We start from the raw sequence: 57,671 nt of genomic DNA, 5'->3' as shown, positions 1-57,671 counted from the left end.
GCGGCGGCACGTTCGACGCGACGGTGCTGCGCAAGCACCCCGGCGGCATCGAGATCCTCGGTTCGCCGGAGGGCATCGAGCGCCTCGGCGGTGTCGACTTCGACGAGGCGATCCTGTCGCACGTCAACTTCTCCTCCGGCGGTGCGCTCGCCGAGCTCGACATGGGCGACCCGCAGACCGCGATCGCGCTCGCACGGCTGCGCCAGGACTGCGTCCTGGCCAAGGAGGCGCTGTCGATCGACTCGGAGACGACGATCCCGGTGTTCCTGCCGGGACGGCACTTCGACGTCCGGATCACCCGCGGCGAGTTCGAGGACATGATCCGGGCGCCGATCGAGTCGACGATCGGGACGCTCTCGCGGACGCTGCGCTCGGCGCAGGTCGAACCGGCGAACCTGTCGGCGGTCCTGCTGGTCGGTGGGTCGTCGCGGATCCCGCTGGTGTCGCGCATGATCTCCGAGGAGCTCGGCAGGCCGACCGTCGTCGACGCCCACCCCAAGTACGCCGTCGCCCTCGGCGCGGCCACCCTCGCCGCGGCCAGCGCGTCGGGGGCGGGCCGGGGCGCGGGCGGCGCGGTCGCGTGGCCGGGCGTCAGCATCTCGGCGGCGCCGGAGCAGAGTGGCGCACTCTCCGCGGCGGGCGCGGCAGGCATGGGTGCGGCGGCGGGCGCCGCGTTCGGCGCCCGTGGCGCGGCGGCAGGCACGCCGCCGGGTGCCGCGACGCTGCCGCCGCCCGTGCAGCAGCCCGGCCCGGGGCAGCAGCCGACTCCGCCACCGCAGCCCGTTCCCGCGGGCAGCGGGTGGGGCGCGCCTGCCGGTCCGCCGCAGCACGCCGCACAGGCCGGTCCCCCGCCGGGGCAGAACATGGCGCCCCAGAACTCGGGGCCGCAGAACCTGGGCCCGCAGAGCCAGTTCCGGCCGGGTGTCGCGCCCGGCACGCCGTCCTCGCCCCCGCCGTCGGCCCCCGGCACCGGGAACGGCAGCGGCGGTGGTGGTGGTGGCAACCGCAAGGTCCTCGCGATCGTCGCGGCCGTCGTCGTGCTGCTCGGGCTGGTCGGTGGCGGTGTCTGGCTGGGTGTCAGCAAGCTGGGCGGCAGCTCCGGCGGCGGCACCTCGCCGACCGCGACCGCGGCGGCCGACGCCACCGACGCCGCCACGGCGACGCAGGCTCCCCCGAGCATCTCGGCCGCCGTGCCGGTGCCCTCGCTCGCCGGGACGATCCCGGGGGGCAAGCCCGCAGGCTTCGCGGTCGCCTCGCCCAGCGGCCGCCAGATCTACGTCGCGAACCGCGCGACGAAGACGGTGACCGTCATCGACACGTCGGTCAACAAGATCACCGCGACCATTCCGGTCGACGCGGGCCCGCCCCAGTACCTGGCGTTCGCGCCCGACGGCAAGAAGATCTACGTCAGTGTCTGGGACGACGCGCGGACCATCGCCGACGTCGCCGTGCTGGACACGACGACGAACTCCATCGTCGCGGACATCAAGGTCAACACGCGGCCGTTCCTGGCCGCGGTGACCCCGGACGGCTCGAAGCTGTGGGTGCCCAACCACGACTCGGGCTCGATCTCGATCATCAACACGTCGGACTACAAGGTCGAGAAGGACCTCGCGGTCGCGGCGAACCCGCACTGGATCGAGTTCAGCACGGACGGGACGAAGGCCTACACGGCCAACCACGAGTCGAACGTCGTCTCGGTGCTCGACGTGGCCAGCGAGTCGGTGATCACGACGATCGCGGTCGACAAGAGCCCGCACAGTCTGGCGGTCAACCCGGACCGCCCGCTCGTCGCCAACGTCAACTACGACTCCAACACGGTGACGATGATCGACACCGACACCAACGCGGTGACGGCACGCATCCCGGTGGGCAAGAACCCCCAGGAGATCACCTGGTCGCCCGACGGCCGGTTCTGCTACGTCGCCAACGTCACCGACAACACGGTGTCGGTCATCAGCGCCGACTCCAACACGGTGACGGCGACGCTGCCGGTCGGGAACGGGCCGACGTCGGTTGCGGTCCTGCCCGACGGTCGGACCGGCTACGTGACCAACCTGAACGACGGCACCCTGACCGTGCTCAACCTGGCCGGCGGCTGAGCGCCGCCCGCCGCACGGGAGTAGGGGCCACCCCACCGGATTCCGGTGGGGTGGCCCTGTCAGGTGGGGGGTCTGCGATATGTATCGGGGCGGCGCCGCGGCGCATCCTTCAGTGGTCCGCATCACAGCGGTCACCACACCGAAGGGAGAACGTCATGAACGCCACCGTCACCCCCATCAACGGCCGCGACCGCGCCGTCCTGCGTGCCGTCGCTGCCGGCCGCGCCGAGTTCTCCCCCACCCGGGGTGGCCTCGTCGTCGACGGGCTCAACCTCAGCGACCAGTTCACCGCGCTGCGGCTCGCCTCGGCCGGTCTGATCGTCGACCGCCCCGGGCCCGCCGCACTGACCCCGACCGGCGTCGCCGTCCTCGCGGCCGCGTGATCACGATGACCGCCTTCGCCGCCGCCACGGCCACGACCGCCGCCGTCGCCTCCGCCATCGCCCGCCCGCTGACCCGCGCCGACCGTTGTGACGCCTGCGGTGCCGCCGCCCGCGTCCGGGTCGTCCTCCCGACGACCGGTGAGCTGCTCTTCTGCGGCCACCACGCCCGCCGCCACGCCCCGCGCCTGCGCGAGATCGGGGCGGAGCTGGTCACCGACCCCTGACCCGCCGCTCGTCCCCGAGCCCGGCCGTCGCCCGACGGCCGGGCTCTGCTGTGTTCTCCGGCCTCGGCGCGCGGGTTCGACAGGCGGCGCCCGGTCTGGGGGCCGGGCGACGACCGGACGCGGCGCGTGCTGACCGGGAGAACCAGGCGGCGATGCGCGCCGCCCCGGTGCAGCAGAGTGGAGCCGCGCCCGGATCACCGAGGCGGCGCTCCTGGTCGACGACGCGGGCGGCCTGGCCGCGGTCATGAGGCGTCGCGTCGCCGCCGCGCTGGGGACGGGCGCGGCGTCGTTGTACCGCTACGTCTCGACCCGCGACGACCTCCTCGACCTGATGGCCGACCAGGCTCTCGGCGCGTTCGTCCCGACGCCCGACAGCGGCGACCGGCGGGCCGAGCTCGTCGCCGACCACCTGCAGGTGCTGCGCCGGCTGCGCCAGCGGCCATGTCTGATCGAGGTGGTGCGCTCCCGCCCGGCGTCGGGGCCGAACGGGACGACGACCGTCGAGAACACCTTGGCCCGCATGGCCGGGCACCCCGCGCCGGGCAGCCGCAAGATGGAGGTCGTCGGCACGCTGTTCGGGAGGATCCGGACCTACGCCGCGAGCGAGTGCCCGGGCAGCGGCATCCTCGACGACGACTTCCTGGCCGGGATGCTCCCCGAACACACGTGAGTGGCGATGGTCGCGATAGCGACCATCGCCACTCACAGGGGCCGGGCCGTCGGGAACCGCGGACCGGGCGGGTCGGTCAGGCGTTCGCCCAGGCACCCTCGATGGCGCGCACCAGGATGGAGAGTGCGACGTCCATCAGCTCGGCGGTCACGTTGAGCGGCGGGAGCATCCGGACGACGCAGTCGTCGCGACCCCCGAGCTCGACGATCAGCCCGGCCCGCAGCGCGCGGGCCTGCACGTCCTCGGCGAACTGCGTCACGGTGCGGCCGTCGGCCGGGGCGACGAGCTCGATGCCCCACATCAGGCCCCGCCCCCGGACCTCGAGCACACCCGGGTGTGCGGTGAACCCGGCGAGCCGGGCGGCCACCTGCTGGCCGCGGGCCACGACGTTGCCGAGCACGTCGTCGCGACGCACGATCTCGACGGTCTTCGCGCCCGCGGCGAAGGCGAGCTGGTTGCCGCGGAAAGTGCCCGTGTGGGCACCAGGCGCCCAGGTGTCGAGCGCGGCGTCGTACATGATGATCGCGACCGGCATCCCCATGCCCGACAACGCCTTCGACGCGACGACGACGTCCGGCTCGATGTCGTACTGCTCGAACGCGAACCAGGTGCCGGTGCGCCCGCACCCGGTCTGCACCTCGTCGACGATCAGCGGGATGCCCAGCTCACGGGTGAGCCGGCGGACGCGCTGGACGAACTCGAGCCGCGCCGGGATGACGCCGCCCTCGCCCTGGACCATCTCCATGATGACCGCGGCGGGCAGCTCGAGGCCGCCGTTGGGGTCGTTGAGGGCGCGCTCGAGGAACGAGACGCAGTTGATCTGGCAGGTCTGCGGGTCGAGCGCGAGCGGGCAGCGGCTGCACGAGGAGAACGGGAAGAACTGCACGCCGGGCATGCCGTTGGCGACCGGGCGCTTCTGGGAGACGTTGCCGGTCAGCGCCATCGCCGCGTGCGACGAGCCGTGGAAACCGCCCTGGAAGGAGATGACCTGCCCGCGCCCGGTGGCCGTCTTGCAGAGCTTGATCGCGGCGTCGACGGCGTTGGCGCCGGTGGGGCCGCAGAACTGGATGCGCATCCGGTCGCGCATCCCGGCGGGCAGCATCGACAGCTGGGCGTCGGTGAACGCGTCCTTGGCGGGCGAGGCCATGTCCAGGCCGTGGGTGAACACGCCCATCTGCTCGGTGGCCACCGCGACGAGCTCGGGGTGGTTGTGTCCCAGCGAGAGCACGCCGGCGCCGGCCAGGAAGTCGACGAAGACGTTGCCGTCGAGGTCGCGGACGAAGCTGCCGGAGGCCTCGGCGACGGCGAAGGGGAAGTGCCGCGGGTAGACGCGGGCGTTGGACTCGCGACGGGCCTGGCGGGCCAGCAGCTCCGCCGAGCGCGGGCCGGGCAGCGGCGTCCCGACGAACGGGCCGGACATCGGCGCGGCCGGACCGGGCGGCACCGGCGCGAGCGGGGCGGGTGCGCCGCGCGGGACGGGGCGTGGACCCGTCGCGGGGCCGTCGGCGAGGCGCACCGCGGGAGCGGGACGCGGCGCCGGCGCCGGCGCGGCCGGAACCGGCGCGACGGTCGCGGGCAGGGCCGGGACGGCTGCGAGCGGGGGCCGGGCGGTGCCGGTGGTGGTGTTGGTCATGACGGTCTCCTGGTGGACGAGCGGGCGCTGCGCGTCCGCGGTGACGGGCCGCGCGGCGGGCGCCGGCGGGGCGGGCTGGAACGAGGGCCGGTACCGGGTCGGCTGGTTCGGGCCGGGCTGGTAGGGGCCGGGCTGGTAGGGGCCGGGCTGAGGCGCGGGCGTCCCGGCCGCGACGGCGGGCCGGACCGGCACCCCCTCGGCGGGCCGCGGCATGCCGGGCGCCTGCGGCGCGACGGCCGCCGGGACCGCTGCCGCGGGGTGGACGGGAGCCGGCTGCACGGGCGCCGGGCGGCGGACCACCGGCAGGGCGACGGTCGTGTCGGCGCCGACCGCCGCGAGCGGCGGTGCGGTCACCGTGGCGATGGGCCGGGGCGCGGCCGTGCCGGCGGGTGCGGTGAAGACCGGGCCGGGAGCCGGGCGGTCGAGCGCCAGGTTGGGCACCGAACCTGCGGCGTACGCGGCGAGCATGGCGGCCTTGTCGGCCTCGGACCGGACGGGCACGACCGGCACGGGCGGGGTCGGCACGGGCGGCGCCGCCGGCGCGGGCAGGACCCGCTCGCGCAGCTCGGTGGCCGGGTTCCCCTGCCACACCGCGAACGGCGCGACGACCTCGCCCTTCATCAGGAACGCGTCGGCGTCGAGCACCGCGCCCTCGCCGATCGTCACGTCGTAGTGGACGAAGGACTTGACCCCGAGGGTCACGCCGTCGCCGACGACGGTGGCGCCGGACTTGAACGAGCCGTTCTCCAGCGAGTGGCACTGGATGACGGTGCCCGCGTTGAGCACGACGTCGGACCCGATCGTGACGAGCGACTTCTCCGGCATCGCCGCGCCGTCGTCGAACACCCGGCGGCCGATGCGCACGCCGGCGAGGCGCCACACGAGGCTGTTGAACGGGGTTCCGGTGAACCGCGGGGTCACGTAGAGCTTCCAGAGCCGCTCGTGGTGCCAGAAGTAGCGGTCGTAGATGGAGCAGACCCGCGGGCGCAGCGAGCGGAAGCCGAGGGTCGCCCGCTCGAGCAGGGCGGTGTAGACGGTGCGGAACACCAGGCTCGCGACGAGCGCGGTGGCGAGCGCCGCGGTGCCGTAGGTCGAGTAGAGCCGGACGCCGGCGGCGACGAACAGGATCGTCGCGGCGAGGACGAACCAGCGCAGTAGCAGCACCAGGAGCATCGAGGACGCGTTGTGCAGGTTCTTCCTGGCGAGCAGGCGCCGGCGCAGGGCCAGGTCGGTCATCGCGGGGTGCTGCTCGTCGCGGGCGTCGCCGCGCGGGATCTCGAACGGCGGCGAGCCGAGCAGGCCGACGTTCTCGCGCACCGGGCCGTCGATCGGGACCATGACCTTGGTGGCCAGCAGGACGTTCTCGCCGACCGCGGCGTTCGCCGGGAAGGCGATGTTGTTGCCCAGGAAGTTGTGGGCACCCACGGTGACCGGCGAGACCCGGAACGACGTGGCCGAGAAGTCCGCGTTCATCGCCGACAGGCCGTCGGAGACCATCGTGCCGGTGCCGATCGTCGTCAGGTACGGCGTGTCGTGGTGCATCTCGGTGCCGAAGTTCGACCCCGTCTGGTCGACGCGCCGCAGGTCGTAGCCCAGCGCCCGGACGAAGTGCACGATGAACGAGCTGTCGCCGAGCAGCAGCATCAGGAACCGCGAGTTGGTCAGCCGGGTCAGGGCGCGCTGGGCGGCCCAGTGGATGCCGTAGAGCGGGTAGGTCCGGCCCGGCCGGACGACGCGCCGCAGCAGCCGCGGCACGGTCGCCATGACGAGGATCGCGAACAGGACGCCGCCGAAGTACAGGGCGAGCGAGAGCACCGCGACGCCGAGGTAGAAGCCGGGGTCGGTCAGCGAGTAGCCGCCGAGCACGGTCGTGACCGCGGGGATGGAGCTGACGAGCAGCACGAGCCCGGTGAGCACCGCGGGCCCGATGACCAGCACCGAGAACAGCTGCAGCGCGCTGTAGACGAACCGGCGCAAGGTGCCGGGACGACCGGTCTCGACGGTGCGGTAGTCGGTCGTCGTCGGCTCGGCCGGCACGCCGTGCCACCGCTCGCCCGCCGGGATCGACTGGCCGGTGTGCAGCGACGACGAGTGGCCCAGCTGCCCGCCGTCACCGATCGACGTGCCGATGTCGAGGACGGTGGCCTCGCCGACGAAGGCGTCGCGGCCGATGGTGACGCGCCCGGTCCGGATCGCGCCGGCGACGGCGTGGTAGCCGGTGAACGAGCTGTCGCGGCGGACGACCGCGCCCTCGCCGATCGTGATCAGGTCGGTGGCGACCGGCACGGTGCGGGACAGGACCGTCGCGCCCCGGCCGATCTTCGCGCCGAGCGCGCGCAGGTAGAGCGTGTAGAGCGGCGAGCCGGCGAACAGCACGAGCGGGTTGGCGCGCACGAGCGTCCGGACGACCCAGAACCGCAGGTAGCCGGGGCCCCACAGCCGGATCTCGCGCTCCTTCCAGCGGCCGACGAGCAGCCACTTCAGGGCGATGGGCAGCAGGCAGGCCGCCACGTAGACCACGACCCCGTACAGGACCGTGCGCTCGACGATCTGCGTCACGGCGGGTGCCTCGGTCGCCCAGAGGAACCCGTTCTCCAGCAGGAACGTCCCGCCGTAGGCGACGCCCAGGAACGCGAGCAGCTGCAGCAGGCCCGTCGTCAGGTAGCCCAGCGTGCTGGTCCGCACGAGCGGCCCGGTGCGGACCGCGGCAGACGTGCCGACCTCCTCACCGCCGAGCGCGACGGCCAGCTCACGGATCGTCGGGTGGGCGTAGATCTCGCGCATCGACGGTGCCGGCAGCGCCGTCTCCTTGCGCAGCGCCGCGGAGAAGCGGGCCATGAGCAGGGAGTTGGCGCCGAGGTCGTCGAAGAAGTTCGAGTCGACCGAGACCTCGTCGAGCCCGATCGTCTTCGCCAGGGTGGCGGCGAGGATCTGCTCGGTGTCGGTCGCGGCGGCGACGATCTCGCCCGCGGGCCCGCCCGCGCGCCGCGTGGTCGGCGGCGGCAGGGCCTTGCGGTCGGCCTTGTCCGACGTCGTCATCGGGATGGCGGCGAGGTGCTCGAGGTAGGCCGGGACCATGTAGGCGGGCAGCCGCTCGCGCAGGTGGGCGTGGATGGCGTCGGTCTCGGGCGGCACGACGCCGGTCTTGAGGCTGTAGTAGCCGACGAGCTCGACCTGGCCGGGCGTCGGCTCGAAGGTGTCGACGACCGCCGCCGACACCCCGGGCACCTGCAGCAGCACGGACTCGATCTCGGTGAGCTCGATACGGTAGCCACGGATCTTGACCTGCAGGTCGATGCGGCCCATGTACTCGATCTGGCCGTCGTCGTTGACGCGGCCGAGGTCGCCCGTGCGGTAGATGCGCCCGGACGGGTTGCCGGCGATCCCGAGGAAGTCCTCGATGAACGACTTGTCGGTGAGGTCCTCGCGGTTGAGGTAGCCCGTGGCCAGCCCGATGCCGGCGATCCCGATCTCGCCGACCTCGCCGTGCGGCAGCGCCCGGTAGGGGTTGTCCGGGTCGAGGACGACGGTGGTGTAGGTCGGCAGCGGCTGGCCGATGGTGACGGGCCGGTCGGGGTGGACCTCGGTCCAGGTCGCGGTGACGGTGGCCTCGGTCGGGCCGTAGACGTTGAGGAAGCGCCGGCCGTCGCGGTGCCAGCGGGCGACGAGGTCCTGCGGGCAGGCCTCCCCGGAGACGAGCAGGAAGCGCAGCGCGGGCAGGTCCTCCTCGATCGTCGCGAGCAGCGTGGGGACGACGCACATCGCGGTCACGTGCCGCTCGGTGAGGAACGCGTGCAGGTCCATGCCCAGCAGCGAGGTGCCGGCCGGCTTGGGCACCAGCGTCGCGCCCGCCATCCACGGCACCCAGATCTCCTCGACGGAGAAGTCGAAGGCGATCGTCATGCCCTGGTAGACGCGGTCCTTGGCGCGCAGGCCGTACACCTCGGCGGCGACGCGGACGAAGTTGCAGATGCTGGGGTGCTCGATCGCGACGCCCTTGGGGCGGCCGGTCGTGCCCGAGGTGTAGATCAGGTAGGCGAGGTCCTCGACGGGCGCGCCGCGCTCGTCGTCGGTGAGCCGGGTGCCGGGCCGGGCGGCGATCTCGGCGGCGAGGGTGTCGACGAAGATCAGCCCGGGCGCGAAGTCCGCCAGTCCGACGACGCGCTGCGGCACGTGCGAGAGCGTCAGCACCGAGGTCACGCCGGCGTCGGAGAGGATGTAGGCGATGCGGTCGGCGGGGAAGGCCACGTCGAGCGGCACGTACGCCGCGTTGATCTTCATCACCGCGAGCATCCCGATGTAGGAGTGCACGGGCTGGTCGAACAGCAGCGCGATCCGGTCGCCCGCACGGGCGCCGGAGGCCAGCAGCTGGCGGGCGAGCCGGTTGGCCCGCTCGTCGAGCTCGGGGTAGGTCAGCGTGATGTCGCCTGCGTCGACAGCGAGGTGGCCGGCGCGCCCGTAGGTGCGCATCCAGTCGGCCTGCTCCTCGAAGACGTGGTCGAGGCGCTCGCCGCTGCGGGCCCGCGAGCCCTGGGCGTACTCGTCGGCCACGAGGAGGCCGGGCGCATCGGTCGCCGCAGTGGGCGGCGCATCGGGTTCCTGCAACGTGGTCACGGTCGGCTCCTGAGCGGCTGAGGGCTTCCAGGGGGGCTTTTCCTGCTGGTCACAACCCTGCCGACCACGGCGCCGCGGTTCGATGGTGCGCTCCCCCGACCGCTCGGGGCCGCCCCCCGGACCCGGGTGGGGTTCTCTCCCTGGGGGCGACGGCAGTCGTGAGTGGCGATGGTCGCCGGGGCGACCATCGCCACTCACGGGTCGGGCGCTCAGGCGGCGGTGCGGCGGGCTCCGGTGTCCTCGCCGACGACGAGTGCGGCGTGCAGCGCGCGGGTCGCGTCGTCGACACGGTCGGCGGCGACGAGCACCGACACCCGCGCGGGGGTCGTCGTCACCAGGCGGGGGGTGATTCCCGCGGCGGCGAGCACGTCGAGCGTCGCGGTGACGACGCCCGGCGCCCGGGCCAGGCCCAGGCTGACCACGCCCACCGACCCCAGGTCCTCGCGGGACGCGACGGCGATCCCGGCCGCGTCGAGCGCGGCGACGACCGCCTCCGGGGCGGCGGCGGGCACGCTGACCGTCGTCGCGGGTCCGGAGACGACCGCGCCGAGGACCAGGCCCCGCGCGGCGAGCGCGGCGGCGACCGCGCCGAGCGGCGCGTCGATGGTGTAGAGGTGCTCGTCGCGGCGGTGCGCGACCCCGGCGACGGCCGCCGTGCCGGCGACCTCGAAGTCCCCGGCGCCACCGCGGATCCAGGTGCCCTCCTCGGTCCCGAAGCTCGACCGCAGGTGAATGTCGACGCCGTGGGCCATCCCCAGCTCGACCGACCGCGGCTGCAGCACGCCCGCGCCCGCCTCGGCGAGCTCGAGCATCTCCTGCGGGCGGATCGTCGCGAGCCTGCGGGCGGTGGGCACCACGCGCGGGTCGGCGGTGAAGACGGCCGGGACGTCGGTGAAGATCTCACACTCGCGGGCCCCCAGTGCCGCGGCGACGGCGACGGCGGAGGCGTCGGACCCGCCGCGGCCGAGCGTCGTCGTGTCGCCGTCGGGCGACTCGCCCTGGAACCCGGTGACCAGCACGATCGCGCCGTCCTCGACCGCGGCGCGGATGCGGGCGGGGTCGATGCCGAGCATGCGGGCGCCGCCGTGGGTGGCGTCGGTGCGGATGCCGGCCTGCGGCCCGGTCAGCGAGACGGCCCGGCCGCCGAGCTCGGCGACGGCCATCGCCGTGAGCGCGCAGGAGATCTGCTCGCCGACCGACAGCAGCGCGTCGAGCTCGCGCAGCGGCGGGTTGGCCGAGATCGCGGCGGCCTGGGCGACGAGCGCGTCGGTCGACTTCCCCATCGCCGACAGCACCGCGACGACGCCGCGGCCCGAGCGCTGCGCGTCGACCATCCGCTGCGCGACGGCCCGGATGCGGTCGTGGTCGCCGACCGACGTGCCGCCGAACTTCCACACCAGGGGCGCCTGCGGCCCGCTGATCGACCGCGGTGCCGACTCGCCGCTCCTGCGCCCTGCCATGACGTTCTCCTCGGTCCCCCGGCCCGGACTGTCCGGGACTCGACGTCAGCCTGCGGCCGTGACGACCGGCGGGGCGATGGTGCGCTCCCCCGAGCCGCGGGTGCCCGCCCCCGACCGCGGGTAGGGCCACCCCTCTGCCCGGTATATCCGGTTCGTCGAGGGCTCGTCCCCGCTCCGACCTGCACGGACGGCATGCTCGCGCGACCCGGCAGCGCGGCCGGGTCGTTCGTGCGCCGGGAGAGCGGACGCGGCACGCGGGTGGGGGGTCACAGGACGTACGGGTCCTGGACGGGCGGGCCGCAGGAGTCGAGCCGCGTGAGGTCGGCCAGGTAGGGCACGAGCTCGGCACGGGAGGCGTCGTCGTACACGTTCTCCCAGGTCCGTGCGGTGTCGGGTGCGGTGCGCGGGTCCACTTGTGCTCCTCGGGCGGCCCCGGGCACCGGGGCCTGCGGCGGCCGCGGACGACGTCCGGGCGACCGCAGGCTCCCGTGCCGCGGCCCGCGCGACGAGGGGGTCTGCCCCCGGTGCGGGGGTGCCGGCCCCCGGAGTCAGATCGTCTCGAGGACCTGCTCGAAGGCCAGCTCGGCGGCGCCGACGAGGCGGGCGTCGCGGCCCAGCGGCGAGACGGTGATCCGTGTCCCGCCCACGGCCCGGCTCACGAGGCTGCGCTCGTGCACGATCCCGCGGGCCCGGTCGACGACGCGCGGCGGCAGGGCCGTCAGCAGGTCCCCGAGCACGACGAGCTCGGGTGCCAGCATGTTGACGACCGTCACCAGCCCCGCGCCGAGCCACTCGGTGAACTCCCCGAGCGTGCTGTCGATCTCACCCGGGGCGGCCGCGAGGGCGCGCAGCTCCGCGACGAGCGCGCCGCGGGGGGTGTCCTCGGGCAGGCCGAGGGCGCGGCACAGCGCGGGCTCCCCCACCTCGGTCTCCCAGCAGCCCTGGGCGCCGCAGAAGCAGGCGCGCCCGCCGGGCCGGACGAGGATGTGCCCGAGCTCGCCGACGTAGCCGCGGGTCCCGCGCAACGGACGGCCACCGACGATGACCCCGCCGCCGAGCCCGACGTCGGCGGAGAGGTAGACGAGGTCGCTCGCCTCGCGGGCCGCGCCGCGGACGTGCTCGGCCAGCGCGCCGAGCTCGGCGTCGTTGCCGACGAGCGTCGGGTACTGCAGGACGGCACCGAGCCGCTGGCCCAGCGCGACGTCACGCCAGCCGAGGTTGGGTGCCTCGTGGACGAAGCCGTCGGCGCGGCGCACGACCCCCGGCACCGACACCCCGACCCCGGACACGACGACCGCCAGCTCGTCGCGCAGCAGCTGCGCCGACTCGACGACGTGGGTGATCACCTCGCCGGGCAGCCGGGTGGTGCGGTGCAGGTTCCAGCTGTGCCGGCCGAGGATCTGCCCGCCGATCCCGACCATCGCCATCGCGACCTGGTCGACCCGCACGTCGACGGCGAGCACGACCGCCGACTGCGGCTGGGGCAGGACCATCAGCGAGGGCCGTCCCGCCCCGCTGCGCTGGGACGGGACGGCCTCGGTGACGACGCCTGCCTCCGCGAGGCCGTCGACCACCGCCTTGATCGTGCTGCGGTTGAGGCCCAGCTCGGTCGCGAGCGTGGCCCGCGTGCAGGGTCCGCCGACGTGCAGCCGGCGCAGCAGCGCCGAGCGGTTGTGCCTGCGCGCGTCGTCGGGTCGCGTGCCGGACGTCGGGGCGGTCACCGGCCGGCGGTGGCCGATCGACGCCGCGACAGCACGTCGACGCCCGCCGCCACCAGCAGGACCAGGCCGGTGATCACGAAGACCACCGCCGCGGGCTGCTTGAGCAGGCCGAGACCGTTCTCGACCGTCGCCAGCACGGCGCCGCCGATCACGGCGTTGCTGACCCGGCCGCGCCCGCCGAACAGCGACGTCCCGCCGATGACGGCCGCGCCGACCGCGAACAGCAGCGTGTTCCCGCCACCGGCCGCGGGCGAGACCGACCCGACCTTCGACGAGTACACGATCGCGCCGATCGCGGCGAACGCCGAGCTGATCACGAACACGCTCGCCCGGATGCGCACGACGTCGATACCGGCGCGGCGGGCCGCCTCGCGGTTGCCGCCGACGGCGTAGACGTGCCGGCCGAAGCGCGTCCGGTCGAGCACGTAGGTGCCGACCACCAGCAGGACGAGCACGATCGGGACCACGTAGGGCACACCCGAGATCTCTATCAGGCCCGGCGAGCGGTCCTGCGTCAGCAGGTAGGTCGCGACGGCGCCCAGCACGACGACCGCCCCGATCTTGAGCAGCACCAGCCCGGTCGGCTGCGCGACCAGCCCCTTCGCCAGCCGGGTGCGCTGGCGGTTGAGCAGCACCAGCGCGTAGCCGCCCGCGCCGACGACGAACAGCAGCCAGCTGCCCAGCGTCGACAGGTTGCCGTTGGCGACGGCGTTGATCACCGGGTCGCGCAGGCCCAGCGTCCCGCCGTCCCCGATCAGCTGCAGGATCACGCCCTGCCAGGTGATGAACAGCGCCAGCGTGACCACGAACGACGGCATCCCGACCTTCGCGACGAGGAAGCCGGTGAGCACGCCGATGACGACACCCACGCTGATCGCGAGCAGCATCTCGAGCCAGGCGTTCTGCGGGAACCCGACGACGAGCAGCAACGCCGCCACGACGCTCAAGGCGACTGCCCACCAGATCCGCAGGAACGCGGCCAGCGCGGCCGCGAGCAGCATGACGACGACGAACAGGATGAAGACGGTCGTGCCCATCGCGCCGAGCATGTTGCCGCCCGAGACCAGGTGCAGCGCCATGAGCGCCGCCGCCAGTCCGGACGCGGTGCCCGCCGCGAGGTCGATCTCACCGGTGAGCAGGACGAAGACCAGCCCCATCGCGATGATCGTGCGGCCCGCGCCCTGCTGGAGCAGGTTCGCGAGGTTGAGCAGGCTGGGGAACACCCCGCCCTTGTCGAGGACGGTGAACAGGATGAACAGCGCGAGGAGGCCGAGCAGGGCCGGCAGCGACCCGAGCTCGCCCGACCGCAGCCGTGTCCCGTAGTCGCGCAGCGCCTGGCCGGTGGTGCGCGCCGTGGTGTCGATGCCGAAGTCGCCCTGGCGGCTGCCGGGCGCGGCACGTTCCGCCGCCCCGGGCGGGTGTTCGGTCGAGGTCGCGACGGTCGCGCCGGTCTCGGCCTGCGGCGCGCCCTTCGTGACGTCGACCGGCGTGTCGTCGCCGGAGTTGCCGGTCACTGGGTCACCCCCGCGGCCTCGGGCCGGGCGAGACCGAGGTCCCCGGAGCGTCCGGCGGTGATGAGCTCGACGACCTGGCCGTGCGTGACGTCCTTCGTCGGCACCTCGGCGACCATGCGGCCGAGGTAGAGCGTGGCGATCCGGTCGGCCACCTCGAACACGTCGGCCATGTTGTGGCTGATCAGCACCACGCCCAGGCCCTGCTCGGCGAGCCGGCGCACCAGGTCGAGGACCTGGCGGGTCTGGGCGACGCCGAGCGCGGCGGTCGGCTCGTCGAGCAGCACGACCTTGGAGTCCCACAGGACGGCCTTCGCGATCGCGACGGTCTGACGCTGCCCCCCGGACAGCGACGCGACGGGCATCCGGACCGACGTCACGGTCCGCACCGAGAGCGAGGCGAGCGTGCGCCGGGCGGCCTGCTCCATGTCGGACTCGTCGAGCAGCCAGGAGCGCCCGCGCTCGCGGCCGAGGAACATGTTCTGGACGATGTCGAGGTTGTCGGCGAGGGCGAGGTCCTGGTAGACGACCTCGATCCCCAGCGCCGCGGCGTCGGCGGGCGAGTGCACGGTGACCGGGTTCCCCTCGAAGAGGATGTCGCCGCCGTCGATGGGATGGATTCCGGCGACGCACTTGACCAGCGTCGACTTGCCGGCGCCGTTGTCACCGACGAGCGCGGTGACCTCGCCCGCCCGCACGGTGAAGTCGACGTCGTGCAGCACGCGCACGGCGCCGAAGCTCTTGGAGACCGCCCGCAGCTGCAGGATCGGTTCGGACACTCGCGCTCCTCGCGATCGGGGCCTGGGTCGCGGCGCCGGCGTCGAGGTCGTCGACGCCGGCGCCGCGGGTTCAGCCGGACAGGGTCAGGACGACTTGATCCCGAGCTGGTCGCAGGCGGCCTGGGTCTGCGCGTTGCAGATCTCGCTCGCCTTGACGTAGCCGGCGTCGGTGACGGTCTTGACGTTGTCCTTGGTGATCAGCTGCGGGGTGAGCAGGACGGACTTGACCTGGCGGTTGCCCTTCGGGTCGTTCGTCGTCTGCGTGGCCACGGCGTCGGCCGCCGCGGTGTCCCCCTTGGCCAGCGCCGCCGCGAGCTTCGCGGTCGCGTCGGCCTCCTCCTGGATCGGCTTGAACACCGTCATGTACTGGTCGCCGCGCAGGATGGCCTGCAGGCCGTCCGCGGTGGCGTCCTGGCCGGTGACCGGGACCTTGCCGTTGAGCCCGTACTTGGTCAGGACGGTGATGATCGCGCCGGCCAGGCCGTCGTTGGCGGCGACGACACCATCGACCTGCCCGCCGTTGCCGGTGAGGATCTGCTCGAACGTGGTGCCGCCGGTCTGGTTGTCCCACTTGTCGATCGGCTGGTTGCGCACGAGCTTGTACTGGCCCGAGTCGTACTTGGGCTGCAGCACCGTCATCTGGCCCTGGGTGAACAGGGTCGCGTTGTTGTCGGTCGGGGCGCCCTCGATCTGGATGATCTGGGCGCCGGCCTTGTCGCCCACGCCCTGGACCAGGCCCTGGCCCTGCAGCGCGCCGACCTTCACGTTGTCGAACGACACGTAGTAGTCGCTCGAGCCACCGAGGTTGAGCCGGTCGTAGTCGATGACCGGGATGCCCTGCGCCTTGGCCTTGGCCGCGACCGCGGACCCGCCGTCGCTGGAGATCGAGGCGATGACCAGGACCTTCACCCCGCTGGAGATCATCCCGTCGGCGAGGGTGGAGAACTTCTGCTCGTCACCCTGCGCGTTCTGGATGTCCGGGTCGAGGCCCGCGGAGCGCATCGCCTTGTCGAGCATCGGCTTGTCGAAGCCCTCCCACCGGGCCGACGAGTCGGTCTCCGGGAGGATCACGCCGACCTTCACCCCGCCGGCCGCGGCGGGCGCCGAGCTCCCCGCCGATCCGCTGCTCGAAGGGGCGCTGTTCTGTCCGCAGGCGGCCAGCGCGAGCGCGAGGCCCGCACTCACGACGGCGAGGGCCGTTCTCCGTATGCGCATCGATGTCCTTCCCACGTCTTCGTGGGCCGCCGCAGCGGCGCTCGAATGTTGCGACCGACAACGTATGTCCACAACCCGGGTGACGGGAAGCACACTGCATCGGTCAAGTACGCCGCGGATCATCACGTTTGGGTTACGCAGCGCGGAATTTGTTGTCTGCCCCAGCCGAACAAGATGCGTTCCGGGCGCGCCCTCCGGACGCCGGCGACACGCCCGAACGGTTCGGAGCCGTCAGTGTGATCCGAGCGTGGGCAGCCGGCGCCGACCACGCGCGGCGGTCGAGGTGCCGGACAGCACCCGAATCGCCCTGGTCACGAGGAGCCCGTGCCGTCCGAGCGTCACTGCACGTAGGTTTGATACCGACAATTCGGGCTCAACGCAGCCATGCCCAGCGCGGTATTCACCCGTTCGATCAGATGAATGTCACGCGTAGTCACGCTTTCAGGTATCACTCTGCGTGATCGAGACGCCGGGGCCGCGCCGCCGTCACGAGGGGGTCCGGGCGGCCGCCACCGCGGGTTCGTCGCCGTCGCGCGACCGCAGCGCGACAGCCACCACGACGGCGACGATGCCGACCGACTCGAGGGGTCCGGGCACCTGGCCGAGAGCCACGAACCCGATCAGGGTCGCCGTCATCGGCAGCAGCGCGAGCAGGACCGCGAAGCGCGCCCGGCCCAGCCTGCGCAGCACCACCTGGTCTATCGCGTACGGCACGACGCTCGACAGCACCCCGACCCCGACCGCGAGCGCGACGACCCGCGGCGACGACAGCGCGCCGAGCCCGCCCGCGTCCAGCGCGAGCAGCACCGCCAGCGGGACCGAGGCGTACGCGAAGCCGACGGCCATGTCGTCGAGCCCGTTGCCGCCGAGCGCGACCCGCTTGCCCAGGACGATGTAGGCCGCCCACAGTGCCGCCGCCGCGAGCCCCCACGCCACCCCGGCCGGGCTGCCTGACCAGCGCACATCGGCGATGCACAGCACCCCGGTTGCGGCCAGCACCACCGCCGCGACGTCGCGCGGGCGCCGGGACGCGAGTGCCGCGACGGCCACCGGTCCGCAGAACTCGACCGCCACCGCCGTGCCCAGCGGCAGGCGCGCGACGGCCTCGTAGAACGCGACGTTCATGCCCGCCGTCGCCAGCCCGAACGCGGCGGCCCGTCCCGCCCGCCGGCCCCGCCACGCCGCACGCCCCGGACGTCGCCAGACACCCAGAACGGTGGCTGCCGCCATGATCCGTAACGCGGCCACGACGGACGGCGAGAGATCATCGAACAGGCCGACGGCGACGGCCGCCCCGACGTACATCGAGGCGCCGCCCGCGACGAAGAGGACGGGTGCCGGGACCCGGTACGAGTGCCTCGTCGTCACGTCGCCGACCCGTTCACCACGACTGCGCAGCGTAGTCGCGGCTCGACGAGTGTTAACGCGCCCGGCCTTGCGGGGGTGGAAACGGCCCCGCATCATTCACTCGTCGTCAACTGAATGTGCAGAGGTTCTCCGGCGGTCCACCGGAACGACACGCCACCGGCCCCGAGTGGTCGAACGTGACGGTCGTCGCCTCCGGGCCGGGAACACGTACAGGGGTGCTGTACGTCTGCAAGAGTGGATGTGCCGCGCGAGCGGTACTCCAGTGCACAGGGCACCGGATGTTCCGGTGTCGAGACGGAGGGAGACCGCCATGCAGCCCGGAACCCTTACCCGCCCCGAGTTGACCGCCGCCGACCGCTGTGACCGTTGCGGAGCGGCGGCCAAGGTTCGCGCCGTACTTCCCTCCGGTGGAGAGCTGCTCTTCTGTGGTCACCACGCGCGCGCGCACGCCGACAAGCTGCGCGAGCTCGAGGTGGACGTGCAGTCAGGCAGTTGACGCGCCGGCGGTAGCCGGTCGACCAGACGTCCAGCGCAGGGCGGGAACCACTCCGGTTCCCGCCCTGCGTGTGCGTCGGGGTCCGTGCTCCGCCGTCCGCCCGTCAGCGCGCCCGGTGGGCGAGGTCCGACACGACGTCGAGGGCGCGGTCGACCTCCCAGGCGCGTGAGTAGTGGTTGGGACTCAGCCGGACGAGGCCGCCGTCGTCGCGGACGCCCAGCGCCCCCGCGGCGCCCCACGCGTAGGCGTACCCGGCCCAGGCGTTGACCCCGGCCGCGTCCAGCGCCGCCACCGTGTCCGACGGCGTCCACCCGACGACACGGAAGGCGGCGACCGGCGTCCGGACGTCAGGACCGCCGTCGGGGCCGTAGCGCCGCACGTGCGCCAGCTCCCCCAGCCCGGCCCACAGCCGGCTGCCCAGCGCCGCCGTGTGGGCGGCCGCGGCCCGTTGGCCCGCGTGCGGGTCGTCGCCCCCGGGGAGCATCCCCGCCCAGTGCTCGACGGCGGCCACCACCCCGGCCAGTGCCGGGAACGGGTTGGTGCCCTGCTCGAACCGCGCGGGCCCCGACGCCGGGGCACCCGCCGGACGCGGCGGGTCGATCGCCGCCACGACCGCGGGATCGGCCGCCACCAGCGCGGCGACGTGCGGACCGGCCCACTTGTGCGCGCTCGTCGCGTAGAGGTCCGCACCGAGCGCGCAGACGTCGACCGGCGTGTAGGCCGCGTGGTGCACCCCGTCGACGACGCTGAGCGCGCCCACCGCGCGAGCGGCGGCGGCGACCGCGGCGACGTCGACCCGGGCACCGGTCAGGTTCGAGGCCGCGGTGACCGCGACGAGCCGGGTCCGGGGCCCGATCAGCGCCGTCACGGCATCGGTGGGCAGTGCCCCGTCGGCCCGCAGGCGCGCGGTCCGCAGGGTCGCCCCCGCCCGCGCCGCGGCCCGTGCCCACGGCGCGACGTCGGCCTCGTGGTCGGCCTCGGTCACGACGATCTCGTCGCCCGGGCCCCACGTCGGTTCGAGCGCGGCGGCCAGCCGCGCGAGCAGCGCCGTTGCCGTCGGCCCGAGGATCACCCCGTCGGGATCCGGCGCGCCGGCGAAGGCCGCGAACGCCCGGCGGGCCGCGTCGACGAGTGCGTCCGCGCGCCGGGCCGCAGGGAACACCCCGCCCTGGTTGGCCACGCCCGCCCGCATCGTCGAGGCCACCGCCTCGATCACCGACTCCGGGACCTGGGTGCCGGCGGCGCCGTCGAGCCAGGCGCGCCCGTCGCCCAGCGCCGGGTAGTGGGCCCGCAGCCGCGTGACGTCGAGAGCAGCGTCGCCGGTCATGCTCACCGCCAGGAGCGCAGCGTCGCGATGCGCTCCTCCAGCTGCTCGATCGTCGCCATGGCCGTGACGGGTCCCCCGCACACGCGGCGCAGCTCGTTGTGGATCGCCCCGTGCGGCTTGTTCGTGCGGTGGTGGTACATCGCGACGAGCGTGTTGAGCTCCTTGCGCAGGCCGTTGAGCTGTTCGCGCACCGAGAGCTGCGGACGCTGCGCGGGCGGCTCGGGGGCCGGGGTGGCGCGGGCCTGCGCACCGGAGCGGCGCTGGCCCCGGGCCATCCACTCCTGCTGACGCTGGCTCAGCAGCGTGCGCACCTGGTCGGGATCGAGCAGCCCCGGCAGGCCGAGGTAGTCCTCCTCGTCGGCGCTGAACGACGTGCCCTCGTAGATCAGCTGGTCGAGCTCGGCGTCGGCGTGCAGCGCGGTGAACGACTTCTCGTCCTCCCCCGGCTCGTCCTCGACGCGCTGCGCCGCGGCGAGCTCCTCGTCGTTCCAGGTCTCGGCGGCCCGGTGCGGCGCGCCGAGGACGTGGTCGCGCTGGGCCTCCAGCTCGCTGGCCAGCCCCAGCAGCACCGGCACGCTCGGCACGAACACCGACGCCGTCTCCCCCGGCCGCCGCGACCGCACGAACCGGCCGATGGCCTGTGCGAAGAACAGCGGCGTCGAGGCGCTCGTCGCGTACACCCCGACGGCGAGCCGAGGGACGTCGACACCCTCGGAGACCATCCGGACCGCGACCATCCAGCGGTCCTGCGACCGCGAGAACTGCTCGATCCGCGCGGAGGCGCCCTTCTCGTCGGACAGCACGACGACCGGCGGCGTCCCGGTGACCCGCTCGAGGATCGCGGCGTAGGCCCGGGCCGACGTCTGGTCGGTCGCGATGACCAGGCCGCCCGCGTCGGGCATACCGCCCGAGCGGTGTCCGGTGAGCCGCTTGTCGGCCGCGGCCAGCACCGCCGGGATCCACTGGCCGCCCGGGTCGAGCGCGGTGCGCCAGGCCCGCGCGGTCTGCTCGGCGGTCAGCGGCTCGCCCAGCCGCGCCGTGATCTCCTCCCCCGCGCTCGTCCGCCAGCTCGACGTGCCCGAGTAGGCCAGGAACACCACCGGCCGCACGACGCCGTCGGCGAGCGCGTCGGCGTAGCCGTAGGAGTGGTCGGCCCGGCTGCGCAGCGCGCCCTCGGCATCGGGCACGTAGTCGACGAACGGGATCGGGTTGTCGTCGCTGCGGAAGGGGGTCCCGGTCAGCGTCAACCGCCGCGTCGCGGGGTCGAACGCCTCCTTGACCGCGTCGCCCCAGGAGCGCGCGTCGCCGGCGTGGTGCACCTCGTCGAGGATCACCAGGGTGCGCCGGCTCTCGGTGCGCGCCCGGTGCAGCATCGGGTGGGCCGCGACGCCGGCGTAGGTCACCGCGATCCCGGTGTAGTCCGACGACGTGCCGCCCGCGGAGTTGCGGAACTCCGGGTCGAGGGCGATCCCGGCCTGGGCGCCCGCCGCCGCCCACTGGTACTTCAGGTGCTCGGTCGGCGTGACGACGGTGAGGCGGTCGATCACCCGGTCGCGCAGCAGCTCGGAGGCGACCCGCAGCGCGAACGCGGTCTTGCCCGCGCCGGGCGTCGCGACGGCCAGGAAGTCCTGCGGCGACCCGGCCAGGTACCGGGCCAGCGCGGACCGCTGCCAGGCACGCAGCGGACGCTGCTCGACGGGGATCCCGGGGCTGCGATCAACGGCCTGCGACACACAACTCCCTGGTCGGACGGGCATTCCGGCTCGCGTCGGGACCGAGGATCCCGCTCGCGCGACCGGCGTCGAGCCTAACCCGCAGGGATCCGACGGCATGCCGTGACCCGCCGTCGCACCGGCTCGGGCCATGCTGGGTGGGCGACGACCCAGGTGACCGCCCCGCGACCCGAACTCACCCCTCCGGACTTGCCGACGCCACGCCCCCCCGCCCATGCTTGGCCCCGAGCGGCCGACCGAGCCGAGAACACCAGGAGACGATGTGAGCAGCGAGCCGCCCACGGCCGGGACGGACGCCACCCTCGCCGCAGCCGGGGCCCGGCTGGCCACGGCCCTGCTCTCGCGGCCCGTCCGGCTCGCCCGGCACACCGCGGGCCTCGTGGGCGAGCTCGTCCGGATCGGCCTGGGCAGCTCCACGCTGGCGCCCGACCCCGCCGATCCGCGGTTCGCCGCCGCGGCCTGGGCCCGCGACCCGGTGCTGCGCCGCGCCGTCCAGACCCATCTCGCGACGACCGGCGCCGCCGACGCGCTGCTCGCCGACGCGGGCCTCGCCGACGCGGACGACGCGGTGTTGCGCGGGCTCGTCGCGACGCTCGCCGACCTCGCGTCGCCGTCGAGCAACCCGGTGCTGCGGGCGCTGGCGAGCGGACGGACCGACGCACCGGCGGACATCCCCGACGTCGCGCCGGGAGAGACCTCCGTCGTCCTGGCCGCCGTCCCGCCCGCGGCCCGGCCGACCGCCCCGCGCCGGCTCGTCGTCGGTGAGGAGGTCGCGGCCACACCCGGCGCGGTCGTCCTGCGCACCCCGTCGTTCGAGCTGCTGCACTACCTGCCGCAGACCCGCGAGGTGCGTGACGTGCCGGTGCTCGTCGTCCCCGCGCCCACGGCGGCGTCCTACCTCGCCGACCTCTCCCCCCGCCGCAGCCTCGTCGAGTACCTCGTCCGGGGTGGCCAGCAGGTGCTGGCGATGAGCTGGGCGGACCCGGCCGCCCGCGCGGGCGACGCGCACGGCGCCCCGCTCGACCTGCACGGCCAGGCCGTCCTGGACGCCCTCGACGCCTGCGAGCGCATCAGCCGGACCCCGGCCACCGCGTTGTTGGGCGTCGGCGACGGGGCCACCCTCGCGGCCGCCACGCTCGCCCATCTCGCGACGCTCGGGCTCGCCGACCGGGTGGCCTGTGCCGCCTGGGTCGCGGCCGACGGACCGCTGCCCGCCGGGGCGGCCCGTGACCTGCGACAGTGGGCCGCCGACGGCGCGGACGTGCCCGACGGGCTCCGGGGCGCGCTGGAACGGGCCGCCGCCGCGCTCGACGGCCACGGGCACGCCGACCTGCTCGGCACCCCGGTCGACGTCGACGCGGTCGCGGCCGAGACGTTCGTCGTCGGCGACGGCCCGGGGGTGGCCCGGTGGGCCCGGGCCGCCGGGTCGGGTGCGGTGCACGTCGAGAAGCTCTCGCACGCCGGACCGGACGCGGTCGTCGCGACCCCGGACGCCGGCGCGCCGGACGACTCCTGGTGGACCGCCCTGCTGGCCTGGCTGGGCCCGCGCACCGGCCCCACCCGCGAGGCGCCCGCCGAGCTGGGCGGGCGCGGGCTGCGCGCGGTCGCGCCGTCGCCGGGCGACTACGTACTCGCCCGATGACGGGCGCCCGCGACGGTCGGGTCGCCGACCGGGTCGCGGACCTGACCGTCGACGGGCACACGCTGCACGTGGCGGTGCGGCCCGCCGACGGCTCGGGCCGCACACCGTTGCTGCTGGTCAACGGCATCGGGGCGGCGCTGGGCCTGCTCGACCCGTTCGTCGACGCCCTGCCGCCCGACGTCGAGACCATCCGCTTCGACCCGCCGGGCGTCGGCGGCTCGCCCGCGCCCGTGCTGCCCTACCACCTCCCCGGGCTGGCCGCGGCCGTCGACGGCCTGCTCTCCCGGCTCGGTCGGGGGCGGGTCGACGTGCTCGGCTACTCGTGGGGCGGGGCGCTGGCCCAGCAGCTCGCGCTCGGCAGCCCGGGGCGGGTCCGCCGGCTGGTGCTCGTCGCCACCGGCACGGGAGCGCTCATGGTGCCGGGGCCGCCGTCGGTGCTGGCGCGGATGCTCACCGGGCGGCGTTACCACGATCCGGAGCACGCCCGCGAGGTCGCGGGCCGCATCTACGGCGGCACGATGCGGACCCGGCCGGAGCGGGCGGCGGAGGTGCTGGGGTCGGGCCGCACGACGGGCCCGGGCGACCGCGGCTACCGGTTCCAGCTGCTGGCGGCGGCGAGCTGGACGAGCCTGCCGTTCCTGCCGTTGCTGCACGTCCCGACGCTCGTCGTGGCGGGCGAGGACGATCCCGTCGTCCCGGTGGTCAACGCGCGCATCCTGCACCGCGGCATCGCCGGCTCGCAGCTGCACCTGCACCCGGGCGGCCACCTCGCACTCCTGACGGAGCCGCACGAGCTCGCGCCCGTCGTCGACGCGTTCCTGGCCGCCCCGGACGATCCCGGGGCGGCGCGTGCCGGGTGACCTCCGCGGAGGCCGGCGGGGTCAGGAGTCGCCGCCGGGCGGCAGGGACTCGTAGATCTTCTTGCAGTCCGGGCACACCGGCGACCCGGGCTTGGGCGACTTCGTGACGGGGAAGGTCTCGCCGCACAGCGCCACCACGAGGTTGCCCATGACCGCGCTCTCGGCGATCTTGGCCTTCTTCACGTAGTGGAACATCTTCGGCTCGTCGTTGCCGGTCGTGTCGGTGCCCTCGGGGCGGGTGTCGACCTCGGGCAGCGTCTGGGTGGCCATTGCCCCATGATGCCGCACGTGACCCTGCCGCCGCGCCCCGCTTCCCCGCTCGATCCTCTGGTGGCCCCGGAGGTCGCCGACGCGCTCGCGGCCGGGCGGCCCGTCGTGGCCCTGGAGAGCACGCTGTTGGCCCACGGCCTGCCGGCGCCGCGCAACCGGGCGACGGCGAGCGCGCTGGAGGACGTCGTGCGCGCGCACGGCGCGGTGCCGGCGACGGTCGCGGTGCTCGACGGCAGGCCGCGTGTCGGGCTCGACGCCGAGGCCCTCGACCGGATCTGTGCGGGCGGGGTCGCGAAGCTCTCGATGCGCGACCTGGGCGTCGCCGCCGGGCTCGGGCTCGACGGTGCCACGACCGTCGCCGCCACCGCGTGGCTCGCCGCGGCGGCGGGCGTGGAGGTGTTCGCGACGGGCGGGCTCGGCGGGGTGCACCGCGGCGCCCGCGAGACCTGGGACGTCTCGGCCGACCCGGCGACGCTCGCGCGCACCCCGGTGGCGGTCGTCTGCTCCGGGGTCAAGTCGATCCTCGACGTCGGCGCCACGCTGGAGGTGCTGGAGACCTGGTCGGTGCCGGTGCTGGGGTTCGGGACCGACGCGTTCCCCGGCTTCTACCGGCGCGACTCCGGGGTGCCGGTGCCGTGGCGGGTCGACTCCCCCGCCGACGCCGCCGCCGTCTGGCGGGCGCACCGTGCCACCGGCGGCGGGCTCGTCCTGGCGCAGCCGGTGCCGGTCGACGCGGAGCTCGACGCCGACCTCCACGACCGGCTGCTCGCCGACGGGCTGGCGATGGTCGCGGCGCGCGGCATCGTCGGCAAGGACGTCACCCCGGCGCTGCTGGAGCACTTCCACAGCGGCAGCGACGGCGCCAGCCTGGAGACGAACATCGCGCTGGTGACGGCGAACGCGGCGCTCGCGGCACAGCTCGCCGCACTGCTGTGACCGCCTCCGCGGGATGCGCGCCGGACGCGCGGACGTCGCGATCGGTCGCCGACCGGCCGACCGTCAGTCGTCGATGACGCCCCGGTCCCCCTGTCCGAGCGCGGGACGCTCGGGCCGGAACCGGTTGGGGTTCTCCGCCTTGCGGGGCAGGCGGTCGTTGGCGACGAGGACGGCGATCCACGGCAGCGGGATCGACAGCACCAGCAGGCCGACGGCGAGCCACGGGATCTGGTAGAAGGCGGCCGCGGCGATCATGCACGGCACCCGCATCAACATCATGGTCTTGTAGCGTCGCTTGCGGACGGCGAGCTCCTGCTCGTAGGACATCGCGGCGTCCGTGATGAGCACGGGTTCGTCGTTGCTGCTCCGCTGCGGCTCGGTCACGACCACCACCCCTCGCTGCCGCCGGGGGTGACCGGCGGCCACCTCCATCGTTGCACTGCGAGGCCGGGAACGCCCGTCCGCGGGCGGATTGTCGTGCCGATCGTCCGGCGCGTCACCACCGGAAACGCCCGGACGGGCAGGAACCAGGCAGCCACCCGCCGGGCGGACCCGTCAGGACGCGCCCGCCTTGTCCCCCGCCGGGTCGGCGTGACCGTGCGCGTGCAGCGTCACGGGTGCCACCGCCTCCTCCGACACGACCTCGAGCAGCCGCCGGGCCAGCCCGCCCGCAAGGCGGTACCGGACCAGCCTGCCCTCGCGGTGCGCGGTGACCATTCCGTGCGCGCGCAGCAGCCGCAGCGCGTGCGAGACGGCGCTGTCGCTCATCCCGACGGCGACCGCCAGGTCGGACACGCAGAGGTCGCCCGCGTGCAGGAGCGCGAGCAGGATGCTCAGGCGGTTGACCTCGCCGAGCGCGTCGAGCACGGTGGCCGAGTGCTGCAGCTGCGCCTCGTCCGCGAGGACGGCGGTGGCGTCGCAGACCTGGTCGGGATCGATGACCCGCAGGCCCTGACGATCGGACGGGACCTTGTGCACGATCTCGATGCTAGTCCGCGACGCGGCGGACACGGCGCCGTGATCCCGGTCGCGTCCCCGCCCGGTCCGGACCGTCAGCCGGTGGCGGCCGCCTTGCGTGCCGCCTTCGCCGCCTGCTTGTACTCCCGGACGCGCCCGAGTGAGTCGGCGTCGACGACGTCGGCGACCGACATGTGGACGCCGTCCTGCCCGTAGCCGCCCGCGGCCTCGCGCCAGCCGTCGGGGGTGACCCCGCGCTGCTTGCCCAGCAGGGCGGTGAAGATCTGCGCCTTCTGGGTGCCGAAGCCGGGCAGGCCCGCGAGCCGGGTGAACAGCTCCTTGCCGGTCGCGACGTCGGACCAGATCCCGGGGACGTCGCCGTCGTAGCGGTCGACGACCGCGGCGGCCAACGCCTGCACCCGCTGCGCCATCGACCGCGGGTAGCGGTGCACCGCGGGCGGGCCGGTGAACAGCTCGACCAGCGCGTCCGGGTCGTACCCGGCCAGCTCGCGCGCGTCGAGCCGCTCGACACCGAGCCGCCGGGCCAGCAGCGCCGGCCCGGCGAAGGCGCGCTCCATCGGGAACTGCTGGTCGAGCAGCATCCCGATCAGCAGCGCGAGCGGGTCGCGGTCGAGCAGCGCGTCGGCGTCGGCGTCCTGGGCCAGGCAGAGCGTCACGCCGGTCAGCGTAGCGGCGGCGGGCCCGTCGTGGACCCGTCGCCGCCACACCGGTGGGTCAGCGGTCCAACCAGGTGCGCGCGAGGAACAGGTCGCGCGACTGGTACCGGTCGATCCCCTTGACCTCCTTCTCCGCGATCGTCGCCAGGTACACCCGGCTCGTCCAGGCGACCGGGATGTCCTTGTTCACGATGAGCTCGACCTGCTGGTAGGCCCGGGCCCGCGCGTCGTCGTCGGTCGTGGAGGCGGCGTCGGCGAGCAACGCGTCGACCTGCGGGTCGGAGTACTTGCCGAAATTGGTGCTGCCGCCGGTGCCGAAGAGCCGCCGGACCCCCGGGTAGGGGTAGTCGACCGACGCCACGTTGGTGCTCAGCTGGAAGTCCCCGCTCTGCACGACCGACGCCGAGTACTGCGCCAGGTCGTACATCTGCACGTCGACCTTGATCCCGAGGGCCTCGATCTGGGCCTGGACGAACTCGGCGTAGGGCGGGCGGCTGTTGGACGTCTTGAAGGTGAAGTCCGGGTTCTTGCCCGACGCCCGGTAGTCGGCGACGAGCTGCTTTGCCTTCTCCAGGTCGAACGCGGGCCACTCCTTCGACGCGGCGTCGGTGTGGAACGGGCTCTGCGCGTCGAACAGGCTGTCGGCGGGGACGATCCGGTTGTTGTACTGGCTGGCCGAGAGCGCCTGCAGGTTGATGGCGCGCACGATGGCCTCGCGCATGTTCCGGTCGTCGAACGGCGGCTTGGTCATGTTGAAGATCAGGAACTCGCCGGAGTTGCCGGGACCGTAGAACACCTGCAGGTTCGGGTTGTCCAGCGCCGCGACGAGCTCCTGGTTGTAGGCACCGAACGCCAGGTCGACGTCACCGTTCTGGATCGAGGCCTGCCGGGAGTTGGTGTCGGACAACGGCCGGAACTCCAGCCCGTCGAGGTGGGGCAGGCCCGGCTGCCAGTACGTCGGGTTGCGGGCCAGCACCATCTTCGAGTCGCGCGTCCAGCTCTTGAGCACGAACGGGCCGGCGCCGACGGGGTTGCTGCCGATGTCGTCGCCGTACTTCGCGAGCGCCGCGGGCGAGACGATGAGCCCGAGCGTGCCGGAGTACTGGTTCTGCGCGAACAGGACCGGGAAGTCACCGAGCGGGGCCTTCAGCGTGAACTGCACCGTCAGCGGGTCGAGCGCGGTCATGGTCTCGATCTGGGTCGCGAAGGAGTGCGCGGCCGAGCGCACCTTCTCGACGTGGCGGCGGGTGTTGACGATGACGGCGTCGGCGTTCAGCGGCGTGCCGTCGGAGAACCTCACGCCCTCCCGCAGCTCCAGCCGCCACGTCCGGCCGTTGTCGGTGGTCGCCATCCCCTTGGCCAGCAACGGTTGTGCCGACCCGTCGGGGGCGAGCTTCATCAGCGAGTCGTACACGGCGAACGCCGCGTTGTTGGTGTTCTGCACCGTCGGGTCGAAGCTGACCGCCTCCCGGTCGGTGCCCAGTACCAGCACCCCGCCGTCCTTCGGCGTCCCCTCGGCGGCGACGTCGCTGCCGTAGGGGTTGGTGGCCGGGATCGGGCCGGCGCCCGCGCCGCCCTCGCCCGCCGCGGACCCGCCGCAGGCGGCGAGCACCGTCACCAGCACCGTCAACAGTGCCGTGGCCACGAGTGCGCGCCCGCGGCCTCCCCTCGCCCGCCGCCCGCCCGGCCCGCCCTGCGCAGGTACACGCGGCGATTGCTCCCGTCGTGAAGGCACTCGCGGTGAAGGCACACACGCTCCCGGCATCCGTCACTCCTCGTCGAGTTCGGCTCCTGCGCCGCCGGTCCGGCGACGGCGCTCGTGCGGTCTGTGCGGTCGTGCAGTCCGTGAGGTGGGTCCCGCCCGAGCGGTCCCGCCCGGCGCACGGCGGTGTGCGCCGGGCGGGGCCTGCCCTCCCCGGGCGACGTGTGTTCCGGGCGCGCGACGACCACCCGCCGCGGGGCCACGGCGGAGGCCCGGCGGGCGCAGGTGTCAGCGAACGGGCGCGGCCCGTTCGCCGGTGGGGACACAGCGTGATCGGCGTGGGGGATCGTGCTCGGCGTCGGCGGTCGACATCGTCGTTCCTCCCGGCGGCCCGATCGGGTGGTGGAGCCGTCGGACCTGCACAGACGGTAACCGGAACGGATACGGCGACGGAAACAACCATTGCTGCTGACGCACCATCAGCGCGACGAATACCTCGGGCGGGACGAACCCGACGGCGGGGCCGGCCGCACCACGGACCCGTCCTGCCGGCCCGGACCGGCGGGCGGCGAGGATGGACGCGTGCTCCCCGATCTCGTCCCGGCGGCGCCGGGCCTGCGTACGGCGTTCCTGACCCACGGCTACACCGTCGACGGTGTCCGCGCGCTGCTCGGGCGGGCCGCGCACGACGCCCTGACCCGCGGTGAGCCCGAGGCCGCCGACCGCGCCACCCGCGACGGCGGCGAGCTCGGCGTGCTCGTGCGGCTGCTGCTGCTCGGCGCCACGGAGCCCGCCGCGGCGGTGCGGGCGGCGCTGGGCGACCCCGGGCCGCTGGTGGCGGCCGGCCTGCTGCGGGTCGCGGGTGACGGGTTCGTGGCCGCCCTCGACGTCCGGCCCTACGCCGACGACGCCGGCTCGGGCGCCGCGGACGACGCGTGGTGGGTCGTGTCCGACCTCGACACCCCCGCGGCGCGCCAGGACCGCGACCACGTGACCGGCGTGGGCGGGGCGTCGCTGTCGCTCGCGGCCGCCGCGATCCGCCGGCCCGTGGACGCCACGCTCGACCTGGGCACCGGCTGCGGGGTGCAGGCGCTGCACGCGAGCAGGCACTCGCGCACGGTCGTCGGCACCGACGTGGCGCCACGGGCGTTGGCGCTGGCCGCCGCCACCCTCGCGCTGTCCGGGGTGCGGGCCGAGCTGCGCGAGGGGCCGTGGCTGCAGCCGGTGGCAGGCCGCCGGTTCGCCCACGTCGTGTCCAACCCGCCGTTCGTGCCCGGCCCCGCCCGCGTCGACTACGTCTACCGCGACTCCGGCGCCGACGGGGACGACGCGCTGGCCGCGCTGCTGGGCGACCTGCCGGGGGTGCTGGAGGCGGGCGGGGTCGCGCAGCTGCTCGGGTCGTGGCTGCACGTGCGCGGCGAGGACTGGCCCGACCGCGTGCGGTCGTGGCTGCCGCCGGGGTGCGACGCGTGGATCCTGCAGCGCGAGGTCGTCGACCCGGCGATGCACGTCGGCACCTGGCAGCGCGACGCGGGACTCGACCCGGCCGCACCGTCGGCCAGGGCGCGCGCCGGCGAGTGGCTGGACTGGGCCGAGGCCCGCGCCGTCGAGGGCGTCGGGTTCGGGCACCTGTTGTTGCGCCGCACCGACGCCGAGCCCGTCGTCGTCGTCGAGGACCTCGTCGGCGAGCTCGGCGGCCCGCTCGGGCCCGAGGCCGACGGCTGGCTCGACCGCGTCGACTGGCTGCGCGCCCACGCCGGCGACGACGCGCTGCTCGGTGCGACGCTCGCGCTCACCGCGTCGGCGACGCTCGAGCGCTACGCAGTGCCCGGCGAGGAGGGCTGGGCAGAGGCGGGGGCGGCCGTCGCCCGCCGCGACGGCCCGCTGTGGCGCCACGAGGTCGACGAGCCCGCGGCCGCGTTGCTCGCGGGTTGCCGGGGCGAGCTACCGCTGGGCGAGCTGCTCGCGCTGCTGTCGTTCGCGCACGACCGGCCCTACGACGCCCTCGTCGCGGCCACCCTGCCCGCGGTCCGCGAGCTGGTGCGGCACGGGCTGCTCGTCCCGGTGGCCCCGTGAGAGCGGTCGTGGCGCGGGTGACCCGGGCGGCGGTCCGGGTCGAGGGCACCGTCGTCGGGGAGATCGGGACGGGGCTGCTCGTCCTGCTGGGCGTGCACCGCGCCGACACCGTCGACACGGCGGCGACGATGGCCCGCAAGCTCCACGAGCTGCGCATCCTGCGCGACGAGGCGTCGTGCGCGACGGCCGGCGCGGCGCTGCTCGTCGTCAGCCAGTTCACCCTCCACGGCGACACCACGAAGGGCAGGCGGCCGTCCTGGCAGGCCGCGGCCCGGCCGGAGGTCGCCGAACCGCTGGTCGAGGCCGTCGTCGCCGAGCTGCGCGGCCGCGGCGCGACGGTCGCCACCGGGGTGTTCGGCGCGATGATGGAGGTCGAGTCGGTCAACGACGGCCCCTTCACGGTGCTCGTCGAGGTCTGACCCGGCGCTCGCGCCGCGCGTCGGCGCCGCTCAGCGCGGCGGCGTGGCCCCGTCGACGAAGCTGCGCAGCACGCCGAGCAGGGCGGCCTTCTGGTCCTCGGTGAGCCGGGCGTCGGCGCGGATGGCGTCCTCGGTGCTGGCCGGCGCGGAGGTCGCCGCCGCACCCGGCGCGGGCTGCGGGCCCGGCCCCGCCGCGGCAGGGCCGGCGGGCTCGGCCGTCGACCAGCCCGCCTGGGAGAGCAGCTGCTCGGTCGAGAGCTGGAGCGCGTCGGCGATCGAGCGCAGTACCTTGAGCGACGGCTGGTGCAGCCCCCGCTCGACCTGCGACAGGTAGGCGTTGGAGACGCTGGTCAGCGAGGCCATCTCGCGCAGCGACAGGTTGGCCAGCTGGCGCTGGGCGCGGATGAAGTCGCCCAGCGCGTTGACCTGCTCGGTCCACGGCCCGGTGCGCGCGCTCGACCCGTTCTCCGACGTGCTCGTCGTGGCCATCGCCTCCTTCGTCCGTGCGCATTCTCCCCGATGCGGCGCGGTGCGCGGGCGGGACGGTGCTCACCCGGCGCGCACGTAGCTGCCGGGGGCCTCCTCGATCGCCGGGTGGGCGGTGCTGCCCAGTGGCGGTGGGGGCGCCTGCGGACCGGCCCGCTCCCCCGCCCAGACCGCCCAGTCCTCCCACCAGCTCCCGGGCCGGCGCGCGGCGGCGGCGAACCAGTCGTCGGGCGCCGCGGGCAGCGGCCGCGTCCCGACCCGGTGCGCGGACCGGGCCGACGGCGGGTTCACGACGCCGGCGATGTGCCCGGCCGTCGTCAGCACGAACCGGACGTCACCGCCGAGCAGCCGGGCGCCGGCGTAGACCGAGCGCCACGGCGCGATGTGGTCGGTCTCGGCACCGACGACGTAGGTGTCGCAGCGCACCGCCCCGAGGTCGAGCCGCTCGCCCGCAAGCTCCATCGTGCCCGCGGCCAGCCGGTTCCCGACGTAGAGCTCCGCGAGGTACTCGGTGTGCATGGCGGCGGGCATCCGCGTCGAGTCCACGTTCCACGCGAGGAGGTCGAACGCAGGCGGGTCCTCCCCCAGCCACCAGCCGTCGAGCACGTAGCGCCACACCAGGTCCGCGGGGCGCAACGCGTCGAACACCGCCTTCATGCTCGAGGCCGGCAGGTAGCCGGTGGCGCGCATCCGGCGCGCCAGCCGGTCGACGGTGCGCGCGTCGGTGAAGACGCCGAGCGGACCGGGCTCGGAGTAGTCGAGCATCGTGTTGAGCAGGGTCAACGACGCGATCCGGCGGTCGCCGCGGGCCGCCAGCCAGGCCGCCCCTGCCGTGGCCAGGGTGCCGCCGAGGCACAGCGCGGCGACGTCGGCGCGGGACTCGCCCGTGATCTCCTCGACGACGTCGAGCGCGGCGAACAGGCCCTGCCGCAGGTAGTCCGACAGTGTCAGGTCCCGCTGCGCGCCGTCGGGGTTGCGGTAGCTCATCGCGAACACCGTGCGGCCGTGCTCGACGGCCCACTGCGCGAAGCTGCGCCCCGGCGCGAGGTCCATCACGTAGTACTTGTTGATCCACGGCGGCGAGAGCAGCAGCGGGGTGCGGTGCACCGTCGGCGTCGTCGGCGCGTACTGGATGACCTCGACGAGGTCGTTGCGGAACACCACCGCACCGGGGGTCGCGGCGAGGTCGTGACCGACGACACACGCATCGGCGGCGACCTGGCGGGGCATGCCGCCGTTCATGGCGACGTCACGGACCAGGTTGCGCAGACCGCGCAGGACGCTGCGCCCGCCGGTGCGCAGCGCCGCGGCCGGGACGTCGGGGTTGGACCACGGCCAGTTGACCGGGTCGGCGGCGGCGACGGCCTGCTCGACGAGGAAGGCGAGCTTGCGACGGGCCACCGGGCCCAGCTCGACGTCCTCGACGACGGTCCGCGCCCATCCGGCGAGCACCTCGTGCTCCCGGCGGCAGAGCGCGTACCAGGGGTTGTCCTCCCACGCCGAGTTGCGGTGGCGCCGGTCGGCCGACCGCGCACCGGGCGCGCGGGTCCCCGGCACGCGGGTCCCCGGTACGGCGTCGGCTGCCGCGCGCAGGGCGGCGCCGGCCAGCTGCGCGGTCGCGGCGACGGCGGTCCCGGGGTGCGCGGCGACGGCCACTGCCGTCTCGGCCAGTGCGCCGGCGAAGTTCATCGGGTCGACCCGGGCGACGAGCCACGAGGGCGAGACGACGTCGCCGAGGCGACCCCCGGCCCCAGCGAGGACGTCGCCGAGCCGCCGGGCGGCCGCGACGGGGCCCGGGGGACGGCCGGACCCGGAGGGCATCCCCTCGGACGTGCTCACCCCGGCCCTCCTGACGTCCCGACGCCCCGCCGCCCGTCCCGCGGGTTCACGGGACGTGACGAGTTGCACTGTCACCCGCACGGCGGATGCGCCGGGCCGGGAACGAATACCCACGCCGCTGCGTTGGAACGGACAGAACCTCAGGCGGCAGACGCCACAGCGTACCGCCGAGGTCGCGCAGGGAGGGAACCACAGATGACCGCGTCGATCACCGCCCGCAAGCCCAAGGCCGTTCCGGAGCAGCGTACCGCCCCCGAGCGTGAGGCGCTGCAGGCAGACACCCCGGTCGAGCTGTCCGCCGACGAGCTCGACGCGCAGAGCCCCGCGGCCGACCTCGTCCGCGTGTACCTCAACGGCATCGGCAAGACCGCACTGTTGACCGCCGCGCAGGAGGTCGACCTCGCCAAGCGGATCGAGGCCGGCGTGTTCGCCCGCCACGTCCTCGACACCGCCGCGGCCGAGGGCCGCGAGCTGGACCCCGACTACGCCAGGGACCTGCGGGCCGTCGCCCGCGACGGCGCCCGCGCCCGCAACCACCTGCTGGAGGCCAACCTCCGGCTGGTCGTGAGCCTGGCCAAGCGCTACACCGGCCGCGGCATGCCGCTGCTGGACCTGATCCAGGAGGGGAACCTGGGTCTGATCCGCGCCGTCGAGAAGTTCGACTACGCGAAGGGCTTCAAGTTCTCCACGTACGCGACCTGGTGGATCCGGCAGGCGATCACCCGCGGGATGGCCGACCAGGCCCGCACGATCCGGCTGCCCGTGCACCTCGTCGAGCAGGTGAACAAGCTCGCGCGCATCAAGCGCGACATGCACCAGCGGCTGGGCCGGGAGGCGACCCACGCAGAGCTGGCCGAGGAGTCCGGCCTGCCCGAGGAGAAGATCGCCGACCTGCTCGACCACGCCCGCGACCCGGTGAGCCTCGACATGCCGGTCGGGTCCGAGGAGGAGGCGCCGCTCGGCGACTTCATCGAGGACGCGGAGGCCGCCGACGCCGAGAACACCGTGATCTCGCACCTGCTGCACGACGACCTGCGCCGGGTCCTCGCGACGCTCGACGAGCGCGAGCAGAACGTGATCCGGATGCGCTACGGCCTCGACGACGGTCAGCCGTGCACGCTCGACCAGATCGGCCGCCGGTTCGGCCTGTCGCGCGAGCGGGTGCGCCAGATCGAGCGCGAGGTGATGGCGAAGCTGCGGGTCGGGGAGCGCGCCGACCGGCTCCGCGCCTACGCGAGCTGAGCCGTCCCACCACCGTCCGACAGCCGTCGGTCGGCGACCGGACCCCGGTCGCCGACCGTCGGGTCGTCGCCGCCCACCGGGCTCCCCGTGAGTTGACGGGCGACGACTTCCGCGAACGTTGTACCGTGCCCGGCCTCGACACGGCCGGGCGACAGGCACCCCTATCGGGTGGCGGAGCGTGAACGGCGCTCAGCCGAGGGTGAACGGGTCGCGGGTGCCGCCCGTCAGCTCGACCCACACCGACTTGTTCTCGGTGTACTCGTTGACCGCCTCGACGCCGTTCTCCCGGCCCAGGCCCGAGCTCTTGTAGCCGCCGAACGGCACGCTCGGGGCGACGACGCGGTAGGCGTTGATCCACACCGACCCCGCCCGGATCCTGGCCGCGACCCGGTGCGCGCGGTGCACGTCCTTGGTCCAGACCGCCCCGGCGAGGCCGTACTGGGTGTCGTTGGCGAGCTTGATCGCCTCCTCCTCGGTGCTGAACGTGTACGCGGAGAGCACCGGGCCGAACACCTCCTCGCGGACGACCGTCGACTCCGGTCCCACACCGGTGAGCACCGTCGGCTTCACGAACAGCCCGCCGAGTCCCGTGTCGGCGGCCCCGCCGTAGGCGACCGTCGCACCCTCGCCCTTGGCCGTCTCCAGGTAGCCGAGCACCTTCTCGTACTGCGGCCGGTTCGCCACCGGACCCATCTCGGTGTCGGGGTCGTTGGGGTCGCCGAGCCGGATCCGTGATGCCCGCTCCGCCACCAGCCGCACGAGGTCGTCGTGCACCGACTCGTGCACGATCAGCCGCGACCCGGCCATGCAGGTCTGCCCGGTGGCGGCGAAGACGCCGGCGACGAGCCCGTTGGACGCGGCCTCGAGGTCCGCGTCGGCGAACACGACCTGCGGGGACTTGCCGCCGAGCTCGAGGGTGACCTTGTTGAGGTTCTCCGCGGCGGCGTGCGCGACGGCACGGCCGGTGGCCGTCGAGCCGGTGAACGCCACCTTGTCGACGCCGGGGTGCCCGGCGAGGTGGGCCCCGAGCTCGCGGGAGCGTCCGGTGACGACGTTGACCACGCCCGCGGGGAAGCCGGCCTGCTCGAACAGCTCGGCCAGGCCCAGCGACGACGCCGGCGCGTGCTCCGACGGCTTGACGACGACCGTGCATCCGGCCGCGAGGGCGGGTGCCACCTTCCACGTCAGCAGCAGCAGCGGCGAGTTCCACGGCGTGATCGCCGCGACGACGCCGACCGGCTCCCGGCGGGTGTAGACGAGGTAGTTCGGGTTGGGCGAGGGGATCTGACGTCCCTCGAGCTTGTCGGCCAGCCCCGCGTAGTAGTGGAACCAGCCGCCCAGCCCGTTGAGCTGGCCCAGCATCTCCCGGTAGAGCTTGCCGGAGTCGTTGACCTCCAGCCGGGCGAGCCGCTCGGCGTTCTCCCCGATCAGGTCGCCGAGGCGACGCATCAGCGCCGCGCGGGCGAACCCGGTCAGCTCGCCCCACTCGCCGTCGAACGCCGCCCTCGCCGCCGCGACCGCCGCGTCGACGTCCTCGGTCCCGCCGTCGGGCAGGACGGCCCACGGCCGCCCGGTGTAGGGGTTCTCCGACTCGAACGTCGCTCCCGAGATCGCGTCGACCGGCTTGCCGCCGATCACCATCCGGAAGTGCTCGAGATCCGCCATTTCGTCCGTCCTCCTCGACGTCGCCAGGGCGTGCTGCCGGGTCACGCTACGAGAAACCCGACCCGGGCGGCCATCGCTGCGCGGCGCGCCCGGCTCCATGACACAGGTCACACCGAAACCGCGCGGTGGGATGACTCTCAGGAATGGTGTCGCCCTGGGCCGGGTGCATACCCTGCGTGTGTGACCGGTTCCCTCTCGAGTGCGCAGGCCCGTCCCGGCCCGGTGGATCCCGCGACGATGCGCGACGTACTGGGGCACTTCGTGTCCGGCGTCGTCGTGATCACCGCGATCGGCCCGGAGGGACCGATCGGCTTCACGTGTCAGTCCTTCGCGTCGCTGTCGCTCGACCCGCCGCTGGTCAACTTCTCCCCGGCGCGGACGTCGTCGACCTGGCCCCGCATCCGGGAGACCTCGTCGTTCTGCATCAACGTGCTCGCCGAGGACCACCAGCACTACAGCGCCGGGTTCGCACGCTCGGGCGTCGACAAGTTCGCGGGCGTCACGTGGAGCCCGGCACCCTCGGGCGCACCCGTCCTCGACGGCGTGACGGCGTGGGTCGACTGCACGCTCGAGCACGAGTACGAGGGTGGCGACCACACGATCGTCGTCGCCCGGGTGCACGACCTCGGTGCCGACGCCTCCCGGCTGCCCCTGCTGTTCTACCGGGGCGGCTACAGCGCGGTCTCCCCCGCCGTCGAGGAGGGTGGCCGATGAGCCCCGTCCTGCTGGGCCTCGTCGGCGGACCCGACGCCGGTGGCCGTACCACGACGGCGGTCGAGGGCGTGCTCGTCGGCGCCGAGAAGGCGGGCGCCACGACGTCGTTGCTCGAGCTGAGCCAGGCCGCTCCCGACGAGGTCGCCGCGGCGCTCGAGGCGGCCGACGGCGTGGTGTTCGGCAGCCCGGTGTACCGGGCGACCTACAGCGCCCTGCTCAAGCAGGTCCTCGAGGCCACCGAGCGCGGCCGCTGGGGCGAGAAGACCCAACCCCTGCAGGGCAAGGTCGCGGCGACCGTGCTCACCGGCGCGAGCGCGCACCACTTCCTCGCGGTCGACGACCTGCGCAACGTCCTCGCCGGGTTCTTCGCCGTCCAGGTGCTCTCCCCCGGGCTCTACGTCGAGCAGGCGGGCTACGTCGACCGCACGACGCTGACGCCGGAGACCGCGGAGCTCGCCGCGGTGCACGGGGCGGCGCTCGCCGACCTCGCGAGGGCGGTCCGCGGTTCGGCGGCGCTGCAGGCGATCACGCCGCAGGTCTGAGCGCGGATCGCGCAGGCCACGCCTCGTCGGGGTCCCCCGCTCACGGGCCCTCGGACAGCAACGCGCGCACCGCGTCGGCGTCCGGCGCGGTGAGCGCGCGGGCGGCCAGCTCGGCCGCCGCGCACACGTCGATCTCGCGGACGGTGTGCTTGGTCGCGGCGACGGCGGGCGCCGCGACGCTCAGCTCCCGCACGCCCAGGCCCAGCAGCACGGTGGCGGCGGCCTCGTCCGCGGCGGCCTCGCCGCACACCGCGACGAGCACGTCGGGACCGGCGCCGCGACAGGTCGCGGCGACCAGCGCGAGGACGCCGGGGTCCAGCGGGTCGGCGAGCCCGGCCACCGCGTCGTTGCCGCGTTCGGTGGCCAGCGCGTACTGGGTGAGGTCGTTGGTGCCGATGCTCAGGAAGTCCACGTGCGGTGCGAACGCGGCGGCCTTGAGCGCCGCGGCCGGCACCTCGACCATCATCCCGACCTGCAGGTCCGCCGGGGTGCCGCGGCCTTCGGCGACGACGGCGGCGTCGAGCGCCGCCCGGGCCGCGCGCAGCTCGGCGACCGTCGAGACCATCGGGAACATGACGCTCACCGGGGTCGCGTGCGCGGTGCGGACGATCGCGCGCAGCTGGGTGTCGAGCAGGTCCGGTGCGCGCAGCGCCAGCCGCAGGCCGCGAAGCCCGAGGAACGGGTTGGCCTCGGCGGGCTGCGCGACGTAGGGCAGCGGCTTGTCCCCACCCACGTCGAGGGTCCGCAGCGTGATCCGGCGACCGCCGAGCGCGGCGGCGATCCCCCGGTAGGCGGCCTCCTGCTCGTCGATCCCGGGTGCGGCGTCGCGGCCGAGGAACAGGAACTCGGTGCGGACCAGCCCGGCGAGGTCGGCGCCGGTCGCGGCCGCGGCGTCGGCGGGCCCGGCGGCGTTGACCCCGACGAGCACCCGCACCCCGTCGCGGGAAACAGCCGGCTCCCGCGCCAGCGCCCGCGCCGCGCGGTCGCGGACGGCCTGCGCGGCGGCGCGGTCCCGGAACCGGTCGGCGTCGGGGGGCGCGGGGTCGACGAGCAGCTCACCCGTCGCGCCGTCGAGGGCCAGTGGCGTCCCGGCCGCGATGTCGAGCACGGCGTCGCCCGCCCCGACGATCGTCGGGATGCCCTTGGCCCGCAGCAGGATCGCCGCGTGCGCGGTCGGGCTGCCCGCCGCCAGGACGACCCCGACGACGGCCACCGGGTCGAGGGCGGCCGCGTCGGCCGGGGTGAGGTCGCGGGCGACGAGGACACCCTCGCCCGCGACGGGCGCGTCCGCCGCGGGCACGCCGAGCAGGGCCCGCAGGACCTGGTCACCGACGGCCCGGACGTCGGCGGCCCGGGCGCGCTGGTACTCGTCGGGCAGGGCCGCGAACCGCTCGGCGACCGCGCGGATCGCGTCGGCCCACGCCCGGGGCGCGCCGACGCCGGCGTCGATGCCGGCGACCGCGGCCTCCCGCAGGTCGGGGTCGTCGAGCAGGGCGAGGTGGGCGTCGAAGATCGCCGCCTCGTCGGCGCCCGCCGTGGTGGCGGTGTGCGCGCGGGCGGCCTCGATCGTGGACGCGGTGGCGCGCAACGCGTCGTCGAGCGCGGCCCGGTCGGCCTCCGGGTCGTGTGACGACGCCCCGGGGAGGTCGGACCCGTTGGGGAGAGCGGAGCCGTTGGGGAGAGCGGGGGCCCGCAGCGGACGCGCGGGTCCGACGACGACTCCCGGGGAGGCGCCGAGCGGGCGGCCGGCGACGGCCGGCGCCGCCGGGGCCGTCGGCGGCGCGGCCTGCGCCAGGGCCGTCTGCGGCGCGGCCTGCGCCAGGGCCGTCTGCGGCGCGGCCTGCGCCGACGCCGTCGCGGCCGGGCCCGTCAGGCCGGATGCGGTCGCCGCCGCACCGACCCGGTCGAGTGCGGTGGTCGCGTCCGGCCCCGAGGCGACGACCTCGATCTCCTGCCCGGCGAGCACGCCGAGCCCCGCGAGCCGCGAGAGGCTCGTGACGTCGGCCCACTCCGAGCCGGTCGTCGCGTTGCGGGCGCGGACGTCGGCGTCGAGTCCACGGACCGCGCCGACCAGCCGGGACGCGGGCCGTGCGTGCAGGCCGTGCGCGTCGGTGACCACCAGGCGCAGGACCGGGCCGCCCGCGACGGGTCCGGCGTCCCCGGGCGCCGGTGCCGGGCCACCGAGCTGCGCGGTCTTCGCCGCGAGCGCACCGGACGCCTCGGCCGCGACCCCCGCCCGGTCGGCACCCCCGGCCGCAGTGACGACGGCGGCCACCAGCCCCTCGACCAGCGGTGCCGCACAGAGCAGCACGCGCTCGGCGCGGTCCGGGTCGAGCATCTCCACCGCGAGCTCCGCGGAGAGCACCGCGCTGCCGAGGTCCATCAGCACGACCACCCCGGCGCCCTCGTCAGCCGCCTCGATCGCGGTCATGATGGCGGCGGCGTCGGTGCCGAACGTCGTGTCGTCGAGACCGGCGGCCACCTCGATCCGTGGGCCGCCGTCGTGCACCATCTCGCGGGCGAGCCCGACGGCCGCGTCGGCCAGCACCCGGCTGTGGGACACGACGACGATCCCCACGACGGCGACGGCCTCGCCGCCGTCGACGGGCCCGCGGCTCTCGGCGGGAGCGGTCACGCCAGTGCGTCGGCCGCGGCGGCCACGAGCATCGTGACCGAGGTGGCTCCCGGATCCTGGTGTCCCGCACTGCGTTCGCCGAGGTAGCTCGCCCGGCCCTTGCGGGCGACGAGCGGGATCGTCGCGTCCCGCCCTGCTGCTGCGGCGGCCGCCGCCGCGCGCAGGGCCTCGGCGAGCGGGTCGCCGTCGGCCAGCGCCGCGTCGAGCGCGTCGACGGCGGGACTCAGCGCGTCGTACATGGTCTTGTCGCCGGCCTCGGCCTTGCCGCGCGCGACGACCCCCTCGAGCCCGGCCCGCAGCGCCTTGGCGAAGGCGGGCCCGTCGAGCTCGGTGACCTCGCCCGCCGACGTCGCGACCCGCAGGAACAGCGTCCCGTACAGCGGGCCGCTCGCGCCGCCGACTGTGCTGACCAGCGTCATCCCGACCTTCTTGAACAGCGCCGCCGCGGAGGGCTGCGGCTCGGCGTCGAGTGCCGCGACGACGGCCGTCATCCCGCGGTCGAGGTTGGAACCGTGGTCGGCGTCGCCGATCGCGGCGTCGAGCCGGGTCAGCTCGTCGCGGTGCTCGTGCACCTCGGCCGCGAACCGCCGTACCCAGTCCGTGAGCTGGTCGAGTGTCGCGCTCATGCCCCCCACCGGAGTCCAGGAGTCCTGACCGGCGCGTCCCACAGCCGGATCAGCTCGTCGTCGCACCTGAGCAGCGTGACCGAGCAGCCCGCCATCTCCAGGCTCGTGATGTACGGGCCGACCAGCGACCGCGCGATCCGCACCCCCGCCTTGTCGAGCAGGGCGGCGACCTCGTTGTACATCAGGTACAGCTCCAGCAGCGGCGTGCCGCCCATGCCGTTGACGAAGCAGATGACGCCGTCGGGGCCGGTGAAGTCGAGGTCGGCCAGCACGGGCTCGACGAGCATCGCGGCGATCTCGCGGGCGGGCGCGACGGGGACCCGGCGTCGGCCGGGCTCGCCGTGGATGCCGATGCCGATCTCCATCTGGTCGTCGGGCAGGTCGAACGTCGGCTGTCCCGCGGCCGGCACGGTGCAGGACGTGAGCGCCATGCCCATGCTGCGGCCCTGGCCGTTGACCTTGCGCGCCACCGCCGCCACGGCCGCGAGGTCGCGTCCCTCGTCGGCGGCGGCACCGACGATCTTCTCCAGCAGCACCGTCACGCCGACGCCGCGGCGGCCCGCGGTGTAGAGGCTGTCCTGGACGGCGACGTCGTCGTCGGTGACCACCGAGAGCACGTCGACGCCGGTCTCGGCGGCCGCCAGCTCCGCGGCCATCTCGAAGTTCATCACGTCGCCGGTGTAGTTCTTGACGATGTGCAGGACGCCGGCGCCGCCGTCGACGTTCTTGGTGGCCTCGACCATCTGGTCGGGCACCGGGGAGGTGAAGACCTCTCCCGCGCACGCGGCGTCGAGCATGCCGGGACCGACGAACCCGCCGTGCATCGGCTCGTGGCCGGAGCCACCGCCCGAGATCAGCCCGACCTTGCCCTGCACGGGCGCGTCGGCGCGGTAGACGATCCGGTTCGCGTGGTCCACGCGCAGCTCGGGGTGGGCGGCATCCATGCCGCGCAGCGCCTCGGCGACGACGTCGGCCGGATCGTTGATGAGCTTCTTCATCGTGAGCCCTCCGTTGGGCGCGACCGGATCCTGACGGCACGTGCAGGTCGAGCTGAACGCATTTCGACTATGCCGAACGTCCATCGGAAGGTACGCTCACCCGTGGTGCGGGGCAAGACTCCGACCCGACGAGCCCGGCGACGTGGCGGGAGGCCCGCGTGATCCAGTCCGTGGACCGCGCCGTCCGCATCCTCACGGCCCTGCAGGGCGCCCGGCGGATGGGCCTCGGCGAGCTCGCCGCGCAGCTGGAGCTGGCGCCGTCGACGGTGCACGGCATCGTCCGCACCCTGCTCGACCACGGGATGATCGCCCAGGAGCGCGACTCCGGCCGCTACCGGCTGGGCCCGGCGACGCTACGGCTGGGCAACGTCTACCTCGACACCCTGGAGCTGCGCTCGCGGTCGGTACCGTGGGCGGAGGACCTCGCCGCGCGGACGGGGATGGCCGTGCGGACCGCCGTGCTGCTGGCCGGACCGGGTGGCGACGTCATCGTCGTCGCCCACGAGCCGCGACCGGGCGGCGGCAGGCAGATGAACGAGGTGGGGATCGTGGTTCCCGCGCACGCGTGCGCGCTCGGCAAGGCGTTGCTGGCGTTCGACCCCGCGGGCGAGCCCGCGTTCGACACGGCCGGCGAGCCGTTGCGCAGCATGACGGGCGAGACGATCACCGACCCCGCCCGGCTGCGTACCGAGCTCGCCGCGATCCGCCGCGTGGGGCTGGCCACCGAGGCCGAGGAGGCCGTGCTCGGCGAGTACGGGCTCGCCGCGCCGGTCGCCGACCACAGCGGCACCATCGCGGGCGCGATCGGGCTCGTCGTCCCGCAGACCGAGTGGCCCGTCGGCCCCGGGGCGACCGACGCGCTGCGCGCCGCGGCCCGCAGCATCTCCCGCGAGCTCGGCGCACCGTCGTGGCCGCCCGTGGTGCGCGACCGGCCGGCGGCGAGCGCATGACCGCCCGGCTCGGGATCGGGCTCGCCGCCGTCGCGCGCCCGGCCTACATCACCTCGGGTCGCGACCACGACCTCGGCGCCGACCGCAGCGTCGACGCGCTGCGCGCGCGGACGTGGGCGGTGCTCGACGCGGCCGTCGCGGCCGGGATCGACTACGTCGACGTCGCCCGGTCCTACGGCCGTGCCGAGGAGTTCCTCGCGGGCTGGCTCGACGCCCACCCCGGCGCGCCGGTCGAGGTCGGCTCCAAGTGGGGCTACCGCTACGTCGGCGAGTGGCGCACGGACGCGCCCGTCCACGAGGTCAAGGACCATTCCCTCGGCGCGTTCACCGAGCAGATCGCGCAGACCCGCGCGCTGCTGGGCGAGCGGCTCGCCGTCTACCACGTGCACTCGGCCACCCTGGAGACCGGCGTCCTGGAGCTCACCGACCTGCACGCCAGGCTCGCCGTGCTGCGCGACGAGGGCGTCCGCGTCGGCATCTCGACGTCGGGCCCGCGACAGGCCGAGACGATCCGCCGCGCCCTGGAGATCCAGGTCGGCGGGCGCCCGCTGTTCACCTCGATCCAGGCGACGTGGAACGTGCTCGAGCCCTCGGCCGCCCCGGCACTGGCCGAGGCCGCGGCGACGGGCGCCCGGGTGATCGTCAAGGAGCCGGTCGCCAACGGCCTGCTGGCCCCCGGCGGTCAGGACGGCTCCCCCGGCGCGGCGCGGGCGGCGGCGCTCGCGGACAAGGCCGGCGTCCCGATCGACCGGCTCGCGATCGCCGTGGCGCTGGCCCGCCCGTGGGCGTGGCGCGTGCTCTCCGGCGCCGTCGACCCGCAGCAGCTGCGCAGCAACGCCGCGGCGGCCAACGTCGACCTGCGCGCCGTCGACACGTCGATCCTCGAGGAGCTCGCGGCCCTGGCCGTCCCGGCCGAGGAGTACTGGGCGACCCGGTCGGCGCGGTCCTGGACCTAGGACGTACCGGATCCGCAGAACATCCGCCGGCGATCGGATAAGGTTCGGGCCTCGAACCTCGCTGCGGCACGTGCACCCCCTCCCAGGAGCAGCCATGCGCGACGCGGCGCACCGGCAGGTCGATCCGCTGACGACCGACGCGTTGATCGCGCGCAAGATCGTCGTCCCGACGCAGCGCGGCGTCGTGGTGGCGCGACCGCGACTGTTCCGCCTCCTCGACGACGGGAGCCGCTACCCGCTGGTGACGGTCGTGGCGCCGGCCGGTTGGGGCAAGACCACCCTGCTGTCGACCTGGCTGGCCGAGCGCGCCGACGACAGTGTCGTCGCGTGGTTGTCGGTCGACCAGGAGGACGACGACCCGGTCCGGTTCTGGTCGCAGGTGATCAGGACAGTTACGCACGCGCTGGCGCTGCCTCCCGACCACGCACTCCCGACGCTACGCCCGACCCGGGCCACATCGAACGACGTGCGATTCGTCGCCGAGATGATCGACGTACTGGCCGCCCTCCCCGAGCAGGTCTGCCTCGTGATCGACGACGTGCACGAGATCACCGAGCCGAGCATCCCGGCCGGGCTCACCTACCTGGTCGGACACACGCCCCCGAACTTTCGGCTCGTCCTGTCGGGACGGTTCCTGCCCGGCATACCGCTAGGACGCATGCGCGTCCTGGACGAGGTCCTGGAGATCAACGCGGCCGCGCTCGGTTTCACGGACACCGAGCTCACGACGGTCCTCGACGGCGCCGGCCACTCCGTCGAGCCTGAGGACACCGCGAGGCTGCTGCAACGAACGGAGGGCTGGCCCGCGGGCGTGCGGCTTGCGCAGCTGGCGATGTCCGGGACCGTCGGCGCGACGGCCGCGCTGACGGACCTGACCGGGGAGGAGTCGGTCGTCGCCGAGTACTTCGGCACCGAGGTCTTCGACCGGCAGGACCCTGCGACACGCGAGTTCCTGCTCCACACGTGCGTGACCGACGCGCTGACGGCCGACCTGGCCGACGCACTGACCGGCCGGAACGACTCCGAGCAGCTGCTCGAGACGATGGCCAGAACGAACACGTTCATCGGGATCCAGGGACGTCGTCCCTGGTACCGCTATCACCAGCTCTTCGCCGAGACTCTCCGCTCGACGCTGCGACGCGAGGACCCGCAGCGCATGCGGGCCCAGCACCGCACCGCGGCACGCTGGCACCTCGAGCACGGCGACGCGGTGGCTGCGGTCCGGCACGCCGTCGACGGCGGCGATCTCGCTACGGCACGGCTCGCCCTCGGCCGGGTATGGCTGCGCCTGGTGCTCGACGGTGAGCTGACAACTCTCAACCGAGTGCTGGACCTGCTCCCCCGCGACACCGTGTCGGCCGACGCCGAGCTCGTCCTCGTGCGGGCGGTCCTCCATCTGGAGTCAGGGCGCCACCGACGCGCGCTGGCCGATGTCGAGACCGGGGAGCGACTGATCCACCGTCTCGACGGCGCCGACCGGGCCCGGGCCGCGGCGGTGGCAGCAACAGTGCGGCTCCGGCTGGCCCAGCTCGGCGGCGACATCAACGGGGCGCGGCACGCGGGCGAGGCGGTGCTGTCGTCACCCGCCCTCGAGGTCGACGACCCGTTGCGGGCCATGGCCCTGCTCGGTCTCGGCGTATGCGAGTACTTCACGGGCCGACGTGCCGCGGCGCAGGAGATCCTGCGCGAGGGCCTGCGGATCGCGCGGACGACCGGCCACGACTACCTGGTCACGGGTTTCCTGAGCCAGCTCGCCGTGGTACTGACGGCACAGGACCGGCCCGTGGAGGCCGTCGACGCGGCGCAGGAGGCCGTCGCGCTCGCACAGCGGCGCGGCTGGGGCGCGACGCCGCAGATGGCCGTCACGTGGCACGCCCTGGGCTGGGCGCACTTCCTGTGGAACCGGCTCGACGAGGCCGACCTGTACCTCGACCGGGCCGAGCTGGCCGCGCCGAGCGGTGACGCCGCCCTCCTCGCCGTGATCCACATGGTGCAGGGTCTGGTGCAGTCGTTGCGCCGCAACCACGACGCCGCGCTCGCGCTCCTGACCACCGCGGAGCGCGACCTCGGCGACGTCATCGACCGCTTCGTCTTCCGCTCCTACATCCAGGCCGAGGTCGTCCGGCTCCTGGTCGCGACGGGCCGGCTGGATGAGGCGGACCGCCGCCTCGCCGCGCACCGCGACGGGCAACCGTCGGTGAGCCTCGCCGTCGCCGAGGCCGAACTGGCGTGGGCCCGCGGCGACGCCGCCGCGGCACTGGTCGTCGTGGAGTCGGCACCCGGCGGCACGGGGAGCGGGTTCCTGGACCAGCACCTGCAGGCACGCGTGCTGTCGGCGGTCCTGACCGCCGAGCTGCGCCGTCCCGACGACGCCGACCGCATCCTGGAGGAGGCCCTCGACCTCGCGCTGCCCGGCCACTACCGGCAGCCGTTCCTGCAGTTCGGGGAGGCACGGACGCTGCTCGAGGCCCACCGCGGCTGCCCGGCGCACCGGCGGTTCGTGGCGGATCTGCTCGGGGCCGACGACGCGCCCGTGACCGGGGCGGCCGGCCCCGGCGCCGAGGTGCTCTCCGACCGGGAGGTCGAGGTCCTCGGCCACCTCGCGGCGATGCTCACCGCCGCCGAGATCGGCGCCGAGATGTTCGTGTCGGTCAACACCGTGAAGACCCACCTGAAGAGCATCTACCGCAAGCTCGGTGTGAGCAGCCGACGGCAGGCGGTGGCCCGAGGTGTCGAGCTGGGCATCGTGCGGCCCGGCCCCGGCCGGATGTGACGGGTCAGCCGAGGACCGTCGCGTGGACGTCGTCCCACGCGACACCCCGGTCCATCGCCGTCTTGGCGCGGACGAACGCGGCCGACCGGTTCTTGGCCAGCACCCCGACCAGACGGCCGCCGTCGCCGTAGCCGACCACGAACTCGTCGGCCTCCAGCGCACCGCACAGCACGCGGACCTCCCGGGCGCCCGCGTCGCCGGCGAACTGGAAGTGGTGGCCGTACTGGTGCGTCCAGAAGTACCGGCCGGTGGTGAACGGGGCGGGCGCACCGCCGGTGAGCCGGTTCGCGACGTGGCGGGCCTGCTCGACCGCGACCATCCACTGTTGACCCCGCGCCGACCGCCCGGTCCGCGGGTCGGTCCAGCGCGCGACGTCGCCGGCGGCGTGGACGTTCGACGGGCCCGCGCACAGCTGGCCGTCGCAGACCACGCCGTCGTCGACGCGCAGGCCCGACCCCGCGAGCCACTCGACGTTGGGCACCACGCCGAGCCCGGCGACGAGCAGGTCGCACGGGAGCACACTGCCGTCGGTGAGCCGGACCGCCTCGACCCGCTCGCGGCCGAGGACCTCGGCGACGGCGACCCCGCACCTCAGGTCGGTGCCGTTGGCGCGGTGCATCGACACGAACGCCGCGGCCACCAGCGGCCCCACGGCCCGCGCGAGCGGCGTGGGCTGCACCTCGACGACGGTGACGTCGAGCCCCAGCGCCCGCGCGCTGGAGGCCACCTCGGCACCCACGAACCCGGCGCCCGCGACGACGACGGTCGGGCGCCGTTCGAGCTCCGCGCGGATCGCCACCGCGTCGTCGACGGTCCGCAACACGAGCACGCCCTCCGGCGGGGTCTGCCACGGGACCGGCCGCGGGCGTGCGCCCGTGCAGACGACCAGGTCGTCGTAGGGGACGCGACCCGCCACGGTCTCGACGACGCCGCGCACGGGATCGAGCCCGAGGACCGCGCAGCCCGTGCGCAGCTCGACGTCGAGGTCGGCGAAGGCCTGCCCGTCCTTGAACGTGACGTCCTGCGGCCGGGACTTCCCGGTCAGGACGTCCTTGGACAGCGGCGGGCGGTCGTAGGGCAGATGCGGCTCGTCACCGAGCACGACGACCGCCCCGTCGAAGCCCCGCCGCCTGAGGAACTCCGTCACCCGTACCGCCGCCAGTCCCCCGCCGGCGACGACCACCCGCCGCGTCCGCATCCCGTCCGCCCTCAGCCGTCCGCGGCGACGACGTCGACGGCGATGGCGATGGCGTCGACCGGACAGCACGCCGCGGCGTCGTGCACGCTGTCGAGGTCGGCACCGGTGACGGTCGGGTGCAGCACCACCAACCGCGCATCGGGTCCCATCCCGAACACGTTCCCCGCGATCGTGGTGCACATCCCCGAGTGGATGCACCGGTCCCAGTCGATCGTCACGTCCGCCATGGCTCCTCCTCGTCCGTACTTCGGTCCGTGCGGGCTCAGCTGCCGAGCTTCTCGGCGAGCTCGAACAACCAGCGGCGGTACTCGATGGAGTACTTGTCGACACCCTTGAGGTGCATCTCCTCCGACAGGTCCTCGGGGAGCTCCTCGGGGCGTTGCGATTCGACGACGGGCCGGTCCTGCTCGTAGATGAAGTGGACGAACCCGCCCAGCTCCTCGTCGGCCTTGGCCGGGTCGCCGAAGTCGCGACCGGCGATGGTGAAGTTGCGGATGCTGCGCGGCCCCAGTGGCGTCGGGTGGAACAGCAGGTTGTACTTGTTGCCGTCGGAGAAGACGATGTTGAGCATGCAGGTCAGCGGCATGAAGACCCGCCAGTCGATCGAGAAGTAGACGTAGGGGTCCTCGGGCAGGTCCTTGCCGCCCCACGCCGCCGAGTCGACCGGTACCCGCACCAACGTCTTCTTGTCCTGCAGGTTCTCGAGACGGTTCTCGTCGCGCCAGACGTCGTGGCCCGGCACCGCCGGCTGCGTCGCGTCGCCGAGATAGCCGTCGTGCAGGATCGCGAAGTGGGAATAGTCGGTGTAGTTCTCGACCCGGCGCGGCGCGCTGCACTCCCAGTCGGTCAGCGGCCGGCACGCGATGTGGTGCAATCCGGGGTCGTCGAACTGCGGGTACTCCGGCAACGGGTAGTACGGCTCGTCGACCAGGCAGGCCCAGATCAGCCCGTAGCGTTCTGCCGACAGGTACTTGTGCACGCCCGCCCGCAGGTGGCCCGCGAGGTCGGGGCGCTGGGGCGCGAGGGTGCACCGGCCGCTGCTGTCGTACTGCCAACCGTGGTACGGGCACTGCAGCTCACGGCCGCCGATCACCGCGCCGATCGACAGCGCCGACCCGCGGTGCGCGCACAGGTCGTCGAACACGCAGACCTCGCCGTCCAACCGTACGACGACCAGCTGCTGCCCCATGAGCGTCGCCCGGATCGGGGTGTCCCCGAGATCCTCGGCGTAGGCGACGGGATGCCAGAAGTGCCGCAGGGAGCGGTAGATCCGCGCCTCGCCGTCGGCGTTGAACTCGTTGACCCGCGAGGTGAACGCCGACTCGTCCGGGAGGTCGGTGAGCGTCATGGTGGGAGGTCCCTTTCTCGGCGGTGAGGTGGGGCGTCGTGTCCGGCTGCCTTCGCAGTGTCGGACGTCGCGAAGATCGAGTCGACACACGTGGCGGGTGATCCCCCGGGCCGGTCCCCCTCACCCGTGACGGGTGACCCTTCGCCCGAGAACCGTCTGCGCGCGAACGGGTCCGGACATGCCGACGCGGGCCGCGGCGGCTGGTCGGCCGCGGCCCGCGATGCGTGGACGCCTCCCGCTACGGCGTACCGGCGGGCACCCGTCGGTCGGCGTAGGACGGCCGGATGTCGGTCATCATCGCGACGAGCTCGTCGACGACCGCGTCGAGGAACGCGCGGCCGCTCTCCGCGGACGCCACGTGCGGGTCGCCGAAGATCGAGGTGTCGTTGGTCGCGGGGCTCGGCCGCGTCGTGTACGTCCGCGACGGCGTGACCGGAGCGACGAGATCCCAGCCGACGAGCGGCGTCGCCACCCCTTCGATCGCGGCCATGTCGACGAGCTCGGGACGGACGGCGAGCTGGAACGACGTCTCGAACTCGCAGCCGTGGCCCATGCCGCCGACCTCCGACCGGCGCAGCGCGTGGATCCGGGCCGCCGCCGGTTCCCAGTAGCTGACGGCGGTCACCGTCGGGGCGTAGGTCGTGTCGAGGTCGTCGATCAGCCGCCGGGCCACCGCGTCGTTCGCGGTGCCGTTGGGCCGGTTCCCGTTGAGGATCAGCAGCCTGCGGAACCCCTGTTTGATCAGCGCCGTCCCGACCTCGTAGACCAGCTCCTGGTAGAGCGGCACCGACAGCGAGATCGTGCCGGTGAACGACTCGAAGGTCTTCGAGATCCCGTACGGCAGCGGCGGGGCGACGACGGCACCGAGCCGCTCCGCCACCAGCGTCGCGACGTGCTCGGCCTGGTGGGTGTCGGCGTCGTTGGGCATGTGCGCCCCGTGCGCCTCGGTGGCACCGGTGGGCAGGATGACCAGCGCCTCGCGGTCGATGGCCTCCTGGACCTGCCGCCAGCTCATGTGGGCGATCTTCATCGGGACTCTCCTCCCGCGACGGCCGCAGCCGTCGCGTCGACGACGGGCGGCCGCCGGCGGCCGTGCCCGGTGGACGTCTCGAACATGTGGCCGATCTCGAGGACCCGCCGGTCGGCGCCGGGCGGGCCGACGATCTGCATGCCGACGGGCAGCCCGTCGCCGGAGAAGCCGGCCGGTACCGACAACGCCGGGCATCCCGTCGCACTGATCCAGTAGGCGAGGCGCATCCAGTCGAGGTAGCCGGCCCCGCCCGCCGCGCCGCCGTCGCCGGCCGCCGGGAGGCAGGGGTACTCGAGCCGGGCGTCGAACGGGGGCACGGGGCTGACCGCGGCGACGAGGACGTCGTAGCCGGCGAAGAACGCGTGCATCCGCTCCCACAGCTCACCGCGCATGCCTTCGGCGCGGGCGACGTCCTCGGCACGCAGCTCACGGCCGGCCTCGATGTTGGCAGCCAGGCTCGGCTTGACCAGGTCCCGGTGCGCGTCGAGCAGCTCGCCGTAGGCCAGCTGGAACTGCCACGCGCGCAGGGTGCGGAACACCTCGTCGGCGCCCGACAGGTCGGGGTGGTCCTCGACGACCACACAGCCGAGGCCTTCGAGGACGCCCACCTGTCGTGCGAGCACGTCCGCGACGGCCGGATCGAGCGCCACCGCGCCGCCGAGGTCCGGCGCCCACGCCACCCGCACCCCGTGCAGGTCGACCTCGAGCGGGCCGTCGAGCGTTCGGGGGTCGTCGGCCAGGCTGATCGGGCACCGCGGGTCCGGCCCGGCGATCACCGACAGCAGCAGCGCGAGGTCGTCGACCGAGCGGGCCATCGGGCCGGGAACGGTCAGGCTCGACCACGGCAGCACCGACGGGTACTGGGGCACCCGTCCGGCCGTCGGTCGCAGGCCCACGACGTTGCAGAACGACGCCGGGTTGCGCAGCGAACCGCCCATGTCGTTCCCGTCGGCCAGCGGCTGCATCCCGCAGGCCAGCGCCGCGGCCGCCCCGCCGGAGCTGCCGCCCGCCGACCGGTCGAGCGCGTAGGGGTTGCGCGTGAGTCCGAACACCTCGTTGTACGTGTGCGACCCGGCCGCGAACTCGGGGACGTTGGTCTTGCCGATCGTGATCGCGCCCGCTGCCCGGATGCGGGTGACGACGAGCTCGTCGTCGTCGGGGACGTGGTCGGCGAAGATGCGCGAGCCGTAGGTGGTGCGGATACCGGCCGTGCGGTGGGTGTCCTTGTGCGCCACCGGTATCCCGTGCAACGGCCCGAGCGGGCGGCCGGCGCTGCGGGCCTCGTCGGCCCGGGCGGCGTCGGCCAGCGCCTGCTCCGGCACGAGGGTCACGATCGCGTTGACGGCCGGGTTCACCGCGTCGATCCGGTCCAGGTGCGCCCGGACCAGCTCGACCGCCGACACCTGCCCGGTGCGGACGAGGTCGGCCATCTCCCGAGCGGTCAGGAAGCACAGCTCGTCGGCCGTCACGGTGGAGGTCCTGAGTTGCGAAGCGGGTGTGACATAAGCCCTCTCCTGTCCGCTGATCGGATATGTCATCCTTCTCGCGGACAGTCAAGCAGGTGGCGCCGCCGACCGTCAACGCCGTCGGAGGTCCCCCACCGCCGGACCGAGGAGACGATCAGCGATGGCCACAGCGCGTCCCGGCACGTCCCGCCGAGCGGTCGTTCGCCCCACGATCGCCCGGACGCCGAGGAGGGCCGGGTGATGCCCGGGTCCGCGTCCCTGATCGCCGCGGTGCTCGACGCCGGCAGCTTCGTCGGCTGGGACGCTCCGCCACCGCCGGTCGCCGACGACGCCTACCGCGCCGCGCTCACGGCCGCCGCCCGGCGCGCCGGTACCGACGAGTCGATCGTCACCGGTCAGGGCCGGATCGCCGGGCGGGCGGTCGCCGTCGTCTGCAGCGAGTACGGGTTCCTCGGCGGCTCGATCGGTGCGACGGCGGCGAACCGGATCGTCGCCGCCGTCGAGAGGGCCACCGCCGCCCGGCTCCCGCTGCTCGCCTCCGCGGCCTCCGGCGGAACCCGGATGCAGGAGGGGACGCCCGCATTCGTGCGGATGGCGCCGATCGTCGCCGCGGTGACCGCGCACAAGGCCGCGGGCCTGCCCTACCTCGTCCATCTGCGGCACCCGACCACCGGTGGCGTGCTCGCCTCGTGGGGGTCGCTCGGCCACGTCACCGTCGCCGAACCCGGCGCCCTCATCGGCTTCCTCGGGCCGACGGTCTACGAGGCGCTGCACGGACGCCCCTTCCCTGCCGGCGTCCAGACCGCTGAGGCCCTCCACGACCACGGCCTCGTCGACGCGGTGCTGCCGACATCGCTGCTGCGCGGGATCGCCGCGCGCGCACTCGCGCTGCTCGCGCCACAACCGCCCGCCACCGACGCCGCCACCCCCGCTCCCGCGCCCCGAGGCCCGGTGCCCGAGCCCCCCGCGTGGGAGTCCGTCCGCCGGACCCGCCACCCGGGCCGGCCGGGGCTGCACGCCGTCCTGCGCCACGCCGACGACGCGCTCCCCCTCAGCGGGACCGGGGCGGGCGAGCGCGGCGAGGCGCTGGTCCTGGCGCTCGTCCGGTTCGGCGGCACGGCCTGTGTGCTCGCCGGCCACGACCGCACCGTCTCCCGGCCGCCGACACCCGCCGACCTGCGCACCGCGCGCCGCGGGATGCGGCTCGCCGGCGAGCTCGGCCTTCCGTTCGTCACCGTGATCGACACCGCCGGCGCGGAGCTCAGCCCGGCCGCGGAGTGGGGTGGCCTCGCCGGGGAGATCGCCCGCTGCCTCGCCGACCTGCAGCAACTGCCCGCACCCACGCTCTCGGTGCTGCTCGGCCAGGGCACCGGCGGCGCCGCGATCGCGCTGCTGCCGGCCGACCGCGTCGTCGCCGCCCGGCACGCCTGGCTCGGGCCGCTGCCGCCCGAGGGCGCTGCCACGATCCGCTTCGGTGACCCGGCCCGCGCACCCGAGATCACCGAGGCGCAGCACGTCCGGGCAACCGATCTCGTCCGCGCCGGCGTCGTCGACCGCGTGCTCGACGAGCTCCCGGACGCCGCCGACGAGCCGGCGGCTTTCGCCCGCCGCGTCGCCGACGTGATCGCCGAGGAGTTGCGGCACCTGCGCACGGGCGACGCCGCCCTGCGCAGCACCGGGCGTGCCGCCCGGGGCCACCGGCTCGTCGCCCTGCCTCCCGCCTGACGCCGGGAACACGCCCTCGGCGCCGGCCGGGACCGGCGGTCAGCCGGCCCGGTCGGCGAGGGTCGCGACGTAGTCGTCGAGCGTGCGGGCGGGCCGGCCGAGCAGCGCCTCCAGCACGAACGGCGGCCCGGTGAACCCGAACTCGCGGTAGTGGTCGGACATGAGCGCGAGGCACCGGCCCGCGTGGTCCGCCGCCGCGGCGGGTGGGGCGTCGACGGCGCGGACGACATGTCCGAGCCGGCGCGCCAGGGCCGCGGCGATGTCGTCGGCGTCGAGGGCCTGCGGCCCGCACAGTTCGAAGGTGCCACCGTCGAGTCCGTCCCTCGTGAGCAGGACGGCGGCCGCATCGGCGACGTCGCGCAGATCGACGTAGGACAGTCGGGCCCCGACGCCCCACGGGCTGGGGAAGCGGCCCGTCCGCCGCACGACGTCGAGCTGCCCGCCGACGTTGTCGAGGTAGGCGCAGGGCTGGACGACCCTACGGTCCACGTCGAGGGTGTCGAGGAACTCCTCCACCCGCAGCTTCTGCCAGTGGTGGGGCATCCGTTCCAGCTGCGGGCGCAGCACCGAGTGGTAGACGAGCCTGCCCACCCCGGCCTCGCAGGCCCGCTGCGCGAGCCGGGTCGCACCGGCGAGCTCGTCGGCGTCGAAGTTCGGCCAGATCAGGTACAGGGCGCCGCAGCCACGCAGCGCGGCCGCGGTCGCGTCGTCGTCACGCAGCGAGCCGACCACGACCTCGGCACCGAGCACGGCCAGTTCCGCGGCGGCGCGCCGGCCCCGCACCAGCGCCCGCACCGGCAGGCCTCGGCGCCGCAGCGCGGCGGTCACGGCGAGGCCGGTCATCCCGCCGGCCGCGGTCACCAGGATCATCCGCCGGCCACCGGCCGCCGGGTCACACGTTCACCCGCGCCTGGCGCAGCAGGTCGTGGATCGCGCTGGGACTCAACGGGACCTGCCGCACGGGCGGCGTGCCGAGCGGGCTCAGCGCGTCCTCGACCGCCGACGCGATGACCTGCCCGACGGGGATGGTGCCGGCCTCGCCGACGCCCTTGATGCCCAACGGGTTCAGCGGTGAGGGCGTCTCCAGGTGGATCATCTCGATGTGCGGGACCTCCGTCGCGTAGGGCACGAGGAAGTCCATGAAACTCGCGTTGCGCAGCACGCCGTTCTCGTCGTACTCCAGCTTCTCGTAGAACGCGCCGCCCATCCCCTGCGCGACACCGCCCGCGACCTGGCCCTCGACGATCATCGGGTTGATCATGTTGCCGCAGTCGTGCACGCACACGTACCGCTTGACGTCGATGTCGCAGGTGACGGGGTCGACCTCGACGAGCGCGGCGTGCACCCCGTAGGCCCAGGTCGCGTGCGGCGGGGAGTAGTACTCGGAGACCTCGATGCCGGGACGCTCCCCGTCGGGCAGCGGCTTGCCGGTGCTGCGTGCGGTCGGCGCGAACTGGGTGGCCGTCTGCGCGGCCTTGTTGAACGCGTAGCGCAGCGGGTTGCTCATCGTCGCGACCTCGGCGAGCGTGACGCCGCGAGAGGTCGTGCCGCGCACGAAGGCGCGCCCGTCGGCCAGCTCGATGTCGTCGGGGTCGGCCTCGAGCATGTTGGCCGCGGCCTGCGCGATCCTGGCCCGCGCGCTCACCGCGGCGATGTGCACTGCGTTGCCGCTGACGACGGCCGCGCGGCTGGCGAACGTCGCCACTCCCCAGTCGAAGACGCCGGTGTCGCCCTCGACGACGATCACGTCCTCGGGCCGCACGCCGATCTGGTCGGCGACGATCTGTGCCCACGCCGTCTCGTGGCCCTGCCCCTGCGCGGTGAGCCCGGTGTTGACGTAGGCCTTGCCGGTGATCGGGTGCAGCCGGATCTTCGCGCCCTCGTACGGGCCGAGCCCGGTTCCCTCGACGTAGAACGACAGGCCGAGGCCGAGCATGCGGCCCTCGGCCCGGGCCTGTTCCTGCTCGGCGCGGATCGCGTCGAGGTCGAGCGCCTTCTCCAGCGCGGCCAGCGCGTCGTCGTAGCGTCCGCTGTCGAGCGTGACCGGCAGCCCGTCGGCGAAGACCAGGTCCGGCCGGGTGTAGGGGAACTCGTCGGGCGTGATGAAGTTCCGTCGCCGGATCTCGAAGCGGTCGATTCCGAGCTCGGCCGCGAGCTGGTCCATCGCGCGTTCGATGGCGAAGTTGGCCTGCGGGCGGCCGCAGCCGCGATAGGGCGTCACGGGGACCGTCGGGGTGTAGACGCAGTCGAAGGTCACGTGGATCGCCGGGATGCGGTACGGGCCGGCGATCTGGGTGGACGCGACCTGGGCGACGGCGATCCCGTAGGGGATGAACGACCCGGTGTCGTGCAGGAAGGTGTCCCGCAGGCCCAGGACGACGCCGTCGCTGGTCGCGGCGAGCTCGATGTCGTGGATCTGGGTCCGCTCGTGGGTCATGTGCACGAAGTTCTCGGAGCGGTCCTCGACCCACTTGACCGGCCGGCGCAGGTCCTTGGCCGCGAACGGCACGAGGATCTCGTTGCTGTACGGGAACACGATCTTGGGCCCGAAGCCGCCGCCGACGTCGGGGGCGACGACACGCACCTTGTCCTCGTCCAGGTCGAACAGGCTCGACAGGGCGCCGCGCAGGCCGATCGGAGCCTGGGTGCCGTCCCACACGGTGAGCTCGCCGGAGACCGCGTCCCAGCGCGCCGCCGTGCTGAGGCACTCCATCGGCGCGGCGGTGCTGCGGTCGACGCGCACCTGGATGCGGGTCACGTGGTCGGCGGCCGCGAACGCGGCGTCGGGATCGCCGCTGACCTGCACGAGGTGCGCCGCGATGTTGTTCGGGACGTCCTCGTGGACCAGCGGTGCGCCGTCGAGCGCGGCCTTCGCGGGGTCGACCTCGACCGGCAGGATGTCGTAGTCGATCTCGATCAGCCGCGCGGCGTCCTCGGCGATGTAGCGGTCGTCGGCGACGACGAACGCGATCGCCTGCCCGACGTGGTAGACGTCCTCGTGGGCGAGCGGGTACTGGGTGCGCGGATGGCCGATGCACGGGTGCGGGATCAGCAGCGGCATCGTGACGTCGAGCTCGCCGAGGTCGGCGTGGGTGTAGACGCGGTGCACCCCCGGCAGGGCCCGCGCGGCGGTGGTGTCGAGGTGGGTGATGCGGCCGCGGGCCACGGCACTGCGCGCGAAGGCGCCGTGCAGCACGCCGTCGAGCGGCAGGTCGTCGACGAAACGGCCGCGGCCGGTGATCAGGCGCGCGTCCTCGTTGCGCTGGACGCGGGCACCGAACTGGCGGGTGGACATCGACTATCCCTTCGACGCGATCTCGGCGGCGGCCCGGCGGGTGGCCGCGACGATGCCCATGTAGCCCGTGCAGCGGCACAGGTTTCCGGCGAGTTGGGCGCGCACGCCGTCGTCGGTCTCGGCCAGCTCCTCGTTCTCGACGAGGTGGGTCACCGCCATCAGGAACCCGGGCGTGCAGAACCCGCACTGCAGGCCGTGGCACTCCCGGAACGCGCGCTGCACCGGGTGCAGCGTGCCGTCGGACCCGGCCAGGCCCTCGACGGTGCGGACCTCCATGCCGTCGACCTGGACGGCCATCGTCAGGCAGGATCGGGCCGGCACCCCGTCGAGGTGGACGGTGCACGCGCCGCAGACGCCGTGCTCGCAGCCGACGTGCGTCCCGGTCAGGCCGAGGTCCCCGCGCAGGAAGTCCGACAGCAGCAGGCGGGGGGACACCGCCGCCTCGACCTTCTCCCCGTTGACCGTCAGCGAGATCGCGATCCGGTCGTCGGGGCCGTAGCGGGTGTCGCCGTCGACCGGTTCCGCGTCCAGGTGGTTCGTGCCGTGGTTCCCGTTCATCGTGGCCCTCCCGCCCGCGCGGCCGCCCGCGTCAGGACGTCGTTCACCAGCCCGCTCAGCAGGTGCCGCCGGTAGTCGGCACTCGCGGCGGTGTCGTCGACGGTGGTCACGGCGTCGCGGGCCAGCTCGCCGGCTGCCCGGAACGCCTCGCTGCCCGGCTCGACCCCCCGCAGCGCCTCCTCGGCCGCGCGCAGCCGCACCGGGGTGGTGGCGACGCCGCAGGCCGCGAGCCGGGCCCGCGCGATGCGGCCGGCATCGTCGAGCAGCAGCGTGGCGCCGGCACCGGCGACGGCGAAGTCGCCGTGCCGACGGGCGAACTCTCGGAACGCCCAGCCCTCCCCCGGCTCCAGGACCGGGAAGGCGACCTCGACCAGCAACTCCTCGGGTTCGAGGGCGGTGGTGAAGACGAACTCGAAGAACTCGGCCGCGGGGATGGTCCGCGCGCCCGCCGACGACCGGGCGGTCAGCTCGCCGTCCAGCAGCGTGAGCAGGCACGGCAGCTCGGACGCGGGGTCGGCGTGCGCGACGCTGCCCCCGACCGTCCCGCGGTTCCTGATCACCGGGTGGGCGATGTACTCCATCGTCTCCCGGATCAGCGGGTTGCGGGCCAGGACGGCGTCGTTGCGCTCCAACGTCCGCTGGCGGGTCATCGCGCCGACGCGGATCATCCCGTCACGGGTGTCGATCGTCGCCAGTTCGGCGACGCGTCGCAGGTCGATGACGGTGTCGGGGTTGGCGAGCCGGAAGTTCAGGGTGGGGACGAGACTCTGACCACCCGCGAGGACCACCGAGTCCTCGCTCTCCGCCCGTACTCGCAACGCGCCGGCCAGGGTGTCCGGCGCGACGTACT

47 protein-coding genes (2 of these 47 running past the window's edge) are annotated in these 57,671 nt (G+C 74.3%); 17 read left to right on the top strand and 30 right to left on the bottom strand.

Translation table 11 applies throughout. From position 1 onward, the window contains the following. The 4 genes from PSED_RS15140 to PSED_RS15125 all read left to right on the top strand — a co-directional run. Positions 1-2,102, top strand: partial view of an Hsp70 family protein gene (locus tag PSED_RS15140; RefSeq protein ID WP_013675128.1) — the 3' portion only. The gene continues 517 nt to the left of window position 1, outside the view; only the last 2,102 of its 2,619 coding nucleotides appear in the window; its start codon lies beyond the left edge, outside the window; it ends in the stop codon at positions 2,100-2,102. A 155-nt stretch (positions 2,103-2,257) separates the two neighbouring features. Then, positions 2,258-2,485: a hypothetical protein gene (locus PSED_RS15135; RefSeq protein WP_013675127.1), complete on the top strand. Its 228-nt coding sequence runs from the start codon at positions 2,258-2,260 to the stop codon at positions 2,483-2,485. 5 nt (positions 2,486-2,490) lie between these two features. Next, entirely contained in the window at positions 2,491-2,709 is a 219-nt protein-coding gene (locus PSED_RS15130; RefSeq protein ID WP_013675126.1) for a DUF7455 domain-containing protein, read from the top strand. 244 nt (positions 2,710-2,953) lie between these two features. Continuing rightward, a complete protein-coding gene (locus PSED_RS15125) occupies positions 2,954-3,379 on the top strand; it encodes a TetR family transcriptional regulator (RefSeq protein WP_013675125.1) in 426 nt (141 codons plus the stop codon). Positions 3,380-3,455: 76 nt separating this feature from the next. Here the strand turns inward: PSED_RS15125 and PSED_RS15120 are convergent, their stop codons facing one another. From PSED_RS15120 to PSED_RS15085, 8 genes are all read right to left on the bottom strand, one after another. Continuing rightward, complete coding sequence (locus PSED_RS15120) at positions 3,456-9,626, bottom strand: Pls/PosA family non-ribosomal peptide synthetase (RefSeq protein ID WP_013675124.1); 6,171 nt, start codon at positions 9,624-9,626, stop codon at positions 3,456-3,458. Positions 9,627-9,835: 209 nt separating this feature from the next. Then, positions 9,836-11,086: an aspartate kinase gene (locus PSED_RS15115; RefSeq protein ID WP_013675123.1), complete on the bottom strand. Its 1,251-nt coding sequence runs from the start codon at positions 11,084-11,086 to the stop codon at positions 9,836-9,838. A 266-nt stretch (positions 11,087-11,352) separates the two neighbouring features. Further along, positions 11,353-11,499: a hypothetical protein gene (locus tag PSED_RS15110; protein WP_013675122.1), complete on the bottom strand. Its 147-nt coding sequence runs from the start codon at positions 11,497-11,499 to the stop codon at positions 11,353-11,355. 135 nt (positions 11,500-11,634) lie between these two features. Continuing rightward, entirely contained in the window at positions 11,635-12,807 is a 1,173-nt protein-coding gene (locus PSED_RS15105) for an ROK family protein (RefSeq protein WP_013675121.1), read from the bottom strand. Continuing rightward, a complete protein-coding gene (locus PSED_RS15100; RefSeq protein ID WP_013675120.1) occupies positions 12,804-14,321 on the bottom strand; it encodes a sugar ABC transporter permease in 1,518 nt (505 codons plus the stop codon). Before PSED_RS15100 ends, PSED_RS15105 begins: the two co-directional genes overlap by 4 nt. Next, positions 14,318-15,097 carry an ATP-binding cassette domain-containing protein gene (locus PSED_RS15095; protein WP_013675119.1) on the bottom strand — a complete coding sequence of 260 codons (780 nt, stop codon included), beginning with the start codon at positions 15,095-15,097 and terminating at the stop codon, positions 14,318-14,320. Before PSED_RS15095 ends, PSED_RS15100 begins: the two co-directional genes overlap by 4 nt. Positions 15,098-15,181: 84 nt before the next feature. Beyond that, positions 15,182-16,312: a sugar ABC transporter substrate-binding protein gene (locus tag PSED_RS15090; RefSeq protein WP_013675118.1), complete on the bottom strand. Its 1,131-nt coding sequence runs from the start codon at positions 16,310-16,312 to the stop codon at positions 15,182-15,184. Between the two features lie 486 nt (positions 16,313-16,798). Beyond that, positions 16,799-17,617 carry an EamA family transporter gene (locus tag PSED_RS15085; protein ID WP_143770892.1) on the bottom strand — a complete coding sequence of 273 codons (819 nt, stop codon included), beginning with the start codon at positions 17,615-17,617 and terminating at the stop codon, positions 16,799-16,801. A 373-nt stretch (positions 17,618-17,990) separates the two neighbouring features. On the opposite strand from PSED_RS15085, the gene PSED_RS15080 reads away from it, so the two are divergent. Next, positions 17,991-18,176 carry a DUF7455 domain-containing protein gene (locus PSED_RS15080; RefSeq protein ID WP_013675116.1) on the top strand — a complete coding sequence of 62 codons (186 nt, stop codon included), beginning with the start codon at positions 17,991-17,993 and terminating at the stop codon, positions 18,174-18,176. A 103-nt stretch (positions 18,177-18,279) separates the two neighbouring features. On the opposite strand, the gene PSED_RS15075 is transcribed toward PSED_RS15080, so the two are convergent. Beyond that, positions 18,280-19,503 carry an aminotransferase class V-fold PLP-dependent enzyme gene (locus PSED_RS15075; RefSeq protein WP_013675115.1) on the bottom strand — a complete coding sequence of 408 codons (1,224 nt, stop codon included), beginning with the start codon at positions 19,501-19,503 and terminating at the stop codon, positions 18,280-18,282. 2 nt (positions 19,504-19,505) lie between these two features. Beyond that, complete coding sequence (locus PSED_RS15070) at positions 19,506-21,236, bottom strand: DEAD/DEAH box helicase (protein WP_013675114.1); 1,731 nt, start codon at positions 21,234-21,236, stop codon at positions 19,506-19,508. A gap of 262 nt (positions 21,237-21,498) precedes the next feature. On the opposite strand from PSED_RS15070, the gene PSED_RS15065 reads away from it, so the two are divergent. Together PSED_RS15065 and PSED_RS15060 are read left to right on the top strand one after the other, a co-directional pair. Further along, positions 21,499-22,878, top strand: a complete 1,380-nt coding sequence (locus tag PSED_RS15065) for a poly-beta-hydroxybutyrate polymerase (protein WP_013675113.1) — start codon at positions 21,499-21,501, stop codon at positions 22,876-22,878. Beyond that, positions 22,875-23,738, top strand: coding sequence for an alpha/beta fold hydrolase (locus tag PSED_RS15060; RefSeq protein ID WP_013675112.1), 864 nt, complete (start codon positions 22,875-22,877; stop codon positions 23,736-23,738). Before PSED_RS15065 ends, PSED_RS15060 begins: the two co-directional genes overlap by 4 nt. A gap of 21 nt (positions 23,739-23,759) precedes the next feature. On the opposite strand, the gene PSED_RS15055 is transcribed toward PSED_RS15060, so the two are convergent. After that, complete coding sequence (locus PSED_RS15055) at positions 23,760-24,008, bottom strand: DUF3039 domain-containing protein (RefSeq protein ID WP_013675111.1); 249 nt, start codon at positions 24,006-24,008, stop codon at positions 23,760-23,762. Between the two features lie 9 nt (positions 24,009-24,017). On the opposite strand from PSED_RS15055, the gene PSED_RS15050 reads away from it, so the two are divergent. Continuing rightward, entirely contained in the window at positions 24,018-24,944 is a 927-nt protein-coding gene (locus PSED_RS15050; RefSeq protein WP_049803683.1) for a pseudouridine-5'-phosphate glycosidase, read from the top strand. Positions 24,945-25,007: 63 nt separating this feature from the next. Here the strand turns inward: PSED_RS15050 and PSED_RS15045 are convergent, their stop codons facing one another. The 4 genes from PSED_RS15045 to PSED_RS15030 all read right to left on the bottom strand — a co-directional run bounded on the left by PSED_RS15045 (position 25,008) and on the right by PSED_RS15030 (position 28,223). After that, positions 25,008-25,328 carry a DUF3099 domain-containing protein gene (locus PSED_RS15045; RefSeq protein ID WP_013675109.1) on the bottom strand — a complete coding sequence of 107 codons (321 nt, stop codon included), beginning with the start codon at positions 25,326-25,328 and terminating at the stop codon, positions 25,008-25,010. Positions 25,329-25,499: 171 nt separating this feature from the next. Next, positions 25,500-25,922, bottom strand: a complete 423-nt coding sequence (locus PSED_RS15040; protein ID WP_041761280.1) for an ArsR/SmtB family transcription factor — start codon at positions 25,920-25,922, stop codon at positions 25,500-25,502. A gap of 74 nt (positions 25,923-25,996) precedes the next feature. Next, positions 25,997-26,587: an HhH-GPD-type base excision DNA repair protein gene (locus PSED_RS15035; RefSeq protein WP_041761278.1), complete on the bottom strand. Its 591-nt coding sequence runs from the start codon at positions 26,585-26,587 to the stop codon at positions 25,997-25,999. Positions 26,588-26,636: 49 nt separating this feature from the next. Then, positions 26,637-28,223 carry an ABC transporter substrate-binding protein gene (locus tag PSED_RS15030; protein ID WP_013675106.1) on the bottom strand — a complete coding sequence of 529 codons (1,587 nt, stop codon included), beginning with the start codon at positions 28,221-28,223 and terminating at the stop codon, positions 26,637-26,639. A 639-nt stretch (positions 28,224-28,862) separates the two neighbouring features. Here PSED_RS15030 and PSED_RS15025 point away from each other — a divergent pair. Beyond that, positions 28,863-30,356: a DUF7782 domain-containing protein gene (locus PSED_RS15025; RefSeq protein ID WP_013675105.1), complete on the top strand. Its 1,494-nt coding sequence runs from the start codon at positions 28,863-28,865 to the stop codon at positions 30,354-30,356. After that, positions 30,353-30,775 (top strand): D-aminoacyl-tRNA deacylase, encoded by a 423-nt coding sequence (gene dtd, locus PSED_RS15020; RefSeq protein ID WP_013675104.1) that lies wholly within the window; start codon positions 30,353-30,355, stop codon positions 30,773-30,775. The genes PSED_RS15025 and dtd overlap by 4 nt, the downstream gene beginning before the upstream one ends. Positions 30,776-30,805: 30 nt before the next feature. Here the strand turns inward: dtd and PSED_RS15015 are convergent, their stop codons facing one another. Together PSED_RS15015 and PSED_RS15010 are read right to left on the bottom strand one after the other, a co-directional pair. After that, positions 30,806-31,264, bottom strand: a complete 459-nt coding sequence (locus tag PSED_RS15015) for a helix-turn-helix domain-containing protein (RefSeq protein ID WP_013675103.1) — start codon at positions 31,262-31,264, stop codon at positions 30,806-30,808. 60 nt (positions 31,265-31,324) lie between these two features. After that, the gene (locus PSED_RS15010; protein WP_013675102.1) at positions 31,325-33,100 is read right to left on the bottom strand and encodes a PHA/PHB synthase family protein; all 1,776 of its coding nucleotides are present in this window, start codon (positions 33,098-33,100) and stop codon (positions 31,325-31,327) included. Between the two features lie 195 nt (positions 33,101-33,295). Between PSED_RS15010 and PSED_RS15005 the strand changes: the two genes are divergently transcribed. Next, positions 33,296-34,342, top strand: a complete 1,047-nt coding sequence (locus tag PSED_RS15005) for a sigma-70 family RNA polymerase sigma factor (protein WP_013675101.1) — start codon at positions 33,296-33,298, stop codon at positions 34,340-34,342. 189 nt (positions 34,343-34,531) lie between these two features. Here PSED_RS15005 and PSED_RS15000 read toward each other — a convergent pair whose 3' ends face one another. Continuing rightward, positions 34,532-36,007, bottom strand: coding sequence for an aldehyde dehydrogenase (locus PSED_RS15000; protein WP_013675100.1), 1,476 nt, complete (start codon positions 36,005-36,007; stop codon positions 34,532-34,534). Positions 36,008-36,244: 237 nt separating this feature from the next. Here PSED_RS15000 and PSED_RS14995 point away from each other — a divergent pair, with 237 nt between their 5' ends. Together PSED_RS14995 and PSED_RS14990 are read left to right on the top strand one after the other, a co-directional pair. Further along, positions 36,245-36,721: a flavin reductase family protein gene (locus PSED_RS14995; RefSeq protein ID WP_049803682.1), complete on the top strand. Its 477-nt coding sequence runs from the start codon at positions 36,245-36,247 to the stop codon at positions 36,719-36,721. Beyond that, the gene (locus tag PSED_RS14990; RefSeq protein ID WP_013675098.1) at positions 36,718-37,263 is read left to right on the top strand and encodes an NAD(P)H-dependent oxidoreductase; all 546 of its coding nucleotides are present in this window, start codon (positions 36,718-36,720) and stop codon (positions 37,261-37,263) included. Before PSED_RS14995 ends, PSED_RS14990 begins: the two co-directional genes overlap by 4 nt. A gap of 40 nt (positions 37,264-37,303) precedes the next feature. Here the strand turns inward: PSED_RS14990 and ptsP are convergent, their stop codons facing one another. The 3 genes from ptsP to dhaK are packed head-to-tail and all read right to left on the bottom strand — an operon-like array spanning position 37,304 to position 41,522. Beyond that, complete coding sequence (gene ptsP, locus PSED_RS14985; protein ID WP_013675097.1) at positions 37,304-39,898, bottom strand: phosphoenolpyruvate--protein phosphotransferase; 2,595 nt, start codon at positions 39,896-39,898, stop codon at positions 37,304-37,306. Next, positions 39,895-40,524, bottom strand: coding sequence for a dihydroxyacetone kinase subunit DhaL (dhaL, locus tag PSED_RS14980; RefSeq protein ID WP_013675096.1), 630 nt, complete (start codon positions 40,522-40,524; stop codon positions 39,895-39,897). Before dhaL ends, ptsP begins: the two co-directional genes overlap by 4 nt. Next, complete coding sequence (dhaK, locus tag PSED_RS14975; RefSeq protein WP_013675095.1) at positions 40,521-41,522, bottom strand: dihydroxyacetone kinase subunit DhaK; 1,002 nt, start codon at positions 41,520-41,522, stop codon at positions 40,521-40,523. The genes dhaL and dhaK overlap by 4 nt, the downstream gene beginning before the upstream one ends. 158 nt (positions 41,523-41,680) lie before the next feature. On the opposite strand from dhaK, the gene PSED_RS14970 reads away from it, so the two are divergent. From PSED_RS14970 to PSED_RS14960, 3 genes are all read left to right on the top strand, one after another. After that, positions 41,681-42,472 carry an IclR family transcriptional regulator gene (locus PSED_RS14970; RefSeq protein WP_013675094.1) on the top strand — a complete coding sequence of 264 codons (792 nt, stop codon included), beginning with the start codon at positions 41,681-41,683 and terminating at the stop codon, positions 42,470-42,472. Then, positions 42,469-43,428: an aldo/keto reductase gene (locus PSED_RS14965; RefSeq protein WP_013675093.1), complete on the top strand. Its 960-nt coding sequence runs from the start codon at positions 42,469-42,471 to the stop codon at positions 43,426-43,428. Before PSED_RS14970 ends, PSED_RS14965 begins: the two co-directional genes overlap by 4 nt. 94 nt (positions 43,429-43,522) lie before the next feature. After that, positions 43,523-46,201: a winged helix-turn-helix domain-containing protein gene (locus PSED_RS14960; RefSeq protein WP_013675092.1), complete on the top strand. Its 2,679-nt coding sequence runs from the start codon at positions 43,523-43,525 to the stop codon at positions 46,199-46,201. A 4-nt stretch (positions 46,202-46,205) separates the two neighbouring features. On the opposite strand, the gene PSED_RS14955 is transcribed toward PSED_RS14960, so the two are convergent. The 5 genes from PSED_RS14955 to PSED_RS14935 form a co-directional block, all read right to left on the bottom strand. Further along, positions 46,206-47,399 (bottom strand): NAD(P)/FAD-dependent oxidoreductase, encoded by a 1,194-nt coding sequence (locus PSED_RS14955; RefSeq protein WP_013675091.1) that lies wholly within the window; start codon positions 47,397-47,399, stop codon positions 46,206-46,208. An 11-nt stretch (positions 47,400-47,410) separates the two neighbouring features. Then, positions 47,411-47,626 carry a ferredoxin gene (locus tag PSED_RS14950; RefSeq protein WP_013675090.1) on the bottom strand — a complete coding sequence of 72 codons (216 nt, stop codon included), beginning with the start codon at positions 47,624-47,626 and terminating at the stop codon, positions 47,411-47,413. 35 nt (positions 47,627-47,661) lie between these two features. After that, complete coding sequence (locus PSED_RS14945; RefSeq protein ID WP_013675089.1) at positions 47,662-48,747, bottom strand: aromatic ring-hydroxylating oxygenase subunit alpha; 1,086 nt, start codon at positions 48,745-48,747, stop codon at positions 47,662-47,664. A gap of 238 nt (positions 48,748-48,985) precedes the next feature. Further along, the gene (locus PSED_RS14940) at positions 48,986-49,777 is read right to left on the bottom strand and encodes a creatininase family protein (RefSeq protein WP_013675088.1); all 792 of its coding nucleotides are present in this window, start codon (positions 49,775-49,777) and stop codon (positions 48,986-48,988) included. Next, positions 49,774-51,246, bottom strand: coding sequence for an amidase (locus PSED_RS14935; RefSeq protein WP_013675087.1), 1,473 nt, complete (start codon positions 51,244-51,246; stop codon positions 49,774-49,776). Before PSED_RS14935 ends, PSED_RS14940 begins: the two co-directional genes overlap by 4 nt. A 237-nt stretch (positions 51,247-51,483) precedes the next feature. On the opposite strand from PSED_RS14935, the gene PSED_RS14930 reads away from it, so the two are divergent. Beyond that, complete coding sequence (locus PSED_RS14930) at positions 51,484-52,968, top strand: carboxyl transferase domain-containing protein (RefSeq protein ID WP_013675086.1); 1,485 nt, start codon at positions 51,484-51,486, stop codon at positions 52,966-52,968. A gap of 39 nt (positions 52,969-53,007) precedes the next feature. Here the strand turns inward: PSED_RS14930 and PSED_RS14925 are convergent, their stop codons facing one another. The 4 genes in view from PSED_RS14925 to PSED_RS14910 are tightly spaced (at most 22 nt apart) and all read right to left on the bottom strand, a layout consistent with a single transcriptional unit that may run on beyond the window. Next, entirely contained in the window at positions 53,008-53,838 is an 831-nt protein-coding gene (locus PSED_RS14925; protein ID WP_013675085.1) for an SDR family oxidoreductase, read from the bottom strand. A gap of 22 nt (positions 53,839-53,860) precedes the next feature. Beyond that, positions 53,861-56,263: an aerobic carbon-monoxide dehydrogenase large subunit gene (gene cutA, locus PSED_RS14920; protein WP_013675084.1), complete on the bottom strand. Its 2,403-nt coding sequence runs from the start codon at positions 56,261-56,263 to the stop codon at positions 53,861-53,863. A gap of 3 nt (positions 56,264-56,266) precedes the next feature. Beyond that, positions 56,267-56,821 (bottom strand): (2Fe-2S)-binding protein, encoded by a 555-nt coding sequence (locus PSED_RS14915; RefSeq protein WP_013675083.1) that lies wholly within the window; start codon positions 56,819-56,821, stop codon positions 56,267-56,269. Beyond that, positions 56,818-57,671, bottom strand: partial view of an FAD binding domain-containing protein gene (locus PSED_RS14910; protein ID WP_013675082.1) — the 3' portion only. The gene runs 19 nt beyond the window's last position; 854 of the gene's 873 nt are visible here — the last part of the coding sequence; its start codon lies off the right edge, out of view; it ends in the stop codon at positions 56,818-56,820. Before PSED_RS14910 ends, PSED_RS14915 begins: the two co-directional genes overlap by 4 nt.

Source organism: Pseudonocardia benzenivorans CB1190 (genome assembly GCF_000196675.2).
In the GTDB taxonomy this organism is placed as follows: Bacteria; Actinomycetota; Actinomycetes; order Mycobacteriales; family Pseudonocardiaceae; genus Pseudonocardia; species Pseudonocardia benzenivorans.
This window is presented reverse-complemented; position numbering and strand designations above follow the sequence as displayed.

Bases quoted from the DNA above. Each gene is read 5' to 3' on its own strand.
- PSED_RS14925 (WP_013675085.1), bottom strand. From the start codon at position 53,838: ATGATCCTGGTGACCGCGGCCGGCGGGATGACCGGCCTCGCCGTGACC.
- PSED_RS15055 (WP_013675111.1), bottom strand. From the start codon at position 24,008: ATGGCCACCCAGACGCTGCCCGAGGTCGACACCCGCCCCGAGGGCACC.
- PSED_RS15125 (WP_013675125.1), top strand. From the start codon at position 2,954: ATGAGGCGTCGCGTCGCCGCCGCGCTGGGGACGGGCGCGGCGTCGTTG.
- PSED_RS15135 (WP_013675127.1), top strand. From the start codon at position 2,258: ATGAACGCCACCGTCACCCCCATCAACGGCCGCGACCGCGCCGTCCTG.
- cutA (WP_013675084.1), bottom strand. From the start codon at position 56,263: ATGTCCACCCGCCAGTTCGGTGCCCGCGTCCAGCGCAACGAGGACGCG.
- PSED_RS14930 (WP_013675086.1), top strand. From the start codon at position 51,484: ATGCCCGGGTCCGCGTCCCTGATCGCCGCGGTGCTCGACGCCGGCAGC.
- PSED_RS14995 (WP_049803682.1), top strand. From the start codon at position 36,245: ATGCGCGACGTACTGGGGCACTTCGTGTCCGGCGTCGTCGTGATCACC.
- PSED_RS14965 (WP_013675093.1), top strand. From the start codon at position 42,469: ATGACCGCCCGGCTCGGGATCGGGCTCGCCGCCGTCGCGCGCCCGGCC.
- PSED_RS15005 (WP_013675101.1), top strand. From the start codon at position 33,296: ATGACCGCGTCGATCACCGCCCGCAAGCCCAAGGCCGTTCCGGAGCAG.
- PSED_RS15060 (WP_013675112.1), top strand. From the start codon at position 22,875: ATGACGGGCGCCCGCGACGGTCGGGTCGCCGACCGGGTCGCGGACCTG.
- PSED_RS14940 (WP_013675088.1), bottom strand. From the start codon at position 49,777: ATGAAGATCGCCCACATGAGCTGGCGGCAGGTCCAGGAGGCCATCGAC.
- PSED_RS14960 (WP_013675092.1), top strand. From the start codon at position 43,523: ATGCGCGACGCGGCGCACCGGCAGGTCGATCCGCTGACGACCGACGCG.
- PSED_RS14955 (WP_013675091.1), bottom strand. From the start codon at position 47,399: ATGCGGACGCGGCGGGTGGTCGTCGCCGGCGGGGGACTGGCGGCGGTA.
- PSED_RS15000 (WP_013675100.1), bottom strand. From the start codon at position 36,007: ATGGCGGATCTCGAGCACTTCCGGATGGTGATCGGCGGCAAGCCGGTC.
- dhaL (WP_013675096.1), bottom strand. From the start codon at position 40,524: ATGAGCGCGACACTCGACCAGCTCACGGACTGGGTACGGCGGTTCGCG.
- PSED_RS15130 (WP_013675126.1), top strand. From the start codon at position 2,491: ATGACCGCCTTCGCCGCCGCCACGGCCACGACCGCCGCCGTCGCCTCC.
- dhaK (WP_013675095.1), bottom strand. From the start codon at position 41,522: ATGAAGAAGCTCATCAACGATCCGGCCGACGTCGTCGCCGAGGCGCTG.
- PSED_RS15090 (WP_013675118.1), bottom strand. From the start codon at position 16,312: ATGCGCATACGGAGAACGGCCCTCGCCGTCGTGAGTGCGGGCCTCGCG.
- PSED_RS14915 (WP_013675083.1), bottom strand. From the start codon at position 56,821: ATGAACGGGAACCACGGCACGAACCACCTGGACGCGGAACCGGTCGAC.
- PSED_RS15080 (WP_013675116.1), top strand. From the start codon at position 17,991: ATGCAGCCCGGAACCCTTACCCGCCCCGAGTTGACCGCCGCCGACCGC.
- PSED_RS14990 (WP_013675098.1), top strand. From the start codon at position 36,718: ATGAGCCCCGTCCTGCTGGGCCTCGTCGGCGGACCCGACGCCGGTGGC.
- PSED_RS14950 (WP_013675090.1), bottom strand. From the start codon at position 47,626: ATGGCGGACGTGACGATCGACTGGGACCGGTGCATCCACTCGGGGATG.
- PSED_RS15050 (WP_049803683.1), top strand. From the start codon at position 24,018: ATGCCGCACGTGACCCTGCCGCCGCGCCCCGCTTCCCCGCTCGATCCT.
- PSED_RS15115 (WP_013675123.1), bottom strand. From the start codon at position 11,086: ATGGCAGGGCGCAGGAGCGGCGAGTCGGCACCGCGGTCGATCAGCGGG.
- PSED_RS14945 (WP_013675089.1), bottom strand. From the start codon at position 48,747: ATGACGCTCACCGACCTCCCGGACGAGTCGGCGTTCACCTCGCGGGTC.
- PSED_RS15075 (WP_013675115.1), bottom strand. From the start codon at position 19,503: ATGACCGGCGACGCTGCTCTCGACGTCACGCGGCTGCGGGCCCACTAC.
- PSED_RS15085 (WP_143770892.1), bottom strand. From the start codon at position 17,617: ATGTACGTCGGGGCGGCCGTCGCCGTCGGCCTGTTCGATGATCTCTCG.
- PSED_RS15015 (WP_013675103.1), bottom strand. From the start codon at position 31,264: ATGGCCACGACGAGCACGTCGGAGAACGGGTCGAGCGCGCGCACCGGG.